52 protein-coding genes and 3 pseudogenes (1 of these 55 running past the window's edge) are annotated in these 56,690 nt (G+C 61.0%); 24 read left to right on the top strand and 31 right to left on the bottom strand.

Annotated elements, in window-relative coordinates; translation table 11 throughout:
• On the bottom strand, window positions 1-61 hold the start of the coding sequence (locus Q1A75_RS05850; RefSeq protein WP_299550520.1) for a hypothetical protein. The gene continues 392 nt to the left of window position 1, outside the view; only the first 61 of its 453 coding nucleotides appear in the window; it begins with the start codon at window positions 59-61; the stop codon falls past the left edge of the window.
• A gap of 168 nt (window positions 62-229) precedes the next feature.
• On the opposite strand from Q1A75_RS05850, the gene Q1A75_RS05845 reads away from it, so the two are divergent.
• Window positions 230-1,246: a hypothetical protein gene (locus Q1A75_RS05845; RefSeq protein WP_299550522.1), complete on the top strand. Its 1,017-nt coding sequence runs from the start codon at window positions 230-232 to the stop codon at window positions 1,244-1,246.
• A 3-nt stretch (window positions 1,247-1,249) separates the two neighbouring features.
• Here the strand turns inward: Q1A75_RS05845 and Q1A75_RS05840 are convergent, their stop codons facing one another.
• From Q1A75_RS05840 to Q1A75_RS05810, 7 genes are all read right to left on the bottom strand, one after another.
• Window positions 1,250-2,698: an SPOR domain-containing protein gene (locus Q1A75_RS05840; RefSeq protein WP_299550524.1), complete on the bottom strand. Its 1,449-nt coding sequence runs from the start codon at window positions 2,696-2,698 to the stop codon at window positions 1,250-1,252.
• Between the two features lie 68 nt (window positions 2,699-2,766).
• Window positions 2,767-3,399, bottom strand: coding sequence for a uracil phosphoribosyltransferase (upp, locus tag Q1A75_RS05835; RefSeq protein WP_299550526.1), 633 nt, complete (start codon window positions 3,397-3,399; stop codon window positions 2,767-2,769).
• Window positions 3,384-3,518, bottom strand: a complete 135-nt coding sequence (locus Q1A75_RS05830; RefSeq protein WP_299550528.1) for a hypothetical protein — start codon at window positions 3,516-3,518, stop codon at window positions 3,384-3,386. The genes upp and Q1A75_RS05830 overlap by 16 nt, the downstream gene beginning before the upstream one ends.
• Before the next feature lie 23 nt (window positions 3,519-3,541).
• A complete protein-coding gene (locus Q1A75_RS05825; RefSeq protein ID WP_299550530.1) occupies window positions 3,542-4,711 on the bottom strand; it encodes a phosphopentomutase in 1,170 nt (389 codons plus the stop codon).
• Complete coding sequence (locus Q1A75_RS05820; RefSeq protein WP_299550532.1) at window positions 4,711-6,018, bottom strand: thymidine phosphorylase; 1,308 nt, start codon at window positions 6,016-6,018, stop codon at window positions 4,711-4,713. The genes Q1A75_RS05825 and Q1A75_RS05820 overlap by 1 nt, the downstream gene beginning before the upstream one ends.
• Window positions 6,015-6,413 carry a cytidine deaminase gene (locus Q1A75_RS05815; protein ID WP_299550534.1) on the bottom strand — a complete coding sequence of 133 codons (399 nt, stop codon included), beginning with the start codon at window positions 6,411-6,413 and terminating at the stop codon, window positions 6,015-6,017. The genes Q1A75_RS05820 and Q1A75_RS05815 overlap by 4 nt, the downstream gene beginning before the upstream one ends.
• A gap of 122 nt (window positions 6,414-6,535) precedes the next feature.
• Window positions 6,536-7,621, bottom strand: coding sequence for a cupin domain-containing protein (locus tag Q1A75_RS05810; RefSeq protein ID WP_299550536.1), 1,086 nt, complete (start codon window positions 7,619-7,621; stop codon window positions 6,536-6,538).
• 192 nt (window positions 7,622-7,813) lie between these two features.
• Between Q1A75_RS05810 and Q1A75_RS05805 the strand changes: the two genes are divergently transcribed.
• The 4 genes from Q1A75_RS05805 to Q1A75_RS05790 all read left to right on the top strand — a co-directional run bounded on the left by Q1A75_RS05805 (window position 7,814) and on the right by Q1A75_RS05790 (window position 12,739).
• The gene (locus Q1A75_RS05805; protein ID WP_299550538.1) at window positions 7,814-10,087 is read left to right on the top strand and encodes an NADP-dependent malic enzyme; all 2,274 of its coding nucleotides are present in this window, start codon (window positions 7,814-7,816) and stop codon (window positions 10,085-10,087) included.
• A gap of 100 nt (window positions 10,088-10,187) precedes the next feature.
• Entirely contained in the window at window positions 10,188-10,448 is a 261-nt protein-coding gene (locus Q1A75_RS05800) for a hypothetical protein (RefSeq protein WP_299550540.1), read from the top strand.
• Between the two features lie 38 nt (window positions 10,449-10,486).
• Complete coding sequence (locus Q1A75_RS05795; RefSeq protein ID WP_299550542.1) at window positions 10,487-10,738, top strand: hypothetical protein; 252 nt, start codon at window positions 10,487-10,489, stop codon at window positions 10,736-10,738.
• Between the two features lie 111 nt (window positions 10,739-10,849).
• Complete coding sequence (locus tag Q1A75_RS05790) at window positions 10,850-12,739, top strand: AMP-binding protein (protein WP_299550544.1); 1,890 nt, start codon at window positions 10,850-10,852, stop codon at window positions 12,737-12,739.
• A gap of 168 nt (window positions 12,740-12,907) precedes the next feature.
• Here Q1A75_RS05790 and Q1A75_RS05785 read toward each other — a convergent pair whose 3' ends face one another.
• Together Q1A75_RS05785 and rsgA are read right to left on the bottom strand one after the other, a co-directional pair.
• The gene (locus tag Q1A75_RS05785; protein ID WP_299550546.1) at window positions 12,908-13,672 is read right to left on the bottom strand and encodes a VOC family protein; all 765 of its coding nucleotides are present in this window, start codon (window positions 13,670-13,672) and stop codon (window positions 12,908-12,910) included.
• 4 nt (window positions 13,673-13,676) lie between these two features.
• Window positions 13,677-14,759 carry a ribosome small subunit-dependent GTPase A gene (gene rsgA / locus Q1A75_RS05780; protein WP_299550548.1) on the bottom strand — a complete coding sequence of 361 codons (1,083 nt, stop codon included), beginning with the start codon at window positions 14,757-14,759 and terminating at the stop codon, window positions 13,677-13,679.
• Window positions 14,760-15,257: 498 nt separating this feature from the next.
• On the opposite strand from rsgA, the gene Q1A75_RS05775 reads away from it, so the two are divergent.
• Window positions 15,258-15,467 carry a DUF1127 domain-containing protein gene (locus Q1A75_RS05775; RefSeq protein WP_299550550.1) on the top strand — a complete coding sequence of 70 codons (210 nt, stop codon included), beginning with the start codon at window positions 15,258-15,260 and terminating at the stop codon, window positions 15,465-15,467.
• 97 nt (window positions 15,468-15,564) lie between these two features.
• Here the strand turns inward: Q1A75_RS05775 and Q1A75_RS05770 are convergent, their stop codons facing one another.
• Genes Q1A75_RS05770 through Q1A75_RS05760 form a run of 3 tightly spaced genes read right to left on the bottom strand, consistent with a single transcriptional unit; the run spans window position 15,565 to window position 18,184 of the window.
• Window positions 15,565-15,972, bottom strand: coding sequence for a hypothetical protein (locus Q1A75_RS05770; protein WP_299550552.1), 408 nt, complete (start codon window positions 15,970-15,972; stop codon window positions 15,565-15,567).
• A gap of 52 nt (window positions 15,973-16,024) precedes the next feature.
• Complete coding sequence (locus Q1A75_RS05765; protein WP_299550554.1) at window positions 16,025-16,891, bottom strand: 50S ribosomal protein L11 methyltransferase; 867 nt, start codon at window positions 16,889-16,891, stop codon at window positions 16,025-16,027.
• Between the two features lie 60 nt (window positions 16,892-16,951).
• The gene (locus Q1A75_RS05760; protein ID WP_299550556.1) at window positions 16,952-18,184 is read right to left on the bottom strand and encodes an MFS transporter; all 1,233 of its coding nucleotides are present in this window, start codon (window positions 18,182-18,184) and stop codon (window positions 16,952-16,954) included.
• A gap of 229 nt (window positions 18,185-18,413) precedes the next feature.
• Here Q1A75_RS05760 and Q1A75_RS05755 point away from each other — a divergent pair, with 229 nt between their 5' ends.
• Both Q1A75_RS05755 and Q1A75_RS05750 read left to right on the top strand, forming a co-directional pair.
• Window positions 18,414-19,484 (top strand): hypothetical protein, encoded by a 1,071-nt coding sequence (locus Q1A75_RS05755; RefSeq protein WP_299550558.1) that lies wholly within the window; start codon window positions 18,414-18,416, stop codon window positions 19,482-19,484.
• Between the two features lie 158 nt (window positions 19,485-19,642).
• Window positions 19,643-20,092 (top strand): methylated-DNA--[protein]-cysteine S-methyltransferase, encoded by a 450-nt coding sequence (locus tag Q1A75_RS05750; RefSeq protein WP_299550560.1) that lies wholly within the window; start codon window positions 19,643-19,645, stop codon window positions 20,090-20,092.
• Here the strand turns inward: Q1A75_RS05750 and Q1A75_RS05745 are convergent.
• The 5 genes from Q1A75_RS05745 to fsa all read right to left on the bottom strand — a co-directional run bounded on the left by Q1A75_RS05745 (window position 20,089) and on the right by fsa (window position 24,137).
• The gene (locus Q1A75_RS05745; protein WP_299550562.1) at window positions 20,089-20,778 is read right to left on the bottom strand and encodes a CDP-alcohol phosphatidyltransferase family protein; all 690 of its coding nucleotides are present in this window, start codon (window positions 20,776-20,778) and stop codon (window positions 20,089-20,091) included. The genes Q1A75_RS05750 and Q1A75_RS05745 overlap by 4 nt on opposite strands.
• A 100-nt stretch (window positions 20,779-20,878) precedes the next feature.
• Window positions 20,879-21,460: a cytochrome P460 family protein gene (locus Q1A75_RS05740; RefSeq protein ID WP_299550564.1), complete on the bottom strand. Its 582-nt coding sequence runs from the start codon at window positions 21,458-21,460 to the stop codon at window positions 20,879-20,881.
• Window positions 21,461-21,576: 116 nt separating this feature from the next.
• Complete coding sequence (locus Q1A75_RS05735; RefSeq protein ID WP_299550566.1) at window positions 21,577-22,497, bottom strand: tyrosine recombinase XerC; 921 nt, start codon at window positions 22,495-22,497, stop codon at window positions 21,577-21,579.
• On the bottom strand, window positions 22,494-23,201 hold the full coding sequence (locus tag Q1A75_RS05730) for a DUF484 family protein (RefSeq protein ID WP_299550568.1): 708 nt from the start codon (window positions 23,199-23,201) through the stop codon (window positions 22,494-22,496). Before Q1A75_RS05730 ends, Q1A75_RS05735 begins: the two co-directional genes overlap by 4 nt.
• 282 nt (window positions 23,202-23,483) lie before the next feature.
• A complete protein-coding gene (gene fsa, locus Q1A75_RS05725; RefSeq protein WP_299550570.1) occupies window positions 23,484-24,137 on the bottom strand; it encodes a fructose-6-phosphate aldolase in 654 nt (217 codons plus the stop codon).
• An 89-nt stretch (window positions 24,138-24,226) separates the two neighbouring features.
• Between fsa and Q1A75_RS05720 the strand changes: the two genes are divergently transcribed.
• From Q1A75_RS05720 to Q1A75_RS05700, 5 genes are all read left to right on the top strand, one after another.
• Window positions 24,227-26,419: a primosomal protein N' gene (locus tag Q1A75_RS05720; RefSeq protein WP_299550572.1), complete on the top strand. Its 2,193-nt coding sequence runs from the start codon at window positions 24,227-24,229 to the stop codon at window positions 26,417-26,419.
• A gap of 103 nt (window positions 26,420-26,522) precedes the next feature.
• Window positions 26,523-27,026, top strand: coding sequence for a crossover junction endodeoxyribonuclease RuvC (gene ruvC, locus Q1A75_RS05715; protein WP_299550574.1), 504 nt, complete (start codon window positions 26,523-26,525; stop codon window positions 27,024-27,026).
• Window positions 27,023-27,682, top strand: coding sequence for a Holliday junction branch migration protein RuvA (gene ruvA / locus Q1A75_RS05710; RefSeq protein WP_299550575.1), 660 nt, complete (start codon window positions 27,023-27,025; stop codon window positions 27,680-27,682). Before ruvC ends, ruvA begins: the two co-directional genes overlap by 4 nt.
• A gap of 39 nt (window positions 27,683-27,721) precedes the next feature.
• Window positions 27,722-28,756, top strand: coding sequence for a Holliday junction branch migration DNA helicase RuvB (gene ruvB, locus Q1A75_RS05705; RefSeq protein WP_299550577.1), 1,035 nt, complete (start codon window positions 27,722-27,724; stop codon window positions 28,754-28,756).
• Between the two features lie 9 nt (window positions 28,757-28,765).
• Window positions 28,766-29,389: a hypothetical protein gene (locus Q1A75_RS05700; protein ID WP_299550579.1), complete on the top strand. Its 624-nt coding sequence runs from the start codon at window positions 28,766-28,768 to the stop codon at window positions 29,387-29,389.
• Window positions 29,390-29,546: 157 nt separating this feature from the next.
• On the opposite strand, the gene Q1A75_RS05695 is transcribed toward Q1A75_RS05700, so the two are convergent.
• From Q1A75_RS05695 to Q1A75_RS05685, 3 genes and pseudogenes are all read right to left on the bottom strand, one after another.
• Window positions 29,547-30,689 (bottom strand): lytic murein transglycosylase, encoded by a 1,143-nt coding sequence (locus tag Q1A75_RS05695; protein WP_299550581.1) that lies wholly within the window; start codon window positions 30,687-30,689, stop codon window positions 29,547-29,549.
• A gap of 252 nt (window positions 30,690-30,941) precedes the next feature.
• Window positions 30,942-31,270: pseudogene (locus tag Q1A75_RS05690) on the bottom strand (transposase); the annotation flags it as partial.
• A 21-nt stretch (window positions 31,271-31,291) separates the two neighbouring features.
• Window positions 31,292-32,242 (bottom strand): LysR family transcriptional regulator, encoded by a 951-nt coding sequence (locus Q1A75_RS05685; RefSeq protein ID WP_299550583.1) that lies wholly within the window; start codon window positions 32,240-32,242, stop codon window positions 31,292-31,294.
• A 68-nt stretch (window positions 32,243-32,310) separates the two neighbouring features.
• Here Q1A75_RS05685 and Q1A75_RS05680 point away from each other — a divergent pair, with 68 nt between their 5' ends.
• The 11 genes and pseudogenes from Q1A75_RS05680 (at window position 32,311) to Q1A75_RS05630 (ending at window position 45,531) form a co-directional block, all read left to right on the top strand.
• Window positions 32,311-33,366 (top strand): maleylacetate reductase, encoded by a 1,056-nt coding sequence (locus tag Q1A75_RS05680; RefSeq protein ID WP_299550585.1) that lies wholly within the window; start codon window positions 32,311-32,313, stop codon window positions 33,364-33,366.
• Between the two features lie 20 nt (window positions 33,367-33,386).
• The gene (locus Q1A75_RS05675) at window positions 33,387-35,168 is read left to right on the top strand and encodes an FAD-dependent monooxygenase (RefSeq protein WP_299550587.1); all 1,782 of its coding nucleotides are present in this window, start codon (window positions 33,387-33,389) and stop codon (window positions 35,166-35,168) included.
• Window positions 35,165-36,040: an intradiol ring-cleavage dioxygenase gene (locus Q1A75_RS05670; RefSeq protein ID WP_299550589.1), complete on the top strand. Its 876-nt coding sequence runs from the start codon at window positions 35,165-35,167 to the stop codon at window positions 36,038-36,040. Before Q1A75_RS05675 ends, Q1A75_RS05670 begins: the two co-directional genes overlap by 4 nt.
• Before the next feature lie 222 nt (window positions 36,041-36,262).
• Window positions 36,263-37,375 (top strand): S-(hydroxymethyl)glutathione dehydrogenase/class III alcohol dehydrogenase, encoded by a 1,113-nt coding sequence (locus Q1A75_RS05665; RefSeq protein WP_299591921.1) that lies wholly within the window; start codon window positions 36,263-36,265, stop codon window positions 37,373-37,375.
• A 14-nt stretch (window positions 37,376-37,389) separates the two neighbouring features.
• Window positions 37,390-38,205, top strand: a complete 816-nt coding sequence (locus Q1A75_RS05660; RefSeq protein WP_299591915.1) for a hypothetical protein — start codon at window positions 37,390-37,392, stop codon at window positions 38,203-38,205.
• 103 nt (window positions 38,206-38,308) lie between these two features.
• The gene (locus Q1A75_RS05655; protein ID WP_299552024.1) at window positions 38,309-38,767 is read left to right on the top strand and encodes a (2Fe-2S)-binding protein; all 459 of its coding nucleotides are present in this window, start codon (window positions 38,309-38,311) and stop codon (window positions 38,765-38,767) included.
• Between the two features lie 2 nt (window positions 38,768-38,769).
• The gene (locus Q1A75_RS05650) at window positions 38,770-41,007 is read left to right on the top strand and encodes a molybdopterin cofactor-binding domain-containing protein (RefSeq protein WP_299552027.1); all 2,238 of its coding nucleotides are present in this window, start codon (window positions 38,770-38,772) and stop codon (window positions 41,005-41,007) included.
• 63 nt (window positions 41,008-41,070) lie between these two features.
• A complete protein-coding gene (locus Q1A75_RS05645) occupies window positions 41,071-41,778 on the top strand; it encodes a GntR family transcriptional regulator (RefSeq protein WP_299552030.1) in 708 nt (235 codons plus the stop codon).
• Window positions 41,775-42,719 carry a dihydrodipicolinate synthase family protein gene (locus tag Q1A75_RS05640; protein ID WP_299552033.1) on the top strand — a complete coding sequence of 315 codons (945 nt, stop codon included), beginning with the start codon at window positions 41,775-41,777 and terminating at the stop codon, window positions 42,717-42,719. The genes Q1A75_RS05645 and Q1A75_RS05640 overlap by 4 nt, the downstream gene beginning before the upstream one ends.
• 3 nt (window positions 42,720-42,722) lie before the next feature.
• Window positions 42,723-44,209: pseudogene (locus tag Q1A75_RS05635) on the top strand (aldehyde dehydrogenase).
• Window positions 44,206-45,531 carry an FAD-binding oxidoreductase gene (locus Q1A75_RS05630; RefSeq protein WP_299552036.1) on the top strand — a complete coding sequence of 442 codons (1,326 nt, stop codon included), beginning with the start codon at window positions 44,206-44,208 and terminating at the stop codon, window positions 45,529-45,531. Before Q1A75_RS05635 ends, Q1A75_RS05630 begins: the two are co-directional and overlap by 4 nt.
• 97 nt (window positions 45,532-45,628) lie before the next feature.
• Here Q1A75_RS05630 and Q1A75_RS05625 read toward each other — a convergent pair whose 3' ends face one another.
• From Q1A75_RS05625 to Q1A75_RS05580, 10 genes and pseudogenes are all read right to left on the bottom strand, one after another.
• The gene (locus tag Q1A75_RS05625) at window positions 45,629-47,173 is read right to left on the bottom strand and encodes a trimethylamine methyltransferase family protein (protein ID WP_299552039.1); all 1,545 of its coding nucleotides are present in this window, start codon (window positions 47,171-47,173) and stop codon (window positions 45,629-45,631) included.
• 318 nt (window positions 47,174-47,491) lie between these two features.
• Window positions 47,492-50,605 (bottom strand): efflux RND transporter permease subunit, encoded by a 3,114-nt coding sequence (locus Q1A75_RS05620; RefSeq protein WP_299552041.1) that lies wholly within the window; start codon window positions 50,603-50,605, stop codon window positions 47,492-47,494.
• Window positions 50,606-50,609: 4 nt separating this feature from the next.
• Window positions 50,610-51,812 (bottom strand): efflux RND transporter periplasmic adaptor subunit, encoded by a 1,203-nt coding sequence (locus tag Q1A75_RS05615; protein ID WP_299591917.1) that lies wholly within the window; start codon window positions 51,810-51,812, stop codon window positions 50,610-50,612.
• Window positions 51,813-52,084: 272 nt separating this feature from the next.
• Window positions 52,085-52,210, bottom strand: a complete 126-nt coding sequence (locus Q1A75_RS05610; RefSeq protein ID WP_299552046.1) for a hypothetical protein — start codon at window positions 52,208-52,210, stop codon at window positions 52,085-52,087.
• A 218-nt stretch (window positions 52,211-52,428) separates the two neighbouring features.
• Window positions 52,429-53,055, bottom strand: coding sequence for an urease accessory protein UreG (gene ureG / locus Q1A75_RS05605; RefSeq protein ID WP_299552048.1), 627 nt, complete (start codon window positions 53,053-53,055; stop codon window positions 52,429-52,431).
• Complete coding sequence (locus tag Q1A75_RS05600; RefSeq protein ID WP_299552051.1) at window positions 53,052-53,681, bottom strand: urease accessory UreF family protein; 630 nt, start codon at window positions 53,679-53,681, stop codon at window positions 53,052-53,054. The genes ureG and Q1A75_RS05600 overlap by 4 nt, the downstream gene beginning before the upstream one ends.
• On the bottom strand, window positions 53,678-54,133 hold the full coding sequence (gene ureE / locus Q1A75_RS05595; protein ID WP_299552054.1) for an urease accessory protein UreE: 456 nt from the start codon (window positions 54,131-54,133) through the stop codon (window positions 53,678-53,680). Before ureE ends, Q1A75_RS05600 begins: the two co-directional genes overlap by 4 nt.
• 16 nt (window positions 54,134-54,149) lie before the next feature.
• Window positions 54,150-54,320, bottom strand: coding sequence for a hypothetical protein (locus Q1A75_RS05590; RefSeq protein ID WP_299552057.1), 171 nt, complete (start codon window positions 54,318-54,320; stop codon window positions 54,150-54,152).
• A 168-nt stretch (window positions 54,321-54,488) separates the two neighbouring features.
• The gene (gene ureC / locus Q1A75_RS05585; protein ID WP_299552060.1) at window positions 54,489-56,249 is read right to left on the bottom strand and encodes an urease subunit alpha; all 1,761 of its coding nucleotides are present in this window, start codon (window positions 56,247-56,249) and stop codon (window positions 54,489-54,491) included.
• Between the two features lie 202 nt (window positions 56,250-56,451).
• A pseudogene (locus Q1A75_RS05580) lies at window positions 56,452-56,690 on the bottom strand (hypothetical protein); the annotation flags it as partial.

Below are 56,690 nucleotides of genomic sequence, written 5' to 3'. Positions count from 1 at the left end.
CGGCCTGTCCTGCCAACGGTAAGCCCATCGCAGCAAGCGCGCTCAGAATGAGTGATCGCATGATACGGCCTTTCCTATTCAACTGTAACGTCAGGTTGACACTAGTGGCTATCCCGGTCAAATCACGCTTTTTGCCTTAACCGTTTTGTGATCGCTTGGCGGTAGACCAAGCCTCTGTTATCCTAAGGGCTAAACATAGAGGCACCAACCCGCCCGCCGAAGTACAGGTATGACAGCACTCAGAAAATATGATCGGCTCGAAGCGACGGGCCTGTGGCGCGGCTCGGCTGATGCGCAACGGCGCGAGGTTATCGTGTCGATCGGTGACGCGACTCTGATCATCTCGGACTTGAACGACCGTGCCATTACCCATTGGTCGCTTGCGGCTGTCGAAAAGGCGACGGCGCCTGAGAAGGGGGGTGCAGCTTTTCATCCTGATGGCGATCCCGAAGAGGTACTGGAGCTTGGGTCGGACGAGACGGCGATGATCGACGCCATCGACACATTGCGCCGCGCGGTTGCGCGCGCCCGGCCCCGGCAGGGGCGACTACGTTGGGTGGGTGCTGCGGTATCTGCGTCAGCGGTTGCTGCGCTCGCGATTTTCTGGTTGCCCGGTGCACTTGTGGATCATGCCATGCGCGTCGTGCCCCCCGTGAAGGAGGCCGAGATCGGCGCGGCCCTTCTGGCCCGGATCGAGCGCGTGTCCGGTCAACCCTGCAACAGTATCGAGGCGCGCCCCGGCCTGGTGGCGCTGGCCGGGCGCACCGGGGTGGCACGCGTTGTCGTCCTGCCTGCAGGTGTCCGCGAGGCGTTGGCACTGCCGGGTGGCACCGTGCTTGTGAACCGGACGTTGGTCGAGGATTACGAGGAACCGGATGTCGCGGCAGGCTACATCCTTGTCGAGCAGGTTCGCAGCGCTGAAAAACCCCCTTTGCGCGCGCTGCTGGAACACGCGGGCCCCCGCGCCACGGGCACCTTGCTGACAACCGGGTCACTCCCGCCAAGCGCGCTCGAAGCGTTTGCCGAGGATCAATTGGCCAGCCCGATCGCCGAGATACGTGCCGAAGCACTCTTGTCCACCTTTGCCGCGGCAGAGGTGCGCAGCACACCCTATGCGCGCGCGCGCGACATCTCGGGCGAGGCGACGTTGCAGCTGATCGAAGCGGACCCAATGTCGGGACAGGCGCCAGTTCCGATCATGCTAGACCGGGACTGGCTTCAATTGCAGGCGATCTGCGGAAGCTGAGTGTTACTTGCGCACAAAGGCATCTGAAAATCCGATCGAACGGCTGCGCTGCAATCCGGTCGACAGGTCCTTAGACGATTCAAATGGCCCGGCGAGCACAATCTGGTACGACTTGCCGCCCCGTTTGATCTGTCCAATGCGGGCGGGCAGACCGGCCCGCGCAATCCGTTGCGCTGCTGCCTGTGCGTTGGCGGGCTGGCCAAATGTCCCAACCTGAACATAGCGGCCCTTGATGACCTTCTTAGGTGCCTTGGCTTTCGCCGTTGGCGCCGGGCGTGTGGCCGTGTTCACGACAGGCTTTTCAGCCGAGCGGGTTGATACCACGGGTTGCCGTGTCTTCGCGCGTTTCTTGCGTTGCACCCGCTTCATGATCTGCCCATCACGGCGGATCAGGGTCACGGTGCCCAGATCACGCTCTTGCGTCGCGACATCGACATAAGGGTACACAAGCGGCACGGTTGCCGTGACATCCCGGCCCGTGCGGCGATCGATCAGGCGGCGGGGCACAGTGCGTGTCCAGGCAAGCCGCGTTTGCGCAATCCCGTTCAGTGATTGTTCGGCACGTCTTGGGTTCAGACGGTCATCTTCCCAGACGGGTTTGTATCCTTCAGGAATCCGCGCAGGTCTCTTTGCGAGACGGTTTTCATACACATGGCGCGGGACGACACGTGTTTGTGGTCCAATAGCAGGCTGTGGCGCGGTTGCCGCGATGGATCTGGCTGGTACGCGACGGACAGTCGTTGATGGAACGACGGGTTGTGCAACCGTGGCGGTGCGGGCTGCGGGACCAATCGCCTGTGCGCCGCAGCGGACAGGACCGTATTGTCCTGAGTTGATATAGCTTACGCTCACATTTGATGCGCCGGGACAGGACGGTGCCGCCGCCTGCGCAGTGGTGGTGGGCCTTTGTACCGGTACGGTTGTTTGCGCAGCAGGTGCCTGGGCCCGGGTAGCGGCGGCAGGCGCTGTTGCAACGGGTCGCGTCGGCGATGTCGTTGTAACTGAACGCCGCACGATCACCCGCCGCGTTGGCTGGGCGGGTGGGGTCGGGGCCGCCTGCGTTGTACGCACAGTGGGGCGCGGCGCGGGTGTTGGTTGTGCTGCGGTTGCCGTCTCGGCGGGCGCGAGTGCAATTGTAATCTGTTCGGGTGTTGCCCGCGCGGATTGGTTGGGCGTGACACGCGCCGCTGCGACAGCTTCCGCTGACAAACTTGGGGTCTGTCCGCAAATCAATCGACGCTGCCGATTGACACGGGGCACCCAGGTCACGTTGCCATCAATGCCTGCCCGTACAAACACGCACCCCTGACTGTCGACATATTGCGTGCCCTTGAACGACGCTGGCGGAAACTCGGCTGGCGTCTGTGCATTTCGCAATGATTGGGCATGACCAAAACCGATGGACAACGACGCAGCGATAACAGCCCAGGCTGCAATTCTAGTAATACTCATTATATCCCCCACAAGATATGGGGAATACGATGCCCTAACACCGGGTCTGAGTAAAGCGGCGATGCCCGCTATTTGGTGCCAAACATCCGGTCGCCAGCGTCGCCAAGACCCGGAACAATGTATCCAACGTCGTTGAGCTGGTCATCGACGGCCGCCGTCACGATCGGAACATCCGGGTGCGCGTCTTTCATGCGAGCGATTCCCTCTGGTGCAGCCAGCAAGCATAGAAAGCGGATGTTGGTTGCTCCGGCCTCTTTCAGCTTGTCTATGGCCGCGGCAGACGAGTTGCCGGTGGCCAGCATCGGATCGACCGCGATGACCAGGCGATCTTCCAGCGATTCCGGTACCTTGAAGTAGTATTCGACGGGTTTCAGCGTCTCTTCGTCCCGATAAAGACCCACAAAACCTACTCGGGCCGACGGGATCAGTTCCAGCACCCCATCCAGCAAACCATTGCCGGCCCGCAGGATTGAAATCAGGGCCAGCTTCTTGCCATCCAGTGTCGGCGCGTCCATCGCCTGCATCGGTGTCTCAATACGCTTGGTGGTCATGGGCAACCCGCGCGTCACCTCATAGGCAAGAAGTTGCGAAATTTCGCGTAAAAGCTGCCGGAACACGGCTGTCGGTGTGCCCTTGTCACGCATAATGGTCAGCTTGTGTTGGACAAGCGGGTGATCGACGACGGTCAGATGTTCGGACATTGCGGCAGCTCCTTGATGATACCTTCTTCTGCCCCGACGTAGACATGGGGACAATCCCCTTCATCTTGCCAAGTAAACTTCGGGGTTTGGGGCAGCGCCCCAACGCGCGTCAGCGCCATGAAAATCGCGCGCCGTCAGGCGCTCATTTTGGTGAAATGCCCAAGTGCCGTGCCACCAAATGCGCAACATCCTGAAAGCCAATCAACCCCAGCGGCGCGCCATCCTCACCATGAACCAGAACAGGCACCCGCTCGCGCGTGTGGTCGGTGCCCACCCAAGTGGGGTCATTCCCATGATCGGCGGTCAGAACCATCAGGTCATCGGCGCGCAATTGCGGCAGAAGACGACCAATCTCGGCATCAAACCACTCCAGATGACGGGCATACCCGGAAACATCCCGGCGATGCCCATACAGGCTGTCGAACTCGACAAAGTTTGCAAATATCAGGCTTCCATCCTCGGCCGAGGCAACCAGATCAGCCAAATGGTCCATCAGGTCGGCATCCGCGCCCTTGTGCACCTCGTCAAAGCCCTGCATCGAAAAAATATCGCCGACCTTCCCCACACCATAGACCCGGTGCCCGGCATCCTGCACCCAATTCGTCAGAATGGGGGCGGGCGGCGTGATGGCATAATCACGACGATTGACCGTTCGCTCAAATGCGCCCTCCACACCGACAAAGGGGCGGGCAATCACGCGGCCAACGCGCATCTTATGCAGTACGGGCGCCACGGCTTGGCACAGGTCTAAAAGCCGGTCCAACCCGAAATGCTCTTCATGCGCGGCAATCTGGAACACGCTGTCTGCAGATGTGTAGCAGATGGGTTGGCCAGATCGGATATGCTCGGCACCATGCTCGGCAATGATGGCAGTGCCCGACGCGTGGCAATTGCCCAGTATCCCGTCAACACCGGCAGCAGCACAAACGGCCTCAACCACCTCGTCCGGAAAGGCCGGGCGTGTGTCAGGAAAGTAGTGCCAGTCCCAAGGCACCGGCACACCCGCCAATTCCCAATGACCCGAAGGTGTATCTTTGCCCTGCGACACCTCCGTCGCAGCACCCCACGCGCCCGACCGCGCGTCCTGCCCATTGGCAAGGGCCATGGCCTCAAACAACCCAAGCGCCTGCAGATGCGGCACATCCAACGCTCCGCTGCGGCCATCTTCCGCACGCCCTGCGGCACAGGCTTCGGCAATATGACCAACCGTATTGGCGCCCGTGTCCGGCACATCCCCATTGAAATATGCAGCCGCGTCAGGTGCCCCGCCAATCCCGACGGAGTCCATGACGATGAGGAACGCGCGCGGCATCAGCCGATCCGCTCTGCGATCAGGTCCGGCACATCCCGCGCTTGCCTGCCGATAGTGATGGCCCTGCGCACCGCGGCCTCGGCACGATCCGCATCCGCCGGACGCGCCGCGTGGATGACGCACAGAGGCTGCCCCTTGGACAGTTTGCTGCCCAACCGGGCCACGTCAGACAGGCCAACGGCCGGGTTGATCACGTCCCCTTCGGCCTTGCGCCCACCGCCTAGATCGACAACGGCCAAACCCAGCGCCTCGCCATCAATGGCGCAGACATGTCCCGGGGCCCGCGCGTTGATTTCACGAATGACGGTCGCTTCCGGCAGGAACCTGGACCAGTTCTCGACAAACTGTAGCGGTCCGCCCATTGCGGCGATCATGGTCCCAAACCGTTCCGCCGCACGCCCATCTGAAATAGCGGCGACAATGGCATCTGCGCCCGCCTGCACGTCGTCGACCAAGCCGCCATTGGTCAGAAGTACACCACCTAACGCGGCTGAAATCTCGACCAGCGGCCCCTGTGCCGGGCCGGTCAGGGTGCGCATGGCCTCTGCCACCTCAAGGGCGTTGCCAAGAGCCGGGGCAAGGGGCTGCGACATGTCCGTGATCAGCGCCGTGGTCTTACACCCGGCGGCATTGGCCGTCTTCACCAGCGCATCGGCAAGGGCGCGCGCGGCTTCCGCATCTTTCATGAAGGCGCCGGACCCCACCTTGACGTCCAGTACAAGCCCATCAAGGCCAGCGGCGAGCTTTTTCGACAGAATGGACGCGGTGATCAGGTCCATGCTTTCGACCGTGGCGGTCACATCGCGCACCGCGTACAGACGTTTGTCTGCAGGGGCGACCTTGGCCGTTGCACCAACGATGGCGCAACCTGCCTTGGTCAACACGTCCCGCAACCGCTGCTCGCTCAGCTCGGTGGATACGCCCGGGATGGCGTCCAATTTGTCCAAAGTACCGCCTGTGTGACCCAACCCGCGCCCCGAGATCATCGGAACGTAGGCCCCACAGGCCGCAAGGGCAGGGGCCAGCACAAGGCTCACGCAATCGCCCACCCCACCGGTCGAATGCTTGTCGAGGACCGGACCATCCAGATCCCAGTCCAGTACCTGCCCACTGTCGCGCATCGCCATAGTTAATGCGACCCTGCCCACATCGCCCAGGCCATTCAGACAAACAGCCATGGCAAAGGCCCCGGCCTGCGCATCGGTAACGGTGCCATCGGCCAGCCCTTCGGCAAACCAGCTCAGTTCCTCACGCGATGGGGTTTGACGTTGGCGAAGTTTGGCAATGATGGATCGTGCGTCAGTCATGCATCGCCATCCATGTGGGCGGCAACAAAAGCGCCAGGCAGCAGCTCGGCCAGGGTCATCACGTGTTCGACGCCGCCTGTGGTCGCCATGGTGACACGGACATCGCCTGCGCCAAACTCTGCCAACTTCTGACGGCACCCCCCGCAGGGCGTGACCGGCATGGGGCTACCCGCTACGACATAGGCTTCGGCGATAGCGCCCTGGCCCGCCGCCACCATGGCCGCAATGGCCCCGGCTTCGGCACATGTGCCCTCGGGATAGGCGACATTCTCCACATTGCAGCCGATAAAAACGGTACCATCCGCCGCGCGCACCGCGGCCCCTACCTTGAAATTCGAATAGGGCGCATGCGCGTTTTCCCGCACTGCCAGCGCCGCCTGCTTCAACTCGTCCATAAGCTTCCTCGTTTCGGAGCCCTGACACTAAACAAGCGTTCCAAAGTTGGCTACCGATTAAAGAAGAACAAAAAACCACGGGCCTCCGCCAGCGTCCAGTACCATGATCACGCGAGCCTCCGCTACTCCATGCGCGTACGGGACGCCCCGGGCAAAGACACCTCTAGCAACTCGATATCATCGGACAGGTTGCTGTAGCGTGTGGCCATATCAGGTGGGATAACAAAGGCATCCCCTGCCTCCAACGCATGTTGATCACGTCCTTCGCCCTCCAGCACCATCGTCCCTTCCAGCACAAAGGTGAACAGGATGTCACTGTCATGTCTGGTCCAAACTGTGTCGCCGCGCCCCTTGCGCGCCACCTGAACGCCCGCAACGTCCGCCGTGCCCGCCGCGATCCCGGTATCGCGGACGTCCAGCCCCGGCATACGGAACGGCCCCCACACCGCATCCCTTACCTTGTGATGCACAAAGGATTGACCCTGGAATCGCCGATCCGGGTTCGCAGGGCCATTGGGTAGTTCCATGTCATGATCAATGGTGGTGACATGTTCAGCAGGCACGCCGATCTCGATCACCTCGATATTGTTGCTTGCATAAAGCACACGATGCCGAATCTCGGGTGGTTGGATCACGCAGCATCCCTCCACCAATCGAAACGGCTCCCCCTGATCCTCGTACACAAGGTCCACCCAGCCCCGATAACAATAGATCAGCTGAAACCCGACGGTGTGATAATGCACCATGTCCGGCACCGGCCCGCCATCAGGAATGCGGATGTGGCTTGCGATGATCGACCCACCCAGCCGATCCGGTATCAAATCACGGTAGTGCATGCCCGCCCGCCCGATGATCCACGGGGCTTGATCGGCCAGACGCCGCACGACAAACCCATGCACTGTCTCCGGCATCACGAGGGGTGGGTTCAGATCGTCAATCTCGACACGGGTGCCATTCGGAGCTGTCAGAACACGCTGACCGTCCGCAAATCCATCCGGGTCATCGGTCAGAATGCGCAGCGTTCCGGGCTGCTCACTGGCCTCGGCCTCGATCCGCACCCGCAGCCCATGTCCGGAAAAGACTGCCACCGACGGATCATCCGCAGGATAGATCATGTCCATCCGCATGCCCAACATCTTGGTAAAAAACGGGATATCGTCCCGCAAGTTCTGCGTCGGCAACCGTATCTCGGCGCGTACCTCTGCCATCTCAATCCCCTTCACTTTGCCAAATAAACTCCGGGGGAATTGCGAATGCAATGGGGGCAGAGCCCCCTTAAAAATGACTTGCGCGCAGGGCTCCGCTGGATCACGTTTTTTCCATGTGATCAAACGTCAATTGGCGGCTCAGCAAAAATAGTTTAACGCTAAACCAAATTCGAAGGCCCAGAAGGGGATTCCATGTCTGATACACCGAACCTGCGCGACGCGGCACTTGCCTACCACGAATTCCCCAAACCCGGAAAACTTGAAATCCGCGCGACAAAGCCGATGGCGAACGGCCGAGACCTCGCGCGCGCCTATTCCCCCGGCGTGGCCGAAGCCTGCCTCGAGATCAAGGAAGACGCCGCCAACGCCGCCCGCTTCACGGCACGCGGCAACCTTGTGGCGGTTGTCTCCAACGGCTCAGCTGTTCTGGGGCTGGGCAATATCGGCGCGCTGGCCTCCAAACCGGTGATGGAGGGCAAAGCGGTGCTCTTCAAGAAATTCGCCTCCATCGACTGCTTCGATATCGAGGTGAATGAAAGCGATCCGGAGAAACTCGCTGACATCGTCTGCGCGCTTGAACCCACTTTCGGCGCCATCAATCTCGAGGACATCAAGGCGCCCGAGTGTTTCGTGGTTGAAAGGCTTTGTCGCGAACGCATGAACATCCCTGTCTTTCACGATGACCAGCACGGCACCGCCATCGTGGTGGGCGCAGCGGCCAAGAACGCACTGCACGTGGCGGGTAAAAACTTCGAAGACATCAAGATCGTCAGCACCGGCGGTGGGGCAGCAGGTATTGCCTGCCTCAACATGCTGCTGAAAATGGGTGTGAAGCGCGAAAACATCTGGCTTTGCGACATCCACGGCCTCGTCTACGAGGGTCGGACCGAAGATATGAACCCGGCCAAAGCCGCCTTTGCCCAAAAGACCGACAAGCGCACGCTCAATGAAGTGATCGATGACGCGGACCTGTTCCTTGGCCTTTCCGGCCCCGGCGTCTTGAAACCCGAACACGTTCAGAAAATGGCAAAGCAGCCCATCATTTTCGCGCTGGCCAACCCAACCCCCGAAATCCTGCCCGACGATGCGCGCAGCGTTGCCCCAGATGCGATCATCGCCACGGGCCGCAGCGACTTTCCCAATCAGGTCAACAACGTCCTCTGCTTCCCCTTCATCTTCCGTGGCGCGCTCGACGTGGGCGCCACTACGATCAACGACGAGATGCAACTGGCCTGCATCGACGGTATCGCCGCACTCGCCCGCGCCACCACGAGTGCCGAGGCGGCAGCAGCCTACCAAGGTGAACAGCTCAACTTTGGCGTAGACTACCTGATCCCCAAACCCTTCGATCCGCGCCTTGTCGGTATCGTCAGTTCCGCGGTTGCCAAAGCGGCAATGGAGACGGGCGTTGCCACCCGACCCATCGAGGACCTCGATGCCTACAAAACCTCGCTTGACGGGTCTGTTTTTAAATCCGCCCTTCTCATGCGCCCCGTGTTCGAAGCGGCCCGCGTTACCTCGCGCCGCATCGTGTTCGCAGAAGGCGAAGAAGAACGCGTGCTGCGGGCTGCCCAGGCGATGGTCGAGGAAACCACCGAACGGCCCATCCTGATTGGACGTCCCGAAGTGATAGAGGCACGGATTGCCCGCGCAGGCCTCACGATCAAGATTGGCGATACGGTCGACCTCGTGAACCCCGAGAATGACCCGCGCTACCGCGACTACTGGGGCACCTATCACGAGCTGATGTGCCGTCGCGGCGTCACACCCGATCTTGCCCGCGCCATCATGCGCACCAATTCCACTGCCATCGGTGCGGTCATGGTCCACCGTGAGGAAGCCGATAGCATGATCTGCGGCACGTTCGGCGAATTCCGCTGGCATCTCAATTACGTGCAGCACGTGCTTGGCCGCGACTCCTATCACCCCGTGGGTGCGCTCAGCATGATGATCCTCGAAGACGGGCCGCTTTTCGTGGCGGATACGCAGGTGCATCTGCATCCCAATCCAGACGAGATCGCAGAAATCGCCATCGGTGCCGCGCGCCACGTGCGCCGCTTCGGCATCGAACCGAAAATCGCCTTCTGCTCGCAAAGCCAGTTCGGCAACCAGGGCGACGGCTCCGGCTGGCGCCTGCGCGAAGCGATCCGGATGCTCGACGCACAGAACCACGACTTCTGCTACGAGGGCGAAATGAACATCGACACGGCGCTTGATCCCGAGCTGCGCCAGCGTCTGTTCCCGGGCAGCCGGTTGGAAGGGGCCGCCAACGTGCTGATCTTCGCCCACGCCGACGCCGCTTCGGGCGTCCGGAACATTCTCAAGATGAAGGGCGGCGGGCTCGAGGTTGGTCCGATCCTGATGGGCATGGGCAACCGCGCCCACATCGTGCCACCGTCCATCACGGCACGCGGATTGCTGAACATGTCAGCCGTGGCCGGCACGCCGGTGGCGCATTACGGCTAAAAATTAACCAATTCAGCCTGAAAAAACGGCGCAACCCGCAGGTGTATTTCAGCATCTTGCATCCTATCTGTATCCGAGTGGATAGACTGGGGTGATCACGATGCGCGCAATTCTTGTATTGGCTCTATTGGCAGGTGCGGGCTGCGCCGAGGTGGTCAGCGAAACCCGCGGGACCTACACCGAATTCGGGCGCACATACCCGTCGGTGACGCGAGTGTATCAGAATGATGATGGCAGCACCTATTCACGGACCACGATCATCTCGGGGGCCGAGCGCGTGACCTGTATCACCGGTGACAGGCGTGACTGCCGCACGGCACTGATCGACACAGTCAACCGGGACCGCGACGGAGAACCCTGACGCCGCCCAACCTGCAACCCTTCCGAAAGGAGACATTGATGCGAACGATCGTTTCTGTCCTGACGTTGCTCACAGCTGCCGCCTGTACTGAAATCACGGCGGAACGCGAGGGGACATTTGAATATCGCGGCGATACACTCCGCGCCGTGACCCGCGACTATTCGGCAAATGGCCGGACATTCACCAAGCGCGTCATCTATGATGGCAACCGGAGCGTCAGCTGCTCGGCCACCGATGATCTGGATTGCCGTGGGGCGATTTCCTACGAGCGTCTGGACAGCAACGACTGATATTTACGCCTGCCTGCGTGCCATTCTGCCACAGTTGGCGCTCTCAGCCCTTGCCCCCGACACTTGTCGCCGCGTAACCCTGCGGAGGACTATGACGGAGGAGTATGGGCCATGGGTTACAGGGCGGAATATGACAGTTGGAAAGCGGACCCCGAGGGGTGGTGGATGCAGGCGGCGGAAGCCATCGACTGGGTCAAGGCACCAACCAAGGCGCTCAGCCAACGCGGTGAACACCTCTATGACTGGTTTGCCGACGCGCAGGTAAACACCTGCTGGAACGCGGTTGACCGGCATGTCGAAGCCGGGCGAGGTGATCAGGCGGCCATCATCTATGACAGCCCCATCACCGGAACCAAATCAAAAACCACCTATGCCCAGTTGCTAGCGCAAGTGGCCTCCGTCGCCGGTGCATTGGCGCACAAGGGGATCACGGCAGGTGATCGCGTCATTATCTATATGCCCATGGTGCCCGAAGCGCTGGTGGCCATGCTGGCCTGCGCGCGGCTTGGGGCGGTCCATTCGGTTGTGTTCGGCGGCTTTGCGGCCAACGAACTGGCGGTGCGTATCGACGATTGCGCACCCAAGGCCATCATTGCTGCATCCTGCGGGCTCGAACCCGGGCGGATCGTGGAATACAAACCACTTCTCGACGGTGCGATCGACCTCGCCGATCATACCCCGGACTTCTGTCTGATCCTGCAACGCGAACAATCGCCCTGTGCTCTCGGGCCCCGGGATTTAGATTGGCATGATGCGCAACAGGGCGTGCCTCCGGCCGACTGCGTCCCGGTCGCGGGCGACCACCCAGCCTATATCCTCTACACCTCCGGGACCACTGGCGCACCCAAGGGCGTTGTGCGTCCGACCGCCGGTCATCTTGTGGCGCTGAACTGGACGATGAAGAACATCTACCAGATGAACCCGGGCGAGGTGTTCTGGGCCGCATCCGACGTGGGCTGGGTCGTGGGGCATTCCTATATCTGTTACGCGCCGCTCATTCATGGCAACACCACCGTCGTGTTCGAAGGCAAACCCATCGGCACCCCCGACGCGGGCACGTTCTGGCGCGTGATCGCCGAATATGATGTCAAATCCTTCTTCACCGCCCCCACGGCCATTCGCGCCGTCAAACGCGAAGACCCCAAGGGCGAATATCGCGCGAAATACGACCTCAGCGGGTTGCGTGCGCTCTACCTTGCCGGAGAACGGGCGGATCCCGACACCATCGAATGGGCGCAGGACCTGCTGGACGTGCCTGTGTACGACCACTGGTGGCAAACCGAAACAGGCTACACCATCGCGGGCAACCCCGCCGGGCTCGAAGCACTGCCGGTCAAGATCGGCTCGCCGACCGTCGCCATGCCCGGCTACGACGTGCAAATCCTCGACGATGCGGGCCACCCCGTTGCTGCCGGAGACCTCGGCGCCATTGCCATCAAGCTGCCTTTGCCACCCGGCACGCTGCCCACGCTCTGGAATGCCGAAGAGCGCTTTGTGAAAAGCTATTTGCACGCCTTCCCCGGCTACTACGAAACGGGGGATGCGGGCATGATGGACGATGACGGTTACCTCTACATCATGGCGCGCACCGATGACGTGATCAACGTGGCAGGCCACCGCCTGTCCACGGGGGCCATGGAGGAGGTTCTCGCCGGTCACCCCGACGTGGCCGAGTGTGCCGTGATTGGCGTGACGGACCAGCTCAAGGGGCAATCCCCCGTGGGCCTTCTCTGCCTGACCAATGGTGTGAACCGGCCACATACCGAGATCGTGGGCGAATGCGTCAAACGCGTCCGCGACCAGATCGGCCCTGTTGCCGCCTTCAAGCAGGCCATCGTGGTGGATCGCCTGCCCAAGACACGGTCGGGCAAGATCCTGCGGGGCACGGTGGTCAAGATCGCGGACAATCAGGACTACAAGATGCCTGCGACCATCGACGATCCCGCCATTCTGGACGAGATCAAGGATGCACTGCAAACCATCGGTTACGCCAAAGGTTAAACCGAGGCGGAGGACACCTCCGCCTTATATGCTGTGCCATTCGAAGCTTCGGTCCGAAGAGCTGATAGACCTGCTTGGACATGGAATGCGAACTCCCTGCGCCCGTCCCAAACCAAGCGGGACTTGGCGCAGGAGCCACTGTACTTTGCCAAGACCTCTGGAGTGTTCTCATTCATCGCCTGATAGGCAGAAATATGCGCCGCTGACGTCATGTATCAGATTGTAGCATTCCTCTGCGTTGCTACTGGTTGATTTTGAGCGTGTGCAGGCACCCGCCGCCTTGGCCGCCTGCCGTGCGTCGGCTGTATCAACGACTTTGATGCACGGCACCCACAAAGCGCGATCATTTGCTGGGGATATGCCCGGCAGATGACGGGCCACTGCCGTGCCGGACGGTCCGGATATCACGCCGCCAATCCGTTCCGTCTCGTGGTGCTGCGGGCTCAGTGCCCAGTTGAAGATCTGTGAGTAGAAGTGCGCTGGAAATGCCGCCGCACCGGACAGATAAATCTCGAGACCGAATTGCTGGTGAGGTACCGGGAAACCGTGCTGAGACTGTGAGATGCCGATCAGAGCGCCCAAAGGATCACGTATCAGCGCATTTCGCCCAACACCGGGCACGTCAAACGGCGGGCGAACAATTTCACCTCCAAGCGGTTCCACGGCTTCGGCTGCAGAGTCCATCTTAGGAACCTCGACATAGGCGATCCAGCCATCTGACATTCCGTTGGGTGTTTCGATGAAACCGGCCCCGGCTTCATTCGCCAACATGGCCAGGACGAAGTCTGTCTGACCGCCACCCCATGCAAAATCGGCGGCATGTTCGATCGCAAAGGACCACCCGGCGACATGTTGGAAAAAAGCCATTGAACGTTGTGGGTCCGCCGAAAAGAGATCGTGCCACACGATCTGGCCTGACGTGTCATGAGGCATTTGACTACCTCCTCTTGCTTTTCTGTTTTGTAATCTCACGCACCATTTTCCCGAATGCCTTATCCTTTGCCCGGCGTTCGGAAAGGCTGGCGGAGTTGAATGCGTCTTCTGCCATGAGCTTGCGCCAACGTCCAAGTCGCGCTACGTCGATCTCGTTGTTTTCTATCGCTTGCAAAACAGCGCACCCGGGTTCCGTTTCATGTTTGCAATCGTTGAATCGGCATTGCGCCGACAGATCGCTGATATCAGAGAAAACGTCCTGGATGCCGGATGCCGCGTCCGTAAGTTGCAGCTCGCGCATTCCGGGGGTGTCCAAAACCAGACATCCGTCCGGTGTTGCAAAGAGCTGTCGTTGCGTTGTGGTATGCCTGCCCTTGGCATCATCTTCACGAATGGATTGGGTCCTGATCAACCCTGTCTGCAACAGCGCATTGGTCAAGGTTGATTTGCCAACGCCGGACGACCCCAAGAATGCAATTGTCGCGCCTGGTTTGCACCATGGCGCCAGCCCTGATCGCGGCGCCTCGCCCCTGGCGTCCAGCGCGACCACCGTCACATCCGTGGAAATAGTCCCGGCCGTGTCAATGTAGTGTTGATGATCCGATGTGAGATCGGTCTTTGTCAGGACGATAACAGGCGTGATCTGCGCCTCGAAGGCGAGGGCGATGTATCGTTCAAGCCGCGCGATGTTGAAATCCTGGTTGCAAGACGTAACGACAAACACTGTATCAACATTTGCAGCAATCAACTGCTCTCGCCGATCGGTCCCGGGCGCGCGCCGCTTGATCAAGCTCTTACGCTGCAGCATGCGACTGCATTTCGGGTGCTCGCGATCAAACATCAACCAGTCGCCAACGGTGATGTCCTCTGGTGGTGGTATCATCTCATCAATACCGTCACCAAGAACGTGCAAGGCGTTCCGGTGGACTTCAACGACCCGCACCGGCGGCCTCTGCGCCAATTCGTCTACATCGGTTTGCTGGGCAAAGAACGACTGCCAGCCCAGCGCGTTAAGAGGGGAGAGACGCTGTTTCGGGGCGTCCAAGCCTGATGGCTGCGAAAGAAAATGTGAATAGTCACGTGTCATTACGGAGGACTTTCATGTCTCGGTCATGCTGGGGCATGAATTCAAACGGTAAGGAAAAAGGGTACGCACATATCAGCCTCGCCAAGGAATGACGAAGGAAATCAGTGGCTGATTTTGCATCGGGAGGACTGTTGCCTCCCCACCTTACCGGGACATGAAATCTCCATTTCGATGCCTTCGATCTAAGGGGGTATCTTGGGCTTTGCAACTGTTTGCATGGAAGAAGGCGGTTGGCATCGTTGATGCGCGTTGGGGGACAGGGTCTAAGTACAGGGCTGACCCTAAGCGGTGTCCGAATGTCATTGTCAGGTGCCGACGTTTCGTTGCGAGGCGCTGCTGTTTTTCGCTTTATCAAGGGCTTAGCTTGGCGCCGTTGATATGCAAGAAACGCAAGGCACGTATGATGTTTAACCGCTTGAAGGGTGTTTTTTTCGCGCCTAAATGAGCAGCACAACGCTGACAGGATCAGCACAAACTATCGAAAAAAGGACTGCTGCAATGGCTGCTTTCGACACCACCCGTCCCGCATATGGCGCTGCACCTGTTGCAGGCCAATTCAACGGCTTGTTTTCCAAACTGGTTGCCCAAGTGGCGGCCTGGAACCATGCCCGTGTGACCCGCAACGCCCTGAACGCCCTGACTGACCGTGAGCTCGAAGACATCGGCCTGGTCCGCGGCGACATCGATGACGTGGCAAACAGCCACTAAGACGTTCCAAAACCTCCCCTTTGGGCGCGCTCTGACATGAGCGAAAGCCGCGGGCCTGAGATAAGGCGCCGCGGCTTTTCTTTGGAGCGGCGTTTGATCAGTCTACGAGGGGATCAAGGAAGCCAGAGATGAACCGTGTCGTTGGGTCGATCTGCATCAAGTAAGCGCCAGCCTGTTGTATCTGACCGCCCTGCTGCAATTTTGCGACGCGCTCATTGTAGGTGATGTCACCCAACGAGGCGAGCATGAGTGCCTTGAACACGAAGAACCCGGCCACAAGCCCAAGCAGACCCCTGAGAGGGAAGCCGCGCCCGACTCGCCGCTTGGGCTTGATGACGATCAGCCCGTCATCCCGCATTTTCGTGGTGTAACCATTTCCCATTGCCGCATGTTTGCGGCCAAGTGTGGTCAATCGCACTTCAAAATTCTGACGAGTTTCAACCATGGCAGCCTCGTTAACGTCGAAATGGCCCCCACCTGTTTCGATGAAGAAGGTGCGCCCCAATTATGGCAAAATCTGGGCAAATGCGTCAAAAGCCGCTAAAAAACCTGACGAATTATGGCTTTTTGCGCAGAGTGAGGGTGGTCCATTCGCCAATCTCTTCCCTATGCGCCAGACTGTTTCCGTGGTCGATATAATGCGCTGCCACCTCGTCGGCCTGTTCGTTAAGGATTCCGGACAGAATCGCGTGCCCATCCGGGGCGAGGCGGACGCTCAGATCGGGCGCCAGCGCGATCAACGGTCCTTTGAGGATGTTGGCAAAGATCAAATCAAATTGGACTGACAGGTCGGGGTGGTCGAAGCCTGCGGCTTCCGCCAACTTGACCTTTGTCTCCATCCCGTTGGCCTGCAGGTTGGCCCGGGCAACATCCACGGCCTGCGCATCTATATCACTGGCAATGATGTCAGCGTCCCAGATTGCTGCGGCACCCATGGCCAGCACTGCTGTACCGCAGCCAATATCGGCCACGCGGTCGGCCTGAACACCACTGTTCGCCAACCGATCAAGCGCCTTGAGGCAACCCAGTGTCGTGCCGTGATGCCCGGTGCCAAAAGCCATCGCCGCCTCGATCAACAATGGGTGCTTGCCTTCTGGCACCTTGTCCGCGTCATGAGAGCCATAGACAAAGAAACGGCCGGCCTCGACCGGCGCCAACTCGCGCTTCACATGGGCGACCCAATCGGTTTCGGGCAACTCCGACACCGTGAACGGTTTTGCGCCAAGCGCCGTCGTCAGCAGCAAAAGGGCTGTATCGTCGGGCTGGTCAGTGAAATAGCCCCCAACCTCCCACAGACCGCTGTCATCCTCGACCTCGAACACCCCGATGCCCGTTGGCTCGGGCGTCATGTTTTCAAGAGCAGCGCCAAGGGCATCGGCCTGCGCCTTGCCATGCAGCGTGGTGAGGGCGGTCCATGTGGTCATGTCGGTCTCCGTCTGTTGCCGGAGCCTTAGCGTCCAGGGGGACCAGCAGCAAGTGGCCCGCTATTCCGCCGGGGCGGGCAGCGGCGGGGCAAGCCGGGTTTCGTGGCCGGGGACCGGGTGACGCGGGATCAAAAGCGCAAGGCAAAGCGACGTTGCTGCCATGCCCGAGGCCAGCAGGAACACTGCGCCCGGCGATAACAGCCACAAAAGGCCCAGCGGAACGGGCAGGCCAACTGCAGCGATGTGATTGATGGTAAACGCGACCGCAGCCGTTGGCGCTATGTCCGCTGGATCGGCGATCTTCTGGAAGTAGGTCTTCAGCGCCAGTGCCAGCCCGAAAAAGATATGGTCGAGCACATAAAGCGTTGCGGCGATCATCAGCCCCCAGCCCATGAAATAGACGCCGCCATAGGCCAGGAACACGCAGACCAGACCGGTGTACTCGAACACCAGCGCCCTTTGTTCGCCAAAGCGGGCCACGATGCGACCCAGAACAGGGGCAACCAGAATGTTGACCATCAGGTTGATGAGGTAGAGCGCGGTCAACTCGTGCACTTCGAATCCGAATTTCTCGACCATCATGAAGCCCGCAAAGACCATGAAAATCTGCCGCCGGGCACCCGACATGAATTGCAGCGCGTAGTACAGCCAATAGCGCTTGCGCAGCACAAAGGTCTTGAGTTGCGGGGTTGGCGCTTCGAACTGGGGGTATGCCAGCATGGCAAAGACCGCGATCGCTGCCGTGATCCCGCCACCGACCATGTAGACAATATTGTACGTCAGGCCCAGCGGCTCCCACAGGACCTTGATTACGAAATAGACAAGGAAAGTGGCTGTCGATCCAGCAGCCAGAAGCCAGCCCAGCATCTGCGGGGCCCGATCCTTGGGCAGCCATTGCAACTGCAGCGACTGGTTGACCGTTTCATAGTAGTGAAAGCCGATCGAACTGATGAAAGTCAGGGCCAGAATACCGCCCATCGACGGAAACTGGGCCGTCAGGGCCGTGGCCAACCCCAGCATTGTGAGCGAGATCAGCCCAAGCACCTGCTCGCGCATGAAGATGATGACGACGATGACGCCCACCGCCAGGAAGCCGGGGATCTCGCGGATGGCGTGAAGCAATCCGATATCGGCCCCATCGAAGTTGGCGGCGTCCACAACGAAGTTGTTCAAAAGCGCCAGCCATACCGAGAACCCAATCGGCATGGCAAATGCCATCAGGAACAAGAGCGCCGTGGGGCGGCGCCATGCGGGCAATGCGCGCGCGTCTTCGAGGGTGATGTTTTGCGCCATGCGATGCCATTACGTGTTTTGCATCGTATTTGCGAGAGCAGCCTGTGCACATCAGACTGTGCAGAGACGATGCGTATTTTGTGCCGTGCGCCGCCACCGGCTGCTTCCGGCGCGATCATCTGCTATACAGGGCCATACGCAAGTGCTGTTTGACAAGGTACTGCACTAGTTACGCCAGACAAGCAGTGCTTGCGCCCATTTTTTAAGTTTTTCTTTAGGAGAATTTCCAATGGCCGATGCATCAGCACCCCTTAGCCGCCTGAATTCCAACGTTCACGATCTTTACCAGGATATTGCCTATTTCGCGACGCCACTCAGTGACGTGCATGACGCGTTGAACGAGCTTGAGCGGATCGAAAAAACACCTAAACGGATCAAGGACAAGGTTGGCGAAATCCACAACGTTCTGAAAAATCTGGAAAGGGCCTGCAAGGCGGGCAGTTGGCTGCCCGAGGTCGGGACGGCGGCAAAAACGACCGCCGAAACACTGAATGGCATCAATACGTTCCTTGGAGAGATCGAAACCTTTCTGGGCGAGATTCAACTGGCTGCAGATGACGGCGCTAAAACATTTCTTGATATCAAGGATCCCATCGACAAGTCGTGGGCAGGTATTGCCCAGGTCGAAGGGTTTCTCGAACGAACTGAAACGGTCACCTCGGACTTGCTGGCGCACTATAGCGGCCATGATATCCCGGCATCGGTCAATGCGTGTTCAGAGCGGTTGGGTGACCCGCTTGAAAAGATCGTCAAAACACTCAATGACGCCAAGGATGAAGCCCAGCAAAAGTTGAATACGGCTGAACGGGCCGTTGAAGGCGTTGTGTCTGCGCTGAAACCCGCCGTCAGTTTTTCGGATTTCATTGAAGGTATTTATACCAAACTGGAACCCATCCGAAACGCGATCCACACACTGACCGATGCCGTGGGACGCGCGGCCCACTACGGTGAAACCCAGATTAAGGCCGTTCTTAAGCTGGGTGCGCGGTTGGGCGGCAAGACGTATCGGACCATCAAAGGGCTTCTGGACAAGTTTGATGGCGAAATTCAGAAGATCAAAAAGAAGTTCATCGATTGGGCTTTCAAACCTGTCCGCAACGCGATGAAATCAGTGCGCGATGAAATCCAAAAACAGGTCAATCAGCTTCCAAATCTTGACCCGGCCAAGGCAGCAATGGAGGTAGTTCACGGTCTGCTCGCCCAGATCGACCAAGCCATTGATGGTTTGGCGAGCGAATGTGCTGATCTGTTTTCCGGCAAGAGCCGTCCATGGGGGAGCGGCGCGACTGCAGCGCCCTGAGTTCATGATCTGGAGCACCGTGTCGCGTCCGATCTTGCGTCCACGGATGGCACGCCGATCGCTGATTTTCTGTACGCGCAGGAACCATGGGATCGGTCGGTTTGTAAATGCGCCGCTTTCGGATTGTGCAGCAGACCCAGCCTTGTCACATTAGAGCCATGAAACAGGTGGATGTGCATACAAAGTTTGGCGACCTGACCGTAACCGAGGATGGCGGAGCCGTCATTCGGCTGTCTTGGGGCCGGTCAGAATGCGCGGATCGATCAGATGTCCTGGACACTGCAGTGGCGCAACTGCGCGCCTACGATGCCGGCACATTGGAGGAGTTTGATCTTCCGCTGGAGGTGCGCGGTTCGCAATTGCAGCGCGATGTCTGCGCCGCGATGTCAGACATCCCATACGGCCAAACCGTAACCTATGGCGATATCGCAAAGGCGCTCGGGGTGCCGGCGCAGGCCATCGGCCAGGCCTGTGGTGGCAACCCCATTCCGATCATAATTCCGTGCCACCGTGTCATGGGCGCCAAGGGCCTGACCGGATTTTCGGGGGCAGGCGGGGTCGAGACCAAGGTGGCTCTCCTCCGGCACGAAGGCGGATTTCTGATCTAACGCTGTGGGATCAGTTGCTGGGCGATGCCTGCGAACACCAGGTACAGCGACGTGACCACCAGTCCCCAATGCGCCCAGCTTTCAGGGTGGAAGTCGACCCAGGCTGCCCAACCGGCAAAGAATGTCCACGCCAGCGCCGTGGGCAGGCTCAGCCAACGCCAGCGTTCTGTACGCACGGGATGGATGAACTTTATTGGTAGGAACATGCCCACAGCCAGCACACTGACCAGTGCCAAGGACACCCAGAAATTGGGCTCAAGCGCGAAGATGACCAACACCACCATGTTCCAGCAGCCCGGAAAGCCCGAGAATGAATTGTCCCTCGTCTTCATGCGCGTATCGGCGAAATACATGGCACTTGCAAAGGTGATCAGGATGATGGCCACCCAGCCTGTCCACCCCGCCATGAGGCCCGACGCAAAAAGCGCGAAAGCCGGGATGAACACATAGGTCAGGTAGTCGATGATCAGATCAAGCAGCACGCCGTCGAACTCGGGCGCATTGGTCTTGACGTTGTATTTGCGTGCGAGCGGGCCATCGATGCCGTCGACAAAAAAAGCCACGACAAGCCAGAGGAACATAAGGTCCCATTCCGCCTCCACGGCGGCCAGCATGGCCAGCATTGCGAACACGGCGCCGGTGGCCGTCAGAAGGTGAACGCTCAACGCGCGCATTTGCAGTGTCATATGCCTGTCATGCGGCATGACGCGCGGGGTTGCAAATGCAAAACCGCGCCGAAGGGGTCGGCGCGGTCAGGTGCAGGCCGAGACGTAGCCCGTGTGCTGGCTACTGGCCCAAGCGCACTTCTTCCAGCGGGTAACCCAGATAATCCTGTGCTTCCCAACCTGCGTGACAGTCATGGCAAAAGCTTTGCTTGACCTTCATCACCTTGCCGTTCGGCTGCAGGCCAGCGTAAAGCCATCCGGCGGTGTCTGGCGCCTCATCGGTACCGACCTTGGTCATGATGAACAGCGGACCCGGGCGCGCCGCCTTCTTCTTGATCGAAATGGTGATCGATTCCTTGGCCAGGATCGACCCTACAGGCATTTCAAAGCCTTCTTCCTCGAACTTCAGGTACTGTTCGGCGGCCACGTCATTGGCATATGTGTTCAAAAGGCGATTGCCGTGTGGTCCGGCAACGGCTGGACGCGACGCCGTAGCGGCCCAATTGCGATAATTTGACCCAATCTCGTCGCCTTCTTTGGCGTAACCCGTCGCCATCTTTTCCTGAAGACAGTCGTAAAGTACGCCAATCTGATCCTCGGTCAGGTCGAAAGCGTCTTCGACTGCAATGGCGGTGCATTCCTCTGCACTGGCCGCGCCTGCGGCGATGGTCAAAACGGCTGCGTATGTAAGCTCGCGTAGCATGTTCGGCGTCCCCTCCGTGTTGGTTTTGTACGCAACGGCATGCTGACGGAATGAGCACCCCGCGCATAGCCGTGCGGGATCACCTTTCATGCACAATTACGTGAAGGATGAGGGGCCTACGCCTTCGGATGCGCCTTGGAATAGACTTCCATCAAACGGACTGTATCAACGGCCGTGTAGGCTTGCGTCGTGGACAAAGACGCGTGGCCAAGAAGCTCCTGGATCGCGCGCAGATCGCCACCCGCATTCAACAGGTGCGTTGCAAAACTGTGGCGCATGGCGTGTGGCGTGGCACTGGCGGGCAGGCCCAGTTGCATGCGGGCGTTCGACATCACCTTCTGAATGGCGCGTGGGGCAAGCGCCCCACCACGGATAGCGCGAAAAAGCGGTCCGTCGGCGGGCAGTTCATACGGACAGGCGGCTATGTAGGCATCAACTGCGTTACGGGCGGCATCGACCACCGGCACGATCCGTTCCTTGCCACCCTTGCCTACGATCCTCAGAACCTGTGGCAAAGGCGTCTGACCCGCGGTCAGGGACAATGCCTCGGATATGCGCAAACCGCAGCCCCACAGCAAGGTCAACACGGCAGTGTCCCGCGCGCCGATCCATGGCTTGTCAGATTGCAGAGGCGTGATGTCCAAAAGCTCGCGTGCCGCCGTTTCATCCAACGGGCGTGGCAGCTTCTTGGTGAATTTTGGGGCCCGGGTGCTCAGCACGGCGGTTGGCTCAAACCCTTCGCGCGCCGCCAACCACTTGTAGAACGCTTTGACGGCCGACAGTTTGCGGGCCAATGACCGCGCCCCGACACCACCCGACCGCGTACGCGCCATCCACGCACGCATATCCCGTGTATCAATCCGCGCCAAAGCACCAAGGCCCTGTGTCTGGCCCGAGTGCTCCGTCATGAAGGCAAGAAATTCGGTTATGTCCGTGCCATAGGCCGTGACTGTATTCTCTGCCGCCCCCTTGATCGCACGTTCATACGCCAGAAAATTTTCAAGCGCATCGCGGGCGGCGGGGGAAATCAGGCTCATCCCAGCCAGCGGCGCATGGCCTGTTCGAACACGCCGGTGAAAAAGGCCAGCAGGTCCGTGCCTTGCTGCGGTCCAAACATATGTGGGTCTTCCGCGCCCATAACCAGAAGGCCGGGCAGACGACCGTCACCAAAGTCCAGCTTCAGACAGGCTTCGGATCGGATCCAGTTGGCATCGTCGCCATAAATCTCGGGGTCGGCATCCTGAACCTGTCGCAGGGTGACTTGCCGCACATTGCCGCCACGGCCATCGGTCAGGTAATCGTCGATGAAACCGGGTTCGGCCACGCTCAGCACTTCGCCCAACCGCTGAACGGCCGGATCATTGTCGTTTTGTACGGACTCAAGCACCAGTTTGACGGCGTCTACGCGCAGGATTTCGGCCACTTCGCCACCCAGATCACGCAGGAAGGGTTCGAACTCCATCGGGTCCAGCATGCGCAGGATGGCGCGGTGAATCTGATTGGTGCCAGCCAGGTTTTCATACGCCGCCGCGATGACTGAACGGTGCGTGTCCTCAAGCCGGTCCAGCCGCGCTTCCAGCCGTTCCATTGCCAGCCCGCGCAGATCAACGATGTTGCCACCCATCGCACGCTCATTCGCGGCGATCAGGGCATGCATCAGGTCCTTGTCATCCAGAATAACATCAGGACGCGAAATAATCGCCTCACGCAGGGCGTCGTTAATCTTGGGCTGGCTGCTCATACCGTACCTGTTTTTGGTCTTGTCCGCTCCATATCACAGCGGAATCGTGAAATCTGCCCTGAACTTGGAATAATTGTTCAGATGACAGCGTAAAGTTGCCAAGTGACGCCACGACCGGGGAAATGACGTGAGTTTCTCCCCGTGAACGGGAATACTCATGCTGTCACATCCATCGCATGCAACAAATACACGAAGCCACCACTCACGGATCCGGCCCGGGGATTTTTCCCTTAGGACCGGTCGCGCTTCGGGTATTGCTGAGACGGGCGGGAAACGCCTGAGTTACAGGATTTTCTGACCCGTCTTGGCCCAATCCTTCATGAACGCATCAAGGCCCTTGTCCGTCAAAACGTGGTTCGCCAGCTTCTTGATGACATCTGGGGGCGAGGTGATGACGTCGGCACCGATTTTGGCGCAATCTTGAACGTGGTTCACGGACCGGATCGACGCGGCCAGAATTTCTGTCTCGAACCCATAATTGTCGTAGATGGTGCGGATGTCTTCGATCAGCTCCAGCCCATCCAGGTGGATGTCATCCAACCGCCCGATGAAAGGTGAGATGAAGCTGGCCCCGGCCTTGGCCGCAAGCAGCGCCTGGTTGGCCGAGAAACAAAGCGTGACATTGACCATCTTGCCTTCGCCCGACAGCACCTTGCAGGCTTTCAGCCCGTCCCATGTCAGCGGCAGCTTGACGGTGATGTTTTCCGCGATCTCGGCCAGCTTGCGCCCCTCGGCGATCATCGCGTCGGCTTCCAGCGCGACCACTTCCGCGCTGACAGGGCCATCGACCAGATCACAGATTTCCTTGGTCACTTCCAGAATGTCGCGTCCCGATTTCAGGATCAGCGACGGGTTTGTGGTGACACCGTCGACCATACCCAGGTCGTTGAGTTCGGCGATGGCGTCAATCTCGGCAGTATCTACAAAGAATTTCATGTGCGGTCCCCTTGATGGCTTGGCGTTTGCTTGTGATGGCTTTACCTCATGGCGGGTGAAGACTGAACCCCTCATATGTTGGCGCTAACATGACGCCCTCGTTTTACGACGAAGGCGCGTTGGTGGCCGTGATGACCACGCAACCGCTGGACCGGGCGCTGGACTACAAGGCGCCCGAGGGTGGCTGCCATCTGGGCGTGTTCGTCGAGGTGCCACTTGGCCCGCGCAAGGTGCTGGGTGTTGTCTGGGGACCCGGCAAGGGCGACTATGACTACAACAAGGTGCGGTCAGTCCTGCGGGTGCTGGACGCCGCCCCCATGCGGGACGAGATGCGCGCCTTCTTGGAAAAGGCCGCAGCGTACACGCTCACACCCATGCCCGCCATGCTGCGGCTCGCCACCCGCGCGCCGGGACTGGGCGATCCGCCGTCGATGCGCAAGGTCTACCGCCGCGGTCCATCCGAACCCGATCGGATGACGGATGCCCGCCGCCGCGTGCTAGAATTCCTTAGCGAATACGGTGATTTGGCCTTTACACTTAAAGAGCTCGCAGAGCTGTCGGGCGTCACATCCTCCGTCATCAAGGGGCTGGTGAAGCAAGGCACCGTCGCGGAAGAGGACAGCCCCCGCGATTTGCCATTCCCACCTATGGACCCGTCCCGCCCGGGTAAGGCACTGACCGAAGATCAGGCGCGGGCCGCAGGGCACATCGCCAAGGCCGTGCAATCCGGTGCTTACGGAACAACGCTCCTGAGAGGTGTCACCGGATCCGGCAAAACCGAAGTCTACCTCGAAGCTGTCGCTGCCTGCCTCAGCGCAGGACGGCAAGCCCTTGTTCTATTACCGGAAATCGCCCTGACAGCTGAATTCCTCAAACGGGTCGAGGAACGGTTCGGTGCGCGCCCTGCCGAATGGCACTCCGGGGCCACCATGACGGAACGCCGTCGCATCTGGCGCATGGTGGGGCAAGGCAACGCGCAACTGGTAATCGGCGCGCGCTCGGCCCTGTTCCTGCCCTATCAGAACCTCGGCCTGATCGTCGTGGATGAGGAACACGACACGTCCTACAAGCAGGAAGACGGGGTGCTCTACAACGCCCGCGACATGGCCGTGCTGCGGGCCTCGCTGCTCGGGGCGCAGGTGGTGCTGGCCTCGGCCACGCCGTCGCTCGAAAGCTGGGCGAACGCCGAAAGCGGCAAGTACACGCGGCTGGACCTCGAAGCGCGCTTTGGCCCTGCGCTCATGCCCACGATGCAAACCATCGATATGCGTGCTGAAAAACTACCTTCGAACCGCTGGGTCTCCGAAGAATTGAAACGCGCGGTCGAGGCGCGGCTGGCGGCAGGCGAACAGGCTATGCTGTTTCTGAACCGGCGCGGCTATGCCCCCATTACGCTGTGCCGTGCCTGCGGGCACCAGGTGGGCTGTGATCAATGCGATGCGCGCATGGTCGAACACCGTTTTTTGAAGCGTCTGATGTGCCACCAATGCGGCGAGACGAAACCGATGCCAACCATCTGCCCCTCCTGCTGGGCCGAAGATCGGATGGCGCCCGTCGGCCCGGGTGTCGAAAGACTGGGTGAGGAAGCGGTCGAACTGTTCCCGGATGCCCGCGTGGCGGTGCTGAGTTCAGACATGTACGGCTCGGCCCGCGCGCTCAAGGCCGAGATCGAAGGGATCGCCGAAGGCGCTGCTGATGTGATCATCGGCACGCAGCTGGTGGCAAAGGGGCACAACTTTCCGAACCTGACACTGGTGGGGGTGATCGACGCAGACCTTGGCCTGCAAGGCTCCGACTTGCGGGCCGCTGAACGGACATTCCAACTGATGCGGCAAGTGGCTGGCCGGGCGGGCCGTGCAGAAAAGCCGGGCACGGCACTGTTGCAGACCTATCAACCGGAACACCCGGTGATCCGCGCCATTCTGGCGGGGGACGAGGAAGGGTTCTGGCGGGCTGAGGCCGCGCAACGCGAGGCGGCAGGCGTGCCGCCTTATGGCCGGATGGCGGGGATCATCCTCAGCGGCCCGGACGTCGCGCAGGTGTTTGACGCCGCGAACGCGCTGGCGAGGAATGCGGGCGCGCTGACCCGGGTGGGCGCGCAGGTCTTTGGCCCTGCGCCTGCGCCCATTGCCCGCGTTCGCGGACGGCACCGGGTGCGGCTGCTGGTCAAAGCGGGCAAGGGTGTCGCGCTGCAAGGGGCGATTGCTCAATGGGTCGGGCAGCTGCGGCTCAGGGGTGACTTGCGGCTGGCTGTCGATATCGACCCGCAAAGCTTCTACTGACGGACACGGCGCACGGCACGTACGCCTTACCCCTTGGCGGATGTTCGCGTTTCGTGCTACTGACAGGCAAAAGCCAAAACAAATCGGGCGAGGGCAGCACATCATGCGAATCTTGGGGATCGACCCTGGCTTGCGCCACATGGGTTGGGGGATCATCGATTGCGACGGTCCGCGCTTGCGCCACGTTGCCAACGGCATCTGCCATTCGACGGGCGATGACCTGTCACTGCGCCTGCTCAGTCTGTTTGACCAACTCAGCGTGGTGATTGCCGACCATGCCCCGCAGGCGGCAGCGGTCGAACAGACCTTTGTGAACAAGGATGGCGCAGGCACCCTGAAACTGGGGCAGGCCCGGGGCATTGCCATGCTGGCCCCGGCGCGTGCTGGTTTGTCGGTGGGCGAATACGCCCCGAACGCGGTCAAGAAAACGGTTGTGGGCGTGGGCCATGCTGACAAGCGGCAGGTGGCACATATGGTCCGGGTGCAACTGCCCGGCGTCGATATCGTCGGACCGGATGCAGCCGATGCGCTTGCCATTGCCATCTGTCACGCCCATCACGGTGCGGGGCAGGGGCTAGCCGCTGCCGTTGCGAGGGCGCGTGCATGATCGGGAAACTCTCGGGTCGGATTGACTACAAAGCCGGTGATCACATCCTGATCGACGTGCGCGGCGTGGGCTACATCGTCTATTGCTCGGACCGGACGCTGGCAGCGCTGCCACCGGTGGGTCAGGCCTGTGCGTTGTTCACTGACCTCGTGGTGCGCGAGGATTTGATGCAACTCTTTGGCTTCCCGACGCTTGCGGAAAAGGAGTGGCACCGCCTGCTCATGTCCGTGCAAGGGGTGGGGGCCAAGGCCTCGCTTGCCATCCTCGGCACGCTTGGGACGGACGGCACCAGCCGTGCCATCGCCTTGGGCGACTGGAACGCGGTGAAAGCGGCCAAGGGCATCGGTCCCAAGATCGCGCAACGGATTGTATTGGATCTCAAGGACAAGGCTCCGTCGGTCATGGCTATGGGCGGCACGGTGGCCGAAGCAACCGGCGATGCCGTTGCCGAAGCTGCCGCCGAGGTGATTGAACCCACGCCAGCTTCTGCTCCGCCGTCCTCTGCACAGGCGGATGCGCTTTCGGCTCTGGGCAATCTCGGCTACGGCCCGTCCGATGCGGCCGCCGCCGTCGCCCAAGCTGCCGGAGAGGACCCGGGCGCGGACACGCCCGCCCTGATCCGTGCGGCGTTGAAACTTCTGGCACCGAAAGGGTAGGGGTGGGCGGACGACACGTCCGCCTTACGAAGGAAGATGATGACCGACGCCTCTGATCCCACCCTGCGCGGAGCGCCGATGCCTGACGATGATGCGGGCGGTTTCGACCGTGCGCTGCGTCCACAGCTTCTTGAGGATTTTGTGGGTCAGGCCGAGGCCCGCGCCAACCTGCGTGTCTTTATCCAGTCCGCCAAGCAGCGGGGCGAGGCGATGGATCACACGCTGTTTCACGGCCCGCCCGGTCTGGGCAAGACGACGCTGGCGCAGATCATGGCGCGCGAGTTGGGCGTGAATTTCCGGATGACATCCGGCCCCGTGCTGGCCAGGGCCGGTGATCTGGCTGCCATCCTGACCAATCTTGAAGCGCGGGATGTGTTGTTCATCGACGAGATTCATCGTCTGAACCCGGCGGTCGAAGAGGTTCTCTATCCCGCGATGGAAGATTTCGAACTGGACCTTGTGATCGGCGAAGGCCCGGCCGCCCGGACGGTTCGGATCGAGTTGCAGCCCTTTACCCTGGTGGGGGCCACCACCCGCATGGGTCTCCTGACGACGCCCCTACGGGATCGGTTCGGCATTCCGACTCGGTTGCAATTCTACACCGAGGACGAATTGTTCACGATTGTTGAACGCAACGCCCGCACCCTCGGTGCCCCTGCCGATGAAGGCGGCGCCCGCGAGATCGCCCGCCGGGCGCGTGGCACCCCTCGTATCGCGGGACGCTTGTTGCGACGGGTGGTGGATTTTGCCGTGGTGGATGGCGATGGCCGCGTGACGCGGGAGCTGGCGGATTCCGCTTTGACACGGTTGGGTGTCGATCATCTCGGGCTGGACGGTGCGGACCGTCGGTATCTGAAACTCATGGCGGATCACTATGGTGGTGGCCCTGTAGGCGTAGAAACCTTGAGCGCTGCCCTGAGCGAGAGCCGCGATGCTTTGGAAGAGGTCATCGAACCTTATCTGCTGCAGCAGGGCCTAATCCAACGGACCCCGCGGGGACGGATGCTGGCGCAGCGGGCGTGGCGGCATCTGGGGCTTGAGGCGCCAAAATCATCGGGCGATCTGTTCGACTAGGATATGCATATGAAAGTAGATGATATTGAAGCGCTGTTCAGGCGGGAAAGCGGTGATTATGCCTTTGCCCGTTGGGGTCGTCCGATTGCACCTGTGGTGTTTGGGGTGCAGGACGAAACCCTTGGCACGATCAAGGGCGCGGTTGAGGCGGTGTGCCAGCTGGCCGGTCACGAGACGGCTGAGACGGATCCCGAACTGGGGTCGAACTTCATGTGGTTCTTCTTTTCCGACTGGGCCGAACTGCCCGAGGTTCCGGGGTTGGACAGGCTTGTGCCCGATCTTGAGGCGTTGGTGGCGCGGCTGCAACGGGCCGACGCGAACCAGTACCGGATCTTCCGGTTTGATGAGGCGGGTGCGATCAAGGCCTGCTTTGTGTTCCTGCGGATGGACCAGCATCTGAGCAAGGTCCCCGCGGAGACGCTGGCGCTGAGCCAGGTGGTGCAGTCGATCCTGCTGTGGTCCGATTTGGCCTTCCGGGACCGGTCGCCGCTGGCCGTTGCTGGAGAGACGACGGTGTTGCGGCCTGACATCGCGGCGCTGATCCGTGCGGCTTATGATCCGGTGATGCCGGGGGCGGCCGATGATGCGTCACATGCGCTGCGGTTGAGTGCACGGATGACAGCGACGAGCTGATTTGTCCCCGCGGGGACAGGCTGTTCGGTGGGTCCATTGAGTTTCAACCGGTTTGTGATCTGCGCACCTTTTCAGGTACTTGGACCAACGCACGGTCACGCAAGCAGAATTTAACCGTTCGCAGCCCATGCTGGTGCCGAGGACGGGCGGCGCGGTGTCAACCGCCCAATGCACGCAGCAAAGCCACGGACGGTTCTCCTGTCGCGGGCAGACCCTGGCCGGTCTGATAGGCCGTGATGGCCGCTCGCGATTTCGTACCCAGAACACCGTCCGTGCCGCCAATATCGAAGCCGCGCGCGGTTAGGCGGCGTTGTAGGGCGATGCGGTCATCCTTGGTCAGGCCATAACGGTCCGGCGGGAAAGTACCGCGCAAGGGGCCGCCACCCACGATGCGATCGGCGAGGTGGCCCACACCGATCGCGTAGGAATCCGAATTGTTGTAGCGCTTGATCACGCGGAAATTCGAGGTCACGGCAAAGCGGGGGCCACCCGGTTGCGGCTGGATGATGGTGCCGGATGAGGTGCCGCCCGTGACCTCGCGCCCCCAGTCCACGCCGGACGTCCAGCCGTTGCGATCAAGATAGGCGGCGGTGGAGGCGAGGCTGTCTGACGGATCATCAGACCAGATGTCACGCCGCCCGTCGCCGGTGAAATCCACGGCAAAGGACTGGTAAGAGGTTGGGATGAACTGTGTGTGCCCCATCGCACCCGCCCATGAACCGGTGAGTTTCGCCGGACTCACATCACCCGATTGCAGGATACGCAATGCCTCGATCAGCTGCTTTTCAAAGAACGCACCGCGCCGCCCGTCAAATGCAAGGGTGGAGGTGGCCGAGATCACCGGCACATCGCCGCGCCGTTCGCCATAAAAGCTCTCCAACCCCCAGATGGCTGTCACGATGTTGGCGGGCACGCCATAGCGCGCCTCGACCGCGTTCAGGGTGCTGCGGTGGCGGGCAAAGGCGGCACGGCCCTTGGACACGCGCTCGTCCGAGGCTGCGATGGACAGGTAGTCTTCGAGCGTGCGGCTGAATTCGGTCTGGTTGCGGTCGCGTCGCACAACGCCCGGCAGATAGCCGGTGCCACGGAAGGCCGCGTCGAGCGTGGATTGCGAGATGCCGGCAGCAGCGGCGCGGCCGCGAAAGCTGGCGACCCACGCGTCATAGGCGGCGTTGGGGGTGGGGCGCAGATCTGCAGCAAGTCCGGTGCTGGTACGTGAGGTCGTGGTTGTCGTTGTGGCACAGGCGGAAAGGGTCAGGGCGCCGAGGCCGAGCAGGGTGGTTCTGCGGGAGAGGTGCATGGGAGGCCTGTGTTTTTTGTTGACTGCTGAGCAGAGCGTAGCCTGTGGGGGAGATCGTGCAAAGACGGTGTGTGTTTATCGGCGGTTTTGGGGGGAGGTGGGGTGCTTGCGCTCCTTAACCACATTCCAGGTTCATTGCAGAAGGCTGACTTTGCAGGGTTTAGGTCTAATGTACGGTTTGAACCGCCTGTTTTGGAAGGCTCTTCGTAAGAGGCGCTATGGTCTGAGCGTTTATTGTGGTCGGCGTTGATCTTATGTTGTCGCGGGGCCCATTGGGTGTGGTTTGGCGAGTTTGCAGAGATTTTGGGCGGTTGCTGCGAGGCGGAATTCTCTTTTCCGCCGTTTGGCCCGCGCGGACGCAGGCGGTCGAGCCGCATGATCTTTTTGAGGTGGGCGAAGAGCATTGCTACTTTCTTTCGTCGTCGGCTGGCATCGGTGTAGGCGTCTGTTTTGGCAATTTGGTGTGCCTTGTCATGCGCGGCTTCGTGGACATATCGTGAGACAATACGGGCGTCTTTGTTGGACGTGCACTGTTCTTTGAGGGCGCAGGTGGAGCAGCGTGTCTTGCTGGCGTAGTACCTTCGGTCCACGTGCCCCGAAACTCACGCCCGCCACACCGAATTCTGCTGGGCATGCGAGATCGACCGCGCCAGCGCCTTGAACTCGGATGCGATGTGACGATGAAACCGGCGCACCGCGGGGCGCACGGGCCGGTCGGCCGGGCTGATGATCCCAAGGTTGCGCGGCGCGTGTTTGATGCGGATGTCCAGCGCCGTCAGCGCCTTTTGCTGCCGCATCATGAAGATGACCGAATAGGGCAGGATCGTCAGGCTGTCCGACCCTTCCAACACCGTGCGCACCGCGCTGATAGACCCGCCCGAGAAGCTGACCTTCACATCCTCCACCTCGATCTCGTGCAGGATGGCGCGCAGGTCCTGGTAAAGCGGGCTGTTCGTCGGCGGTGCGATCCAGGGATAGTTGGCGATGTCCTCCAGTCGCAGCGCCCGCTTTCGGGCGAGGGGATGACCCATCCGGCAGGCAATCACATTGCGCCCCTGCAAAATCTCGTCGAAGGCAATACCGGCAGGCAAATCTCCCGGGGGCAGGGGACAAATGGCCAGATCCAGCGCCCCGCTTTCCACATCGCGCATCAGCGTATCGGCATAGCCATAGCTCTGATCGATCCGCACGTTCGGATGCGCCTGCTGGAACCCCGCGATCATCGTCGCGATGACGGCGTCCATGAACACTGGCGTGCCGGCCACCCGCACCGCCCCGGTCTTGCCACCAATATAGAGATCAGCCTGCACGGCGGCCTCGCCACTGGCCTGCCGGATCACGCGCCCCTGCGCGGCCAAAGCCGCCCCCAATTCAGTCGGCACCAGCGGACGGCGCCCTTTCTCGAACAAGGGTTGACCCAACCGGGCCTCCAACGCGGCCAGAGTGCGGGACAACGATGGCTGCGACTTGCCAAGCGCGTGTGCACCCGGCGTCAAGCCGCCCTTATCGACCACGGCGGCCAGCATGACCAGGTGATTGGGATCCAATTGCATAGCGTCAGGTTATATTGTGGCCCGCAAATCGTATCAACATGATCGTTTGACCCCTGTAGCCTTTCCACATGCTCACCCAAGCCGCCCCCTCGACCCCTCGCGTGCGCTTCGGCGCTGGTCTACGCCACACAGTGGCGGAGGAGGTGGCGCGGCTGGGCTGTAAACACGCGCTGGTTCTCTCCACCCCGCAGCAATGTGACAGCGCCATGGCCGTTGCCGAAGCACTGGGCGACAGCGCCGCAGGCATCTTTGCTCGCGCCACGATGCACACGCCAGTCGAGATCACCGAAGAAGCGGTCACGCATTTGCGCGACACAGGAGCAGACTGCGTCATTGCCATTGGCGGCGGCTCAACCACTGGCCTCGCCAAGGCCATCGCCCTGCGCACAGGCGTGCCGCAGATCGTGATCCCCACCACTTATGCCGGGTCCGAGGCCACGCCCATCCTCGGCCAGACAGAAAACGGCGTCAAAACCACGCTCACTGACCCCAAGATCCAACCTGAAACCATCCTCTACGACCCCGAACTCGTCACCTCTTTGCCTGTCGCCATGACGGTGACATCCGCCCTCAACGCCATCGCCCATGCGGCCGAGGCGCTTTATGCTGAAAACCGCACGAACCACAGCACCGCGTTGGCCGTCGAAGGCATGCAGCACTTCGCCGACGGCCTCCCCGCCGTTCTCGAAAACCCCACCAACACCAGCGCTCGCGAAAAGACCTTACGCGGCGCCTACGCTTGCGGCGCGGTGCTGGGGCAGGTCGGCATGGCCCTGCATCACAAGCTCTGCCACACGCTGGGGGGCAGCTTCGATCTGCCCCACGCCAACACGCACGCCATCATCCTGCCCCACGCGATCCACTACAATGCGCAAGCGGTCCCCGACCTGCTCAAACCCATCACCGATATCTTCGGCGGCGCTGCCCCCGGCCCAGCACTCCATGCGTTCGCCACGCAAATGAACGCGCCACTGGCGCTCCGCGATCTGGGCGTCACTGAACAAAATCTCGACCGCGCCGCCGATCTTGCCACTCAAAAACCATACCCCAATCCAGCGCCCATCACGCGCGATGGAATCCGCCAATTGCTGCAAGCCGCCTGGGAAGGCGCGGCACCCACCTGACGCCATTCTGGGAGGAACACATGGCCGACATCACAACAGACATCCTGATCATCGGAACAGGCCCCGCCGGATCTGCCACCGCCGCGCTGCTCTCCACCTATGGCATCGAGAACATGGTGGTGAACCGCTACCGCTGGCTGGCCAACAGCCCACGCGCCCACATCACCAACCAGCGCACGATGGAGGTGCTGCGCGATCTGGGGCGCGAGGTTGAGGACGAGGCGTATATGCACGCCACGGAACAGGACCTCATGGGTTCCAACGTCTTCTGCGAAAGCCTCACCGGCGAGGAGTTGGGGCGCATCCAGACATGGGGCACACATCCGCTCAGCCGCGCCGAACACGACCTGAGTTCACCCAGCAAAATGAACGACCTGCCGCAAACCTTCATGGAGCCGCTGCTGTTCAAAACCGCCTGCGCGCGCGGGACGCAGGCGCGCATGTCCTGCGAATACCAAAGCCACGAGGCGGATGGGGAAGGGGTGACAACAACGCTGCTCGACCGACTGACGAACAAGACCTTTACCGTCCGCTCCAAATACCTGATCGGCGCAGATGGCGGGAACTCGAAAGTCACCGAAAACACCGGCCTTCCCATCGAGGGCAAAATGGGCGTCGCCGGATCCATCAACCTGCTGTTCAAGGCTGACCTTAGCCAACATGTCGCCCATCGACCCTCCGTCCTCTACTGGGTGATGCAACCGGGCTCCAACGTCGGCGGCATCGGCATGGGCGTGGTGCGCATGGTCCGTCCCTGGAACGAATGGCTCGCCATCTGGGGCTATGACATCGAAGGCGAACGCCCCGAACTCAACGATGACGAGGCCAAGAAGATTATCCGCGATCTGGTGGGCGATCCCGAGCTTGAGATCGACATGCAAGGCATCAGCTACTGGACGGTGAACGACGCCTACGCCACGCAGATGTCCAAGGGGCGTGTGTTCATCATGGGCGATGCAGCCCACCGGCACCCTCCGTCGAACGGTCTGGGCTCCAACACTTCGATCCAGGACGCCTTTAATCTCAGCTGGAAACTCGCTGCCGTGCTCAAGGGGCAGGCGGGCGAGGGGCTGCTTGACAGCTACAACACCGAACGCGCGCCCGTGGCCAAACAGATTGTCACCCGCGCCAACCAGTCCATCGGCGAATTTGGCCCCATCTTCGAAGCGCTGGGCCTGATCGGCCACACCGACCCCGACGTGATGCAGGCCAACATGCAAAAACGATGCAACTCGACGCCCGAGGCCGAGGCCCAACGGGCCGCCCTGCGCGAGGCCATCGCCTTCAAGAAATACGAATTTGATGCCCACGGAGTCGAGATGAACCAGCGCTACCGCTCGGACGCGGTGGTAACGGACGGGCAGATGGAACCGGCCTTCGATCTGGATCACGAACTGCACTATCAGCCCACCACATGGCCGGGTGCACGGCTGCCCCATGTCTGGCTCTACGACGGGCACGGCGGCAAACACTCGACGCTCGACCTCACGCAAGGTGGCTTCGCCCTGATTACCGGCCTCAATGGCCGGGCATGGGCCGACGCAGCGCAAGCCGTCGCGGGGCAGATGGGTATCAAGCTGACCACCCATGTCATCGGCCCGCGCCAACCCCTTGTCGATCACACCGGCGACTGGGCTCGCGCCCGCGAAGTGGGTGAGGCAGGGTGCGTCCTTATCCGCCCCGACCACCACGTCGCGTGGCGTGCCGAGGGCATGATGGACAATCCCCAAGCTGAACTGGAACGGGTTATCGGCACGATCCTGGCCCAGAACACACACGCCAAGCAGGAGGCCATGGCATGAGCAACACCCACGACGGATACTTCACCGAAGACAACTCCGCCGAGGTGGTCAACGCCCGCACCACCACCGACAACGCGCGGCTGGCGCAGGTGATGGAGGCGATCGTGCGCCACATGCATTCCTGCGTGAAAGAGATCGAACCAACGGACGAAGAATGGTTCAAGGCAATCATGTTCCTGACTGAGACCGGCCATATGTGCACTGACTGGCGGCAGGAGTTCATCCTGCTCAGCGACACGCTTGGCGTCTCAATGCTGGTGGACGCAATCAACAACCGCAAACCGTCCGGCGCGTCGGAATCCACGGTGCTCGGCCCCTTCCACCTGCCTGATGCCCCGGAACTGCCGATGGGCTCGAACATCTGTCTTGATGAAAAAGGTGTGCCAATGCTGGTCAAGGGGCGCATCCTGGATACCGACGGCAACCCCATCGACAAGGTCAAGATCGACGTCTGGCAGGCCAATGACGAAGGGTTCTACGACGTCCAGCAAAAGGGCATCCAGCCCGACTTCAACCTGCGCGGCGTGTTCCGCACGGGCGGCGATGGTGCCTATCACTTCAAAGGGGTGAAGCCGAAATACTACCCCATCCCCGACGATGGCCCCGTGGGTAAACTGGTGCGCGCGCTGGGCCGTCACCCATTCCGTCCTGCGCACCTGCACTACATCCTCGAAGCCGACGGGTTCGAGACGCTGACGACGCACATCTTCGACCCGGATGATCCCTATATCCACTCCGATGCGGTCTTTGGGGTCAAAGAAAGCCTGATGGCGAAATTCGACTTGATCGAAGATGCAGGCAAGATTGCTGATGCAGGTATGAACGGCCCGTACTACGAGGTCGTGCACGACTTCGTTCTGGCGCGCGCCTAGCAAACGTTTTGCCAAAGGGGGCCGTCTGCCCCCTCGGCCTTACGGCCTCACCCCCGAGGATTTTCCAGAAACAGGGAAGGGGGATATCCGTCCATGCTTCCCTGTTTCAAAAAAATCCTTCCCGAAGGGCCGATCCACCACCCGCGTCGACGCTTTCCATTTGACAGACCGACCTTCCGCTGGCTCACATGCCCCAAACACCGAACGGAAGGACAGACCATGATGAGAACCCGCGCCGCCGTCGCAGTTGAGGCTGGCAAACCGCTTGAAATCATGGAGGTGAACCTCGATGGCCCCCGCAAGGGCGAAGTGCTGGTAGAGATCAAGGCGACCGGCCTCTGCCACACCGACGAGTTCACTCGCTCCGGCGCCGACCCTGAAGGCATCTTCCCGGCCATCCTCGGCCACGAAGGCGCAGGGGTGGTGATCGAAGTGGGCGAGGGCGTCACGACGCTTGAAGTCGGCGACCATGTTATTCCGCTCTACACGCCCGAATGCCGCGAGTGCGAGTACTGCTTGAACCCCAAGACGAACCTCTGCCAAAAGGTCCGTGCGACCCAAGGGCAAGGCCTGCTGCCTGATGGCTCCACGCGCTTCTCGATGCTCGATGGCACGCCGATCCACCACTACATGGGCTGCTCCACCTTCGCCAACCACACGGTTGTGCCCGAGATCGCGCTGGCCAAAGTCCGCAAGGACGCGCCGTTCGACAAGATCTGCTACATCGGCTGCGGCGTCACCACCGGCATCGGCGCGGTGATCAACACGGCCAAGGTGGAAATCGGCAGCCGCTGCATCGTCTTTGGCCTGGGCGGCATCGGCCTGAACGTGATCCAGGGCCTCAAGATGGCGGGCGCGGATCAGATCGTCGGCGTCGACCTCAACGACGACAAGATCGAGATGAGCACGCGTTTCGGCATGACCGATTTCGTGAACCCGTCCAAGGTCGACGGTGACATGGTTGCGCACCTGGTCGAACTTACCAACGGTGGGGCGGATTACACCTTCGACGCCACCGGAAACGTGAACGTGATGCGCACAGCTCTTGAGGCAGCCCACAAGGGCTGGGGTGAATCGATCATCATCGGCGTGGCCCCGGCGGGTGCCGAAATCTCAACTCGCCCGTTCCAACTGGTCACGGGTCGCGTCTGGCGCGGCACCGCCTTTGGCGGGGCGAAGGGGCGCACAGACGTGCCCAAGATCGTGGACTGGTACATGGACGGCAAGATCGAGATCGACCCGATGATCACCCACAAACTCACGCTGGACGAAATCAACCACGGCTTCGACCTGATGCACGAAGGCAAGTCAATCCGCGCCGTCGTCGAATTTTGACGCCACACAGCTTCGTGGTCCTGCACGACGTCGCCACCGGCGTCGAGCAGGTTATCCATGAAACGCCCGATCTGATCGAGGCACCGAACTGGTCCCCTTGCGGGACCTTTTTGGTTTTGAATGGTGGGGGACGGGTGTTTGGCCTGACCCTTGCCGATGGTGCGATCCACTGGATCGACACCGGGACGCTCCGTGCGCTGAACAACGATCACGGGATTTCGCCAGACGGCAAAACGCTGGTGGTCAGCGAAAGCCCCGGGCGGGGCACATCCTGCATCTACACATTGCCCATAACGGGCGGCACGCCGCACCGGGTGACACCTCTGGTTCCGTCCTATTTCCACGGTTGGTCGCCCGACGGCACAACCCTGACCTACACGGCACGGCGCGACGGCCTGTTTCAGATCTGCACCATCCCGGTCACGGGTGGGGACGAAACGCAACTGACCTCCGGGCCCGGGCACAGGGACGGCCCGGATTATTCAGCCGATGGGCAATGGATCTGGTTCAACTCGGATCACCACGGCGCGACCCCGGATATCTGGCGCGTGCGCACCGACGGCACGGACTTGCAGCAGATGACGGATGACGCACCGGTCAACTGGTTCCCGCACCCTTCGCCGGATGGGCGCCGCGTGCTATACTTGGCCTATCCAGAAGATGTTGAGGGCCACCCCCGTGGCCAGGACGTTGCACTGAAGCTGATGCCGCAGGACGGCGGTGCGGCACGTACCCTAGCTGAATTCCATGGCGGGCAGGGATCCATCAACGTGCCCAACTGGTCGCCCGACGGGGCCGCTTTCGCCTATGTGCGCTATGCGCGCCCATAAATGACTTGGCGTCATATTCACTTCGATTGGCGTGATTTGCAAGTTACTATCGGGCGGCCCTGACATATCTTCTATGTGAAACCGACCCTTTCAGGAGCGCGCGATGAAACTCACGGTCAATGGCACGGAACACGAGGTGGATGTCGAAGATGACATGCCACTGCTTTGGGTCCTGCGGGACGAGTTGAACATCGAGGGCGTGAAGTACGGCTGCGGGGTCGCGCAATGCGGGGCATGCACCGTGCACATTGACGGCGAAGCGGTGCGCTCTTGCCAGACCGCAGCGGCGGATGTCTGGGGTGATGTAACAACGATCGAAGGGCTCGGCACCCCCGACGCCATGCACGCGGTGCAAAAAGCGTGGGTGGAACATCAGGTGGCCCAATGTGGTTACTGTCAGTCCGGCCAGATGATGCAGGCGGCGTCCTTGCTTGCGCTCAACCCGGCACCAACAGACGCCGATATTGATGATGCGATGAACGGCAATCTGTGCCGCTGTGGCACCTATTCCCGCATCCGCGCCGCCGTCAAAACCGCCGCCACCAAGCTGCAGGAGGCGTAATCATGGGCCGTATCGGAAAAATCGCGCGTCGCACCTTCTTGGTTGGCTCTGCTGCCGTCGTGGGTGGCGTCGCTTTTGGCTACTATGCCTACAAGCGCCCGGTCTCGAACCCGCTCCTGAACGATCTGGCCGAAGGCGAAGCAGCGCTGACGCCTTACGTCAAAATCGACAGTACCGGCATCACGCTCATCACCCCGCGCGCGGACAGCGGGCAGGGGGCCTACCACGTGCAGGCCGCCTTGATTGCCGAGGAGCTTGATGTCGAACTGGATCAGGTCAGCGTCGATCCCGGTATGCCTGACCCCGCCTACTACAACACGGCTTTGAGTGCCGAAGCGGCGCCCTTCCGATCCACCGATGATGGGTTTGCTGCTGACACGACACGCGGGATCATGGATGCGATGATGAAGTTCATGGGCATGCAGATCACCGGCGGTTCGACGACCGTGCCCGACAGTTTTGAAAAGCTGCGCCTTGCCGGGGCCGTCGCGCGCGAGACGTTGAAAGCAGCGGCAGCGCAGCAGACGGGGGCGAATGTCGCCGATCTCAAGACGGAAAAAGGCGCGGTGATCCTGCCCGGTGGCGGATCACTGGCCTATACCGAACTGGCGGCCACTGCGGCGTCCATGGACCCGGTCAACGATGTGACCTTGCGCGATCCCTCCACCTGGCGCCTTGTCGGAAAAGAGATGGAGCGCGTTGACATCCTTGCCAAATCCACGGGCACGCAAGCCTATGGTATTGATTTTGAAATGGACGGGATGGTGCACGCATCCGTCCGTACCAGCCCCCGCAGGGGGATGATGAACGGCTTTGACGCAGAGGCCGCGCGCGAGATGCGGGGCGTCATCGACGTGGTGCAGGTGACGGACGGTGTGGCCGTCGTGGCCGACAACACATGGCGGGCCATTCAGGCCGTGAACGCGATTGATGTCGATTGGGGACCAGCCCCCTATCCGGCGGAGCAGGCAGAGCACTGGCAGGCCCTGTCCGACAGCTTCACCTCGGACCATCAGGACAGCCGCTTCCGTGATGACGGAGATGTCGACGCTGCATTGGAAGGGGCCGAGGTGGTCGAGGCCGAGTACCGCGCACCCTACCTTGCCCACGCGCCGTTGGAGCCGATCTCTGCCGTCGTGCAGGTCGCGGACGACCGTGCGGATGTGTGGACCGGCACGCAGATTCCGCGGTTTGTGCAGACCAACGTGGCGAAGCTGACCGGGCTCGATACCGATCAGGTTTTTGTCCATGTGTTGATGATGGGCGGCAGCTTTGGTCACCGTCTTGAGGATCGGGTCGTGCGCGAAGCCACTGAAATCGCAATGCAAATGAAGGGCACGCCCGTCAAGCTGACCTACAGCCGCGAAGAGGACACCGTCCAGAACGATACCCGCCAGATCGCCATGGCGCGCGGACGTGGCGTGGTGAAGGACGGCAAGGTCGAGGCTTATGATCTGGGCATCGCCATGCCCTCCGTGGTGGCAAGCCAGATGGGACGGCAGGGCCTGCCTGTGCCGGGCCCTGACCTGCAAATCGTAGCGGGGGCTTGGGAACAGCCGATGCAGATCCCGAACTACCGCGTGACCGGCTATCGCGCGCCAGAGCTTGCGCCCGTGTCAAGCTGGCGATCGGTGGGTGCGTCGACCAACGGGTTCTTCCATGATGTGTTTCTGGATGAGCTGATCCATGCTGCGGGTGCCGATCCGATGGAGGAGCGGATGCGGCTGTGTTGGCACGATCCGTCTCGCAAGACCTTGGAAGCCGTCGCTGAAATGTCCAATTGGGGCAGCGACTTGGGGCCAAACAAGGGGCGTGGTGTTGCCTTCTGCATGTCCTTTGGTGTCCCGACGGCGGAAGTGGTCGAAGTCACAAACATGGACGGTGCGATCAAGATCGACAAGGTCTGGGTGGCTGCTGAAGTGGGCCGCGTGATCGACCCGATCAACTTTGAAAACATGGTGCAAGGCGGCATCGTCTGGGCTTTGGGTCATGCCATGAACTCCGAGATCACCATCGCAGATGGCATGGCGGAGCAACGGAACTACTATGATTTCGAAGGCATGCGCCTGTCGCAAACGCCAGAGATTTTCGTACGTGGTTTGGAGAATGGCGACACCGTGCGTGGCATGGGTGAGCCCATGGTGCCACCGGCTGCGGCGGCCCTGTCCAATGCCATTTTTGCGGCAACCGGGCAGCGGGTTCGCGAGATGCCGATGAACAAACATATCGATTTTGTTTGACCGACAGGTGCGCCTTACTTTTCCGGATTGTCCCCGCGGGGACAGATTTTGTATACATATTGTATGCAATCTGAGTCGTCTCCGAAATCCAATGCTTATGACGCCCTTGTCGCGGCCATCCTGACGCTTGAACTGGCGCCGGGTGCAGATCTCGATGAGGCGCGCTTGTGTGCGGAGCATGGCCTGTCCCGCACCCCTATGCGTGAAGTGCTGCGGCAGTTGGCAGGCGAGGGATATGTCACCCTACGCCTGAACCGGGGTGCGCAGGTGTCGGAGATGTCGCATGCCTCGCTTCGCGCCTTTTTCATCGCCGCACCCATGATCTACGCGGCGATCCTGCAATTGGCAGCGGAAAACCGGACTCCTGCACAGATCATCGAACTGGCCGAGGCGCAGGACATGTTCATCCGTGCGCTGCGCAACGGCGCAACTGCAGACCGTGCGCTTGCCAATGACCGGTTTCACCGCATCACGGGCGAGATGGCGGACAACGCGTTCCTGCTGCCCAGCTTCAACCGTTTGCTGCTGGATCACGCCCGCATTTCGATGACCTTCTACGCTCCGCGCACCGACGCTGACAGAAACACCATCAAAACCGCTCGCGACCACCACGAACAGATCATCGAGGCAATCGACGCACGCGATGCCGCGCAGGCCGGAGAGCTGGCGCAAGCCCATTGGGCCCTGTCGCGTGACCGGATCGCTCAGTTTGTCATGCCCGGTGGCCTTGATCTGCCACTGGGCCCACCCCCACAGGAGGTGCGCCAATGACGCCCATCATGGAATTCAACGGGATCTACACCCCCGTTGTCACCCCGTTTAATGCGGATTACTCGCCGGATTTCGGGGCGCTGGATGCGGTGCTCGAAAGGTTGATCGCGGCTGGCGTGCACGGCCTGATTTCGGGCGGATCAACGGGCGAGAACTATGCCATGACCGTTGCCGAACGGCTTGAGGTGGCAGAGCGGACGATCAAGACCGTGGCGGACCGGGTGCCGGTGATCATGGGGACAGGCGCGATGCTGCCCGCCGACATGATGGCGTTGGCAAAGGGAGGTAAAGACGTGGGTGCGAGCGCCTTGCTGGTTGCGACCCCGCCCTATGCCGTGCCAACCGAACGGGAAAACGCGCTGAACGCGCTGGCCATCGACGCTGCCGTCGATCTGCCCATCATGCTTTACAACTATCCGGGTCGGATGGGCGTGAATATGGGCGAGGAGTTTTTGGACCGCGTGGGCCGGTCCCGGAATTTTTGCGCGATCAAGGAAAGTTCGGGTGATATCAACCGGGTGCACCTGCTGGCGCGGGATTATCCGCATATCCAGATGTCCTGTGGTATGGATGATCAGGCGCTGGAATTCTTTGCCTGGGGGGCAAAAAGCTGGGTCTGTGGCGGGTCGAACTTCCTGCCTGACGAGCATATCGCGCTGTGGCGCGCCTGCGTGGTCGAGGGGGATTTCGACAAGGGCCGCCGCATCATGTCGGCCATGATGCCGCTGATGCGGGTGCTGGAGCAGGGCGGCAAGTTCGTGCAATGCATCAAGTATGGTGTGACGTTCCAGGGCATTGAGACAGGCGCGATCAGACCGCCGCTCAAGGCGCTGAACAAGGATGACAAGCGCGCGCTGGAACAGGTGATCCGCGTGCTGAAGACCACCATCGCACAGATCGAGGCCGAGCCAGCGGCAGGACAAGAAAGAGCGGAGGGCTGAACCATGCTGACGACCGAGGAATACAAGGCCATCGCCGCCGATCTGACACCGGCCACAAGCGCCTTTATTGATGGTGGGTTCCGGCCTGCGATATCCGGCAAGACTTTTGACAGCGTGAACCCGGCAACCGGGGACGTGATTGCACAGGTAGCGGCCTGCGGGGCCGAGGATGTGGATGCCGCAGTGACCAAGGCGCGCGAGGCGTTTGAGGACGGGCGCTGGTCGCGGTTGCACCCGAGTGATCGCAAGGATGTGTTGATCCGGCTGTGCAAGCTGATGACGCGCAATGCCCGCGAACTGGCCGTGCTGGAGAGTGTGGACAGTGCAAGACGATCTTTGATTGCGAGACTGTCGATGTGCCCGAGGCCATTCATTGCATCAAGTGGCATGCGGAAGCCATCGACAAGATTTACGATTCCGTTGCGCCCGCTTCGGATGATCACATTGCCATGGTGGTGCGCGAGCCCGTGGGCGTTGTCGGGTTGGTTTTGCCGTGGAACTTCCCGCTGTTGATGATGGCGTGGAAGATCGGGCCTGCTCTGGCCTCTGGCTGTTCGGTGGTGTTGAAACCTGCCGAGGAGACGTCGCTGACTGCTTTGCGGCTCGCTGAGTTGGCGACGGAGGCCGGTGTGCCGCGCGGGGTGCTGAATGTTGTTCCCGGGCATGGGCCGGATGTGGGTGAACCCATCGGGCGCCATATGGATATCGATATGGTCAGCTTTACCGGATCGACCGAGACGGGCCTGAAGTTCCTGACCTATGCCGCGGAGTCCAATGCAAAAGAGGTTGTGTTGGAAATGGGCGGCAAGAACCCCTGTGTCGTCATGGATGATGCCGAGAACCTTGACCGTGTGGCACAGCACATTGTCAACGGTGCGTTCTGGAACATGGGTGAGAACTGTTCCGCCATCTCGCGTCTGATCGTGCATGAGGATGTGCGGGAGGACCTGCTCTCGCGGATCGAAGCCCATATGCGCCATTTGCCCGTGGGTGATCCGCTGGACCCCGAGACGCGGCAGGGGGCGTTGGTGAGTGGTGCGCATTTTGATAAAGTCTGTGGATATGTGGAGAAAGCCGGGGATATCCTTGTGGGTGGTTCTGTGGATAAGCCCTTTGTCTCTCCAACCGTTGTCTCAGCTTCGTCGGACAATCCGTTGGCGCAGGATGAGATTTTTGGTCCGGTCTTGGCCGTGATCCCGGTGGCTTCGTTTGACGAGGCTATGGCGGTTGCCAATGACACGCCCTATGGTTTGTGTGCGTCCCTGTTTACCTCCAACGCCAAGCGCGCCCTGCGCGGGGCACGGATGTTGCGGGCGGGGACCGTGACGGTCAATGCTTATGGAGAGGGTGACATTGCGACACCGTTCGGGGGCATGAAGATGTCGGGCTTTGGTGGGCGCGACAACGGGGTGCAGTCTCATGATCAATACACCCAGATCAAGACAATCTGGGTGGATTTGTCTGATGATGCCGATGAGGCCGTGGAATGAGATATGCCGCGCGCCGCTTGCCGCGGCATCGCGGCCCGGCGGGCTGGGCGGAAATTTTGGGACCGGGGCCTGTTTTCCCACGGCTTGAGGCGCAGGTGACGGCAGATGTGGCCGTTGTGGGCGCGGGTTTTGCGGGACTGTCGGCGGCGCGGCGTGTGCTGCAGCACTGGCCGCAGGCGCGGGTGGTTGTGCTGGACGCGTGGCGTGTGGCGGATGGCGCGGCGGGCCGCAACTCCGGTTTCATGATTGATCTGCCACATGATCTTGCGTCCGAAGACTATGCGGGTGCCGGGGACAACCGTATGCTGACCCGGTTGAACCGCGCGGCGATTGCATTTGCCCGCGACGCGGTGGCTGATTACGACATTTCGCCGGACTATTTCGATCCTGCGGGCAAGGTTAATGGTGCAGCGACAGAAGCGGGCGATGCGCATAACCGCAGTTACGCCAAGCACCTGGAGGGGTTGGGAGAGCCCCATGAGTGGTTGGATGCTGCGGCGATGAAGGAGTTGACCGGTTCAGCGCATTATCGGTCTGGTCTGTACACGCCGGGCACCGTCATGTTGCAGCCCGCAGGTTATGTGCGCGGTTTGGCGACCGGTGTGGTGCGTGGTGCGGAGCTGTATGACCGTAGCCCGGTGTTGCGTTTTGAACGTGCGGGGCGGGACTGGGTGTTGCGGACGCCCAAAGGGTCGGTCACGGCTGAGCGTGTGATCCTTGCCGTGAACGGGCATTTGGAGAGCTTTGGCGTGGCGCGGGGGCGGTTGGTGCAGTTGTTCCTGTTTGCCTCCATGACCGAGGAGTTGGATCCGGAGGTGGTGGGTGGCGAACCGCGTTGGGGCGTGACGCCGTCCGATCCCATGGGCACAACGGTGCGCCGGATTGATACGGGGCAGGGTGGGCACCGGATTGTCACCCGAAACTGCGCGGCGGTGCGGCCCGGCATGCACCCGACGGACCGCGACATGGGGCGGGCGGCACGCGCGCATGCGCGCGCCTTTGCCGCACGGTTTCCGCATTTAACAGGTGTGCGTCAGGCCCAGGTGTGGGGTGGGCATTTGTGCCTATCCCTGAACGGTGTGGCCCATGCGCGCGAGATCGAGCAGGGGCTCTTCAGTGCCTGTGTGCAGAACGGGCTTGGTACGGCGCGGGGGACGTTGACGGGCATCGCCGCGGCGGATCGGTGCTGTGGTCAGCAGTCTGAGATTGCGGATTATTTCGAGGCAGAAGCGGAGCCGAAGCGTCTGCCGCCGCAGCCTTTTGCGACGCTTGGTGCGAACGCTTATTTGCGGTGGAAGGAGTGGCGGGCAGGCGACGAATAGCGGAAATTCAATTTTATGGGGCTCTCACGCACAGATTTTGCGGTTAAAATATCTAAAAAGAGACAAACCAGCATTTTACTCACAATTCCTTCGCATATCAGTAGCCCTGATTCAAAGCGTCTGCTGCCGGTATCTCCCGCTCCCGTCTTGCGATGTAGTCGTGCAGCGCTTCATCCACGGCTTCATCCAATTTTGGCTCCTCATAGGTTGCCAAAAGGTTGACGGCGTGTGCCAAGGCGCGTTCCGTGATCTCTTTTGATCCTTCGGCCTGCCATTGTTCGATCGAATTGTTGTCAAACAGCTCTGGCATGAAAAACGCGGTCTGGAAGTTCTCTTGGGTGTGCGGATGGCCCAGATAGTGCCCGCCCGGACCCACGTCAGGCACCGCGGCAAGGGCGGTTTCGAAATCATCCCATTTCAGACCCTCGGCCATGCGGTAGGCCATCGCGCATTGTTCGGCGTCCACGATGAACTTGGCGACGGAACAGTGCATGCCCGCCTCGTTCCAACCCGCGGAATGCCAGATGTAATTTGCCCCGGCATGCATCACGGCGGACAGGGTCGTGGCACTTTCGTAGCCTGCCTGCGCATCAAAGGTCTTGGCCCCGCCCAGCGTGTTCGATGTGCGCCATGGCACGCCATAGTGCCGCGCCATCTGGCCGATCATGAAGTTCATCATGGAGATTTCGGGTGTGCCAGCCATTGGGGCACCGGATTTCATCGACACGGTGGACAGGTAGTGGCCGTAGATCGCGGGGGCACCGCGACGGATCACTTGCGTGTAGGCAAGGGCCGAAAGCGCCTCTGCATTCAATTGCGCGACGGACGCGGCGACCGAGGCCGGGGTGTTGGCGCCACCCAGCACGAAGGGCGAACACAGAACAGGTTGATTGCGTTTGGAAAACGCCCGCATGGCCCCCAGCATGGTTTCATCCCAGACAAGGGGCGAGTTGCCGTTGCAGTTGCCCGTTGTGACCGGGTGATCCTCCATGAACTCTTCGCCAAACAGGATGGCGCACATATCCATGACGTCCTCGGCATTCTTTGGACTGGTCGTCATGCCCATGAATGTCTTGTCCGAATGTTTCATGGATGAATAGGTGATGCGCAGATGGCGGTGACTGATCGGGTGATCGTAGGGTTCCACGATATGGTGGGCCGATGAATGCAGGCCGGGCATCATGTGGCTGAGCTTGTGGAACATCGCTAGATCGTCGAGCATGGGATTGCGGCGCACATCTTCGAGATCACGCAGGAAGGGGGCGCCGGTCATCGGGACAAAGATGCTGTGCCGCCCGCCAAGGCGCACGTTTTTTTGCGGATCGCGGGCGTGGTAGGTGAAGTCCGATGGGATCGTTGCGGTCAGATCGCGGACAAGGCCACGGTCAAGATAGACGGTTTCGCCCACCACCTTGGCCCCTGCAGCTTTCCAATCGGCCAGTGCGATATCGTCGCGGAACACAACACCCACGTTTTCGAGGATATCCATAGACGCGGCATCGATCCGTTCAACCTGTGATCCGTCCATGATCTCGCACCAGGGCAACGTGTTCCTGAGGCCGGGCAACATGGCGACATTGGGTGCGGCGCGCAGGGCGCGACGGCTGGCGCGGCCACCGGATCGGGTGCGGGTTTGTGACATACGTGGCCTCCCTCTGGGTCTTGACCAGAGTGAACCGCGCCAAGGCTTTGCACGTCGTCTCGCATACGAAGCAACTGGTCTGAGAGCGACGTTTCGTATGTCAGGGGGCTGTTGCGCCTTGGGTATCCTGTTGAACGTCAGATGCGGTGACCTTCATGCGCGAGGTCGACCCGACCCCGCAGTGTTGCGCTTGCGATCAACGACTGGTCCGAGCACCAAGGTGCGCGAGGCAAAGGTCTGCACGACCGGCGGCAACCGGCAATGTGATCCAATTGTTTGCCGAATCCTGTATCACTGCCGCAAGCGATTGCCGTGCTGCTACGTGGCAAGTTCTGCTTCAAGCCTGCGCATCTCTTCGGCTTGCGGTTTCGAGAAGCCCGCGAGCAGTTTGTAAACGACGGGTGTGACGAAGAGCGTGGCGAGTGTTGCCAGCCCAAGACCCCCGACGATGACCCAGCCCAATGACACGCGTGCTTCTGCACCTGCGCCTGACGACACGACCAGCGGCACACCCCCAAGCACGGTGGATACCATCGTCATCACGACTGGGCGCAGGCGTTGCAATGCGGCTTGTTCCGCGGCCTCGATGACAGACGCGCCTTCGTTGCGAAGCTGGTTGGCAAATTCCACGATCAGGATCCCGTTCTTGGCCATGATGCCGACCAGCAATACCAAACCGATCTGGCTGTAGACATTCAGGCTGATACCCGTAAAGGCCAGCGCAAAAACCGCGCAGGCCAGCCCGAGGGGCACGGTTCCAACGATGATCAAGCTGCTGATGAAGCTTTCGAATTGCGCCGCGAGAACCAGAATGACAATCACGATTGCAAAGCCGAATACCATCCCGAGCCCACTGGACGTTTCATCAAGCGTTGCGGCTTCGGACAGCGGAATCAGCCCCGTTCCGGCGGGCAGGATTGGCTGTGCCGCGGCCTGCAAACGTTCGATCCCGTCGCGCAGGGCCAGCCCATCTGACAGTTCCGCGGTTATGACGACAGCGCGCAATTGCTCTTCCCGGTCCAGCGACGGAGCAACGGCTATTTCCTCAATCGAGACGATGGAAGACATCGGCACGATCCGGTCGTTCGATGCCTTGAGGAATATGTTCTCGAGGTCCGTCGGGTCGTTCACGGGGTTGGTGGAGGAGATCAGTTTCACCGGAACCGAGTCGCCGTCGATAAAGACCTCGCCCACTTCATCGCCATCCAGCAGGGCCTGCAGCGCCCCGGACAGCCCGGTGATATCGATGCCCAGATCGTCGGCGCGTTCACGATCAATATCGATGAAGATCTGCGGCTGGGTGGTTTCGTAAGACACCTGAATCCGGCCCATGTCGGGGTCTTGTTCCAGCGCGGCGCGCAGCGCATTCGCGACCTCTGACAACTCGGCATAGTCGGTGCCCGTGATCGCCATGCGCAGCCCTTCACCGCCCCCGCGAATACCCAGCGAGTTGGGTTGAATGATGAAGGCCCGCACGCCGTTTACGCGCGCAATCAGCTGGTTCATCTCGGCCACGATTTCGTCCTGCCCGCGCGCGCGATCTTCCCACGGGGTGAGGGTCATGACCATGAACCCCTGGTTGCTGCCGCCCCTGCCTGCAATGGAGAAGATATATTCGACCTCACCACTTTCCCGGAACGGCTGCAACAACGCCTCGATCCGCCGTTGCTGGCTGTCGGTATAGGCAAGGCTTGCCCCTTCCGGGGCGGAAACCCTCAGCAACGCAACCGCGCGGTCCTCGGGTGGCGTCAATTCTTCGTCCAGCGTGCCGTATGTCACGAAGGCTGCACCGGCGAACAAGGCCGCGACAGTCAGGACGGCAATCGGGGCAGCCAGACAGGCGCGCAGAACCCGTCCATAGAGACTGCGACATGCCCCGCCCAACCGCAGAAACAGGCCGGGTTGAGCCGGGACGCTGTCGCCGGTTTTTCCCGAAAGCAAGCGCGAGGCCAACATCGGACATAGCGAAAGTGCCACAAACGAAGAGAGGGTGACCGCCATCGCCAGCACATAGCCGAATTCACGGAACAGCCCGCCGGATTTACCCGGCAGGAAGGACAAGGGGACAAAGACAGCCGCCAAAGTTGCTGTGGTGGTGATGACGGCAAAGAATACCTCGCGTGTGCCTCGCACCGCAGCGGCACGCGCAGGCATGCCGGCGTCCCGTTTCTTGACGATGTTTTCAAGAACCACAATGGCGTCATCGACCACCATGCCTGTCGCAAGAACCAGGGCGAGCAGGGTAATGATATTGATCGAAAAACCGGCCAGCCAGATGCCGCCAACCGTGCCGATCAGGGCCACCGGTAAGGTCAGCGCCGGGATCAGCGTGGCACGGACATTCAGCAAAAAGACATAGATCACAGCCACCACGATCGCGATGGCCAGCGCCAGGGATTTGAGGACCTCGGTGATGGCACCGTTGATAAAGGTCGCGTCGTCGCTGGTGACAGCAATGTGGACCTCTTCAGGGAGCGTTTCATTCAGAGCGTCCACGACCGCACGGACCTGATTGGAAATGCTTAACGTGTTTGATCCGGCCTGACGGATGATGCCCATCCCGATGCCTGTCTGACCATTGGCCCGCAAGGCCGAGGATTCCTCATCCGGCTCCAGCGTGACAAGAGCAACATCGCCAAGGCGAATGTCATCGGCCAGGATCAGGCGCTCAAACTCCTGAGGCGTTTGCAGACCTGCGGTCGCACGCACCGTGAAATCCTGACTGGTGCTTTCCAGCGATCCGGCGGGCACATCCAGGGCCACGTCATCAAGCGCGTCCGTCAGGTCCGCGACCGTCAAACCACGCGTGGCCATTTGTGCCTGATCGATATCAATCAGGAATGTCCCCTCGCGCTCCCCATACACTTCGACATCGGCGACCCCCTCCACCGCCGCGAACTGGTCCACGATTTCATCGTCCACCAGATCAGTCAGGGCATCGATTTTCATTGTTGCGGATGTCACGGCCAGACGCATGACAGGCTGTGAATCCGCGTCTGCCTTGACGATGCGGGGGTCGTCGTCAATCTCGTCCGGCAGGCTGCCCGTGATCCGGCTGACTTCGTCCCGCATGTCCGATGCGGCGACGTTCAAATCGGTGCTCGTGGTAAACTCGATTGTGACCCGGCTGTCCTCGTATGAGGATGACGAGGACATGGATTTGACCCCGGGCACCTGCGCTGCCGCAGACTCGATGACGCTTGTAACTTCCTGATCCATCGTCTCTGCCGAGGCCCCGGAATAGGAACTGGAAACGGTGATTGTCGGGCTGTCGACCTCCGGCAACTCGCGAATGGCGACACCGGAGAGTGCCGCCAGACCCCCGACAAGGATCAGCAGGTTGACGACGATGGCCAGCACCGGACGACGCACAAACAGCGCCGTCATGTCCGACGTGTTGGAAGATGGCGCAGGTGAGGTGTCCTGTTGCATCCTGTCAGCCTTCGTTTGCCGGGTCAGTCCCGGCGATCGCGGCAACGCCAGCCGCGGCCGCGGACGCGCCCTGAACCGTGACCGTTGCGCCGTCGCGGACGTTCAGTATCCCTTCGGTGATGACTTGCGTGTCCGTATCGACATCGGCGTCGATCAGAATGGAGGCGGCGTTGCGCTGCACGATGCGAACGGGCGTACGCGCGGCGACGCCACCATCGGCAACGACCCAGACATAGGACCCATCCGCGTCCCATTGCACCGCCAGCGGATCGACGGCGGGATAGGTGGCGCCCGCAAACGCCATGGAGATCGAAAACGACATGCCCGGCCGCAGCATGTCATCGGGGTTGTCGACTTGTGCCCGCACCTGAAGCGTACGGCTGTCAGTTTCCACCCGGCTGCCGATCGCGCTGACCGTTCCGTCAAAGGTAAGACCCGACAGCGCCAGCGAGGTCACCTTGACTGGTTGACCAATGGCAACAGTGCTGGAAAACCGCTCGGGCACCCAGAAATCCACAACCACCTTTGATCGATCATCCACCATCGCAATCTCGGTCTGTGTGCTTACGTGATCCCCGACCTCGATCGGAACAATCCCCACATGCCCGTCGAACGGGGCAAAAACCGTACGCTGTTCCAGGGCGACCTCTGCTTCGCGTAGGGCAAGGGCAGCGTCATCGCGGTCCGACAGCAAGCTGTCCAATTCACTTTGTGATGCGGCATTGGACTTCATCAATGCCTCGTATCGCGCATAGGTTTTCTGCGCGTTGTTCAGCGTCACCTGGGCGCGGTCACGGACAATTTCCTCGGTGTCGGAGTTCAACCGCGCAAGCACAGCCCCGGCTGTGACGATATCCCCGGAACGCACGGCGACTTCGGTCAGTACACCATCGTCCAGCGGAACGACAGATACGGATCGCAGCGCCTCGCTTGATCCGATGGCCTGCACAGTCGCATTTATCACGCCGGTGGACACCGGTGCTGTGGTGACGAGGGTTGCACGTGCGCCGCCTCTTGGCGGCCCACGCCTGCCATCTGCCGGGATTTGTGCCGTGTCTTGCTCTGGGCTGGCAAGCCCAAGGACCGTATCCGGAATGCCAAGGCTTCGAAACATGACGTGTGAGTCTGGATAGTACCGCGCGACGGCGACCGTCGCAGCGGCGAGCAGAACGCCTGTATACCCGATTTGCCGCAAAATGTTCATCATGCCGTCCCGTTGTCTGAGGTTGAGCTGCCCATGGTCGAAGCAACTGGTTTCATTTAACGCGCACCAACGAACCTGATGCCGGGCTATGCCACGCCCAAGAGGCGCGTTTTGCCTTGTGATCCTCATTCTACGCCGCGGCACCGCATTTCCGTCGCAACGGTTTTGGGCTAGGCGCTTTCATGCCCGTCTGCCGGGTTCTAGGGCTGGAACACCTCTCTGGTACTGATCGGTATTGGCGGTTCCGCGTCACCCTGACGGGCGGGCTGTACGGATCAATATCCACCCCGCAGGGCGTGAGATACCGCTGGAAAAGCGATCCATTGCTGCTTGGCCGCATCGGACGGAATAACTGCGACGGACAGGCGGCCCTGCCGCGTGAAACGTTCGGATCGCATCATCAAATGATCTGATTTGCAATGGCGCAAAAGATGCGCCGCTCGACGGTCTTCCCGGTCTGCATCGGGATCTGGCCGACCAAAGCCCGGTCTGCCGCTCCACAGGGTGCGATGCGGTCGGCAGGATGCCCTGGCGCGCGCCGGTATCTGCGCGACGTTTCAATTGGATCGGGAGATCTGGTTGCAGATTTCCAAGCCAATGTGGCGCATGGATATGCGCCTTACACTGTGGTCAGCCCCAGGCCCGACAAGGCGCGGATATGGGTGATGATCTCGTCCACCCCCTTGCCGTGACGCAATGCGGCAAAGACAAAAGGCCGTGCACCGCGCATCCGTTTCGCATCCCGTTCCATCACTTCGAGCGACGCGCCCACATGCGGCGCGAGGTCGGTCTTGTTGATGATTAGAAGGTCGGATTTGGTGATGGCGGGACCACCCTTGCGGGGGATTTCCTCGCCCGCTGCCGTGTCGATGACATAGAGCGTGATGTCGGCAAGTTCGGGGGAGAAGGTGGCCGACAGGTTGTCGCCACCTGACTCGATCAGAATGGCATCGACGTCCGGGTGGCGTTGCCGCATCTCGGCCACGGCGGCAAGGTTGATCGACGCGTCCTCGCGGATGGCTGTGTGTGGACAGCCTCCGGTCTCAACGCCGATGATCCGGTCTTGTGGCAGGATTTGGCGACGCATCAGTTCCTCGGCATCTTCCTGTGTGTAGATGTCGTTGGTGATCACACCAATGGAATGCTGGTCCTTGAGGGCGGCGGCAAGGGCGGCGGTTAGCGTTGTCTTGCCCGCGCCCACGGGACCGCCGATGCCGATGCGAAGGGGGCCGTTGAGTTGTGTCATGTGCGAAATATCCGAGGCTGGAGGGTTTCGTGGCGCATGGCCGCGATGTCGGCGGCGAAGCTGGTGGAGGTCAGTGCGTCAAGCGGGGTCACTTGCGCGTCTCTTGCGGTGGCAGCGATGGTTGGGGCAAGGGCTGCCAGCACCCGCTGGCCGTCGGTTTGGCCGAGGGGCAGGGCGCGTTGGGTGGCAGAAACGAGGTTCGACACGAAGGCGTGCAGGTAAAGCGGCAGGGCCTCGGCCAGTGGAATGTCCATGGTGCGGGCAGCGGTTCCGACGGCCACTGGATAAGTGAGGCCCGTGATCTCGATCCCCCAAACCTTGCGGGCGGTGTCACAGAAAGCTGCGCCCTGCAGGTCGGTTTCCTTGAGCCGTTCGGCACTGGCGGCAAAAGCGCGGGCCGTTGCATCGACATGTGCCGGTGTGTCCGCGCCATAGGCTGCGGCCAGCAGGACCGCGTCCGCTCGTCCAGAGCCATGGGCGAGCAGCGCCTCCAGCCAGTCTTGCAGCGTTTCGGCGTCCGTGACCGTTCCGTCCGCGATGACCTGTTCCAACCCATGCGAATAAGCAAACGCGCCCACCGGGAAGGTGGGCGATAGCCATTGCATGAGGGTCAACGCGTGGCTCATGTGTGGCTGTGTGAATGATCGTGCCCGTGGGTGCGCCCGTGGCCATAGGCACCGCCCTCGGGGGTGAACGGTTCCACCACTTCGCGTGTGGTTGCCCCGATTTTGGCCAACATGTCGGCCATGACGTGATCGCGCTGGATCAGCAGGCGGTCCGCTTCGATCTGGCAAGGGGTGTGGCGATTGCCGATGTGCCACGCGATGCGGTGCAGGCTGTCGCCAGTGACTGCGAGCAGGGGTTCAGGGGCTGCCTCGATTCTGATCTCGGACTTGTCCGTGGCGATGAGCGCACCGCCATGGCCCAGCGATGTCGTCTGGGGCAGGTCCACCAGCAATTGAGTGCCAGAGGCGAGGGTAAGGACCTTGCGCCGCAGGAACCGGTCTTCGTAGGTGAGCGACACGTGATCGGCGGCGTCACCATGGGTGTGGTCGTGGTAATGTTGGGCGGTCAGCATGGGGTGGACCCCGCGCTTAGGACCACTTCCCGTTGGTCATGATCTGTCGGGCCGCTTCGCGGTGTTTGAGGCCGCGTGCTTTCAGCTCGGCCTCCGTGAGGGCGTAGATGGCTTGCGTTTGTACCATCGCGCCATGCGGCACGCTGATCGACGTCAGGAAAGCGGCAATGCGCTGAAAGAGGGTCATGGGACACCTGTTTTGTTTCTCCTATCGACAGGTAATGCTTTTCCGTAGTGGTAGTCAGGCACGGTCTTGCATGGCCGTGTTGCATGTCTTGCAGGTCTGAAAGCCCCACCGTTGGGACGAGGGCTGCCCGGCGAGAGGCCGCGTGGGACGAATGAATGCGGGCCCGTCTCAAAACAAGAAGTACCGCTGCGCCATTGGTAGGACCTCGGCCGGTTGGCACGTCAGCAATTCCCCATCCGCCCGCACCTCGTATGTCTCGGGATGCACTTCGACATGTGGTGTCGCGTCGTTCAACTTGAGGTCTTTCTTGCCAATGTTCCGGGTGTTCTGAACGGCCACCGTATCCTTCGCCAGCCCCAGCGACGCCCCGATCCCTTCGGCCTGTGCCGCGGCTGAAACAAAGGTCACGGCAGAGCGTTCCACCGACCGGCCATAGGCCCCGAACATCGGGCGGGTATAGACCGGCTGTGGCGTTGGGATAGAGGCATTTGGATCACCCATCTGGGCGCAGGCGATGGTGCCTCCCAGCAGCACCATCTCGGGCTTCACCCCGAAGAAGGCTGTGTCCCAAAGGCACAGGTCGGCACGTTTGCCCACTTCGATGCTGCCGATCTCGTGGCTTATCCCGTGCGCGATGGCCGGGTTGATCGTGTATTTGGCGATATAGCGACGTACGCGCAGGTTGTCGTTGTCGCCGGTTTCTTCGGGCAGCGGGCCGCGTTGCTTCTTCATCTTGTCGGCGGTCTGCCATGTGCGGATCAGCACCTCGCCCACGCGACCCATGGCCTGGCTGTCGGACGCGATGATCGAGAACGCGCCCATGTCGTGCAGGATATCCTCGGCCGCGATGGTCTCGCGCCGGATGCGGCTTTCGGCAAAGGCCACATCCTCGGGGATCGATTTGTCGAGGTGATGGCAGACCATGAGCATATCGAGATGCTCTTCGAGCGTGTTCACGGTGAAGGGGCGGGTCGGGTTGGTGGAGGAGGGCAGCACATGCTCTTCCCCGCAGATCTTGATGATGTCCGGCGCGTGCCCGCCGCCTGCGCCCTCGGTGTGGAAGGCGTGGATGGTGCGGCCTTTCATGGCGGCCACGGTGTTTTCGACAAAACCGGATTCGTTGAGCGTGTCTGTGTGAATCATCACCTGCACGTCCATGTCGTCAGCGACCGACAGGCAGCAGTCGATGGCGCCCGGGGTCGTGCCCCAATCTTCGTGCAGTTTCATGGCACAGGGGCCCGCTTTGACCTGTTCTTCGAGCGCGGCGGGGAGGGAGGCGTTGCCCTTGCCCGCAAAGGCGAGGTTCATCGGGAAGGCATCCGCCGCTTGCAGCATCCGGCCCAAGTGCCAAGGCCCGGGGGTCACTGTCGTCGCGAGTGTCCCGTGCGCTGGGCCGGTGCCGCCGCCCAGCATGGTGGTGAGGCCGGAGTGCAAAGCATCTTCGATTTGTTGCGGGCAGATGAAGTGGATGTGGCTGTCAAACCCACCCGCCGTCAGGATCTTGCCTTCGCCTGCGATGGCCTCTGTCCCCGGGCCGATGATGATATTGACGCCAGGCTGCGTGTCGGGGTTGCCCGCCTTGCCGATGGCCGCAATGCGCCCGTCCTTCAGGCCCACATCGGCCTTATAGATGCCTGTCCAGTCCACGATCAGCGCGTTGGTGATGACGGTATCAACCGCGCCATCAGCCCGCGTGACCTGAGACTGTCCCATCCCGTCGCGAATGACTTTGCCGCCGCCGAACTTGACCTCTTCACCATAGAGCATGGCGTTGTCGCCACTGCCGCCGGTGGCGGCTTGGCCCGCTGCCTCGGCGGTCAGGTCACGCTCAACCTCAATGATCAGGTCCGTGTCGGCAAGCCGCACCTTGTCGCCCGTGGTGGGGCCGAACATGGCGGCGTAGTCGCGGCGGGAGATGGATGTGGGCATGTGTCAACCTTTTGCTGCGTTCAGAAATGCCCGTGCATGGCAGATCCATAAGTATCTGAAAGTCATTGGCTTTCTCGGATTTTGGTAGGGAAAGTGCCGTGCATTGCTCGCCAATACTCGCACCTGTTCAATGACATCATCGCCAATTGAAAAAAGGAAAACACCCTATGTCGAGCATTGAATTTTGGTTGCAGGCCATCGCCTACACGATTTTCTTTACCGTCATCATCGCAAAATACCGTGGTTGGTTTTGAGGTTTGCACCCGGGCCGCGCAGCGGACCGGATCACGCCCGACCCGCCCCCCAGGGCGGGCGTGATACGCCCACCCTCGGGCCGGGCGTGATCCTGTGTTAGGCGTGTTTGGGCTTGTCTTATGACTTCTGCATCGATCTGCGATGATTGATCCAGTGTTCTCTCGACTTTGGGGGGCATTGGTGGCG

This window comes from uncultured Tateyamaria sp. (genome assembly GCF_947504105.1).
In the GTDB taxonomy this organism is placed as follows: Bacteria; Pseudomonadota; Alphaproteobacteria; order Rhodobacterales; family Rhodobacteraceae; genus Tateyamaria.
The sequence above is the reverse complement of the archived record's forward strand: the minus strand, read 5'-3'. Positions and strand labels throughout refer to the sequence as shown.

Bases quoted from the DNA above. Each gene is read 5' to 3' on its own strand.
- Q1A75_RS05845 (WP_299550522.1), top strand. From the start codon at position 230: ATGACAGCACTCAGAAAATATGATCGGCTCGAAGCGACGGGCCTGTGG.
- Q1A75_RS05840 (WP_299550524.1), bottom strand. From the start codon at position 2,698: ATGAGTATTACTAGAATTGCAGCCTGGGCTGTTATCGCTGCGTCGTTG.
- upp (WP_299550526.1), bottom strand. From the start codon at position 3,399: ATGTCCGAACATCTGACCGTCGTCGATCACCCGCTTGTCCAACACAAG.
- Q1A75_RS05830 (WP_299550528.1), bottom strand. From the start codon at position 3,518: ATGGCGCTGACGCGCGTTGGGGCGCTGCCCCAAACCCCGAAGTTTACT.
- Q1A75_RS05825 (WP_299550530.1), bottom strand. From the start codon at position 4,711: ATGCCGCGCGCGTTCCTCATCGTCATGGACTCCGTCGGGATTGGCGGG.
- Q1A75_RS05820 (WP_299550532.1), bottom strand. From the start codon at position 6,018: ATGACTGACGCACGATCCATCATTGCCAAACTTCGCCAACGTCAAACC.
- Q1A75_RS05815 (WP_299550534.1), bottom strand. From the start codon at position 6,413: ATGGACGAGTTGAAGCAGGCGGCGCTGGCAGTGCGGGAAAACGCGCAT.
- Q1A75_RS05810 (WP_299550536.1), bottom strand. From the start codon at position 7,621: ATGGCAGAGGTACGCGCCGAGATACGGTTGCCGACGCAGAACTTGCGG.
- Q1A75_RS05805 (WP_299550538.1), top strand. From the start codon at position 7,814: ATGTCTGATACACCGAACCTGCGCGACGCGGCACTTGCCTACCACGAA.
- Q1A75_RS05800 (WP_299550540.1), top strand. From the start codon at position 10,188: ATGCGCGCAATTCTTGTATTGGCTCTATTGGCAGGTGCGGGCTGCGCC.
- Q1A75_RS05795 (WP_299550542.1), top strand. From the start codon at position 10,487: ATGCGAACGATCGTTTCTGTCCTGACGTTGCTCACAGCTGCCGCCTGT.
- Q1A75_RS05790 (WP_299550544.1), top strand. From the start codon at position 10,850: ATGGGTTACAGGGCGGAATATGACAGTTGGAAAGCGGACCCCGAGGGG.
- Q1A75_RS05785 (WP_299550546.1), bottom strand. From the start codon at position 13,672: ATGCCTCATGACACGTCAGGCCAGATCGTGTGGCACGATCTCTTTTCG.
- rsgA (WP_299550548.1), bottom strand. From the start codon at position 14,759: ATGACACGTGACTATTCACATTTTCTTTCGCAGCCATCAGGCTTGGAC.
- Q1A75_RS05775 (WP_299550550.1), top strand. From the start codon at position 15,258: ATGGCTGCTTTCGACACCACCCGTCCCGCATATGGCGCTGCACCTGTT.
- Q1A75_RS05765 (WP_299550554.1), bottom strand. From the start codon at position 16,891: ATGACCACATGGACCGCCCTCACCACGCTGCATGGCAAGGCGCAGGCC.
- Q1A75_RS05760 (WP_299550556.1), bottom strand. From the start codon at position 18,184: ATGGCGCAAAACATCACCCTCGAAGACGCGCGCGCATTGCCCGCATGG.
- Q1A75_RS05755 (WP_299550558.1), top strand. From the start codon at position 18,414: ATGGCCGATGCATCAGCACCCCTTAGCCGCCTGAATTCCAACGTTCAC.
- Q1A75_RS05750 (WP_299550560.1), top strand. From the start codon at position 19,643: ATGAAACAGGTGGATGTGCATACAAAGTTTGGCGACCTGACCGTAACC.
- Q1A75_RS05745 (WP_299550562.1), bottom strand. From the start codon at position 20,778: ATGACACTGCAAATGCGCGCGTTGAGCGTTCACCTTCTGACGGCCACC.
- Q1A75_RS05740 (WP_299550564.1), bottom strand. From the start codon at position 21,460: ATGCTACGCGAGCTTACATACGCAGCCGTTTTGACCATCGCCGCAGGC.
- Q1A75_RS05735 (WP_299550566.1), bottom strand. From the start codon at position 22,497: ATGAGCCTGATTTCCCCCGCCGCCCGCGATGCGCTTGAAAATTTTCTG.
- Q1A75_RS05730 (WP_299550568.1), bottom strand. From the start codon at position 23,201: ATGAGCAGCCAGCCCAAGATTAACGACGCCCTGCGTGAGGCGATTATT.
- fsa (WP_299550570.1), bottom strand. From the start codon at position 24,137: ATGAAATTCTTTGTAGATACTGCCGAGATTGACGCCATCGCCGAACTC.
- Q1A75_RS05720 (WP_299550572.1), top strand. From the start codon at position 24,227: ATGACGCCCTCGTTTTACGACGAAGGCGCGTTGGTGGCCGTGATGACC.
- ruvC (WP_299550574.1), top strand. From the start codon at position 26,523: ATGCGAATCTTGGGGATCGACCCTGGCTTGCGCCACATGGGTTGGGGG.
- ruvA (WP_299550575.1), top strand. From the start codon at position 27,023: ATGATCGGGAAACTCTCGGGTCGGATTGACTACAAAGCCGGTGATCAC.
- ruvB (WP_299550577.1), top strand. From the start codon at position 27,722: ATGACCGACGCCTCTGATCCCACCCTGCGCGGAGCGCCGATGCCTGAC.
- Q1A75_RS05700 (WP_299550579.1), top strand. From the start codon at position 28,766: ATGAAAGTAGATGATATTGAAGCGCTGTTCAGGCGGGAAAGCGGTGAT.
- Q1A75_RS05695 (WP_299550581.1), bottom strand. From the start codon at position 30,689: ATGCACCTCTCCCGCAGAACCACCCTGCTCGGCCTCGGCGCCCTGACC.
- Q1A75_RS05685 (WP_299550583.1), bottom strand. From the start codon at position 32,242: ATGCAATTGGATCCCAATCACCTGGTCATGCTGGCCGCCGTGGTCGAT.
- Q1A75_RS05680 (WP_299550585.1), top strand. From the start codon at position 32,311: ATGCTCACCCAAGCCGCCCCCTCGACCCCTCGCGTGCGCTTCGGCGCT.
- Q1A75_RS05675 (WP_299550587.1), top strand. From the start codon at position 33,387: ATGGCCGACATCACAACAGACATCCTGATCATCGGAACAGGCCCCGCC.
- Q1A75_RS05670 (WP_299550589.1), top strand. From the start codon at position 35,165: ATGAGCAACACCCACGACGGATACTTCACCGAAGACAACTCCGCCGAG.
- Q1A75_RS05665 (WP_299591921.1), top strand. From the start codon at position 36,263: ATGAGAACCCGCGCCGCCGTCGCAGTTGAGGCTGGCAAACCGCTTGAA.
- Q1A75_RS05655 (WP_299552024.1), top strand. From the start codon at position 38,309: ATGAAACTCACGGTCAATGGCACGGAACACGAGGTGGATGTCGAAGAT.
- Q1A75_RS05650 (WP_299552027.1), top strand. From the start codon at position 38,770: ATGGGCCGTATCGGAAAAATCGCGCGTCGCACCTTCTTGGTTGGCTCT.
- Q1A75_RS05645 (WP_299552030.1), top strand. From the start codon at position 41,071: ATGCAATCTGAGTCGTCTCCGAAATCCAATGCTTATGACGCCCTTGTC.
- Q1A75_RS05640 (WP_299552033.1), top strand. From the start codon at position 41,775: ATGACGCCCATCATGGAATTCAACGGGATCTACACCCCCGTTGTCACC.
- Q1A75_RS05630 (WP_299552036.1), top strand. From the start codon at position 44,206: ATGAGATATGCCGCGCGCCGCTTGCCGCGGCATCGCGGCCCGGCGGGC.
- Q1A75_RS05625 (WP_299552039.1), bottom strand. From the start codon at position 47,173: ATGTCACAAACCCGCACCCGATCCGGTGGCCGCGCCAGCCGTCGCGCC.
- Q1A75_RS05620 (WP_299552041.1), bottom strand. From the start codon at position 50,605: ATGCAACAGGACACCTCACCTGCGCCATCTTCCAACACGTCGGACATG.
- Q1A75_RS05615 (WP_299591917.1), bottom strand. From the start codon at position 51,812: ATGATGAACATTTTGCGGCAAATCGGGTATACAGGCGTTCTGCTCGCC.
- Q1A75_RS05610 (WP_299552046.1), bottom strand. From the start codon at position 52,210: ATGATGCGATCCGAACGTTTCACGCGGCAGGGCCGCCTGTCCGTCGCA.
- ureG (WP_299552048.1), bottom strand. From the start codon at position 53,055: ATGACACAACTCAACGGCCCCCTTCGCATCGGCATCGGCGGTCCCGTG.
- Q1A75_RS05600 (WP_299552051.1), bottom strand. From the start codon at position 53,681: ATGAGCCACGCGTTGACCCTCATGCAATGGCTATCGCCCACCTTCCCG.
- ureE (WP_299552054.1), bottom strand. From the start codon at position 54,133: ATGCTGACCGCCCAACATTACCACGACCACACCCATGGTGACGCCGCC.
- Q1A75_RS05590 (WP_299552057.1), bottom strand. From the start codon at position 54,320: ATGACCCTCTTTCAGCGCATTGCCGCTTTCCTGACGTCGATCAGCGTG.
- ureC (WP_299552060.1), bottom strand. From the start codon at position 56,249: ATGCCCACATCCATCTCCCGCCGCGACTACGCCGCCATGTTCGGCCCC.